The 56,659-nt window shown below is 68.3% G+C and carries 54 protein-coding genes and 1 pseudogene (1 of these 55 cut by a window edge); 13 read left to right on the top strand and 42 right to left on the bottom strand.

The window, feature by feature from the left end; all coding sequences use genetic code 11:
* Positions 1–387: the 3' portion of a hypothetical protein gene (locus ACVOMM_RS03010; RefSeq protein ID WP_053518857.1), read on the top strand. 228 nt of this gene lie to the left of the window's left edge; only the last 387 of its 615 coding nucleotides appear in the window; its start codon lies beyond the left edge, outside the window; the stop codon is at positions 385–387.
* Positions 388–426: 39 nt separating this feature from the next.
* On the opposite strand, the gene ACVOMM_RS03005 is transcribed toward ACVOMM_RS03010, so the two are convergent.
* The 5 genes and pseudogenes from ACVOMM_RS03005 to mgtE form a co-directional block, all read right to left on the bottom strand.
* Entirely contained in the window at positions 427–771 is a 345-nt protein-coding gene (locus ACVOMM_RS03005; protein ID WP_053518860.1) for a hypothetical protein, read from the bottom strand.
* A 32-nt stretch (positions 772–803) separates the two neighbouring features.
* Entirely contained in the window at positions 804–1,571 is a 768-nt protein-coding gene (locus ACVOMM_RS03000) for a LytR/AlgR family response regulator transcription factor (protein WP_065182534.1), read from the bottom strand.
* The gene (locus tag ACVOMM_RS02995) at positions 1,561–2,823 is read right to left on the bottom strand and encodes a sensor histidine kinase (RefSeq protein WP_180875798.1); all 1,263 of its coding nucleotides are present in this window, start codon (positions 2,821–2,823) and stop codon (positions 1,561–1,563) included. The genes ACVOMM_RS03000 and ACVOMM_RS02995 overlap by 11 nt, the downstream gene beginning before the upstream one ends.
* Before the next feature lie 149 nt (positions 2,824–2,972).
* Positions 2,973–3,657 (bottom strand): annotated as a pseudogene (locus ACVOMM_RS02990) (CoA-binding protein); the annotation flags it as partial.
* A gap of 98 nt (positions 3,658–3,755) precedes the next feature.
* Positions 3,756–5,126, bottom strand: a complete 1,371-nt coding sequence (gene mgtE / locus ACVOMM_RS02985; protein WP_128989953.1) for a magnesium transporter — start codon at positions 5,124–5,126, stop codon at positions 3,756–3,758.
* 317 nt (positions 5,127–5,443) lie between these two features.
* Here mgtE and ACVOMM_RS02980 point away from each other — a divergent pair, with 317 nt between their 5' ends.
* Positions 5,444–7,231: a monovalent cation:proton antiporter-2 (CPA2) family protein gene (locus ACVOMM_RS02980; RefSeq protein WP_065181433.1), complete on the top strand. Its 1,788-nt coding sequence runs from the start codon at positions 5,444–5,446 to the stop codon at positions 7,229–7,231.
* An 87-nt stretch (positions 7,232–7,318) separates the two neighbouring features.
* On the opposite strand, the gene ACVOMM_RS02975 is transcribed toward ACVOMM_RS02980, so the two are convergent.
* The 26 genes from ACVOMM_RS02975 to ACVOMM_RS02850 all read right to left on the bottom strand — a co-directional run bounded on the left by ACVOMM_RS02975 (position 7,319) and on the right by ACVOMM_RS02850 (position 31,972).
* Positions 7,319–10,663, bottom strand: coding sequence for an ankyrin repeat domain-containing protein (locus tag ACVOMM_RS02975; RefSeq protein WP_053518102.1), 3,345 nt, complete (start codon positions 10,661–10,663; stop codon positions 7,319–7,321).
* Entirely contained in the window at positions 10,656–10,916 is a 261-nt protein-coding gene (locus tag ACVOMM_RS02970; RefSeq protein ID WP_053518100.1) for a YcgL domain-containing protein, read from the bottom strand. The genes ACVOMM_RS02975 and ACVOMM_RS02970 overlap by 8 nt, the downstream gene beginning before the upstream one ends.
* A 160-nt stretch (positions 10,917–11,076) precedes the next feature.
* Positions 11,077–11,517 carry a hypothetical protein gene (locus ACVOMM_RS02965; RefSeq protein ID WP_053518098.1) on the bottom strand — a complete coding sequence of 147 codons (441 nt, stop codon included), beginning with the start codon at positions 11,515–11,517 and terminating at the stop codon, positions 11,077–11,079.
* A 55-nt stretch (positions 11,518–11,572) separates the two neighbouring features.
* On the bottom strand, positions 11,573–12,811 hold the full coding sequence (locus tag ACVOMM_RS02960) for a beta-ketoacyl-ACP synthase (RefSeq protein ID WP_065174278.1): 1,239 nt from the start codon (positions 12,809–12,811) through the stop codon (positions 11,573–11,575).
* A complete protein-coding gene (locus ACVOMM_RS02955; protein ID WP_053518094.1) occupies positions 12,811–13,542 on the bottom strand; it encodes a 3-ketoacyl-ACP reductase FabG2 in 732 nt (243 codons plus the stop codon). The genes ACVOMM_RS02960 and ACVOMM_RS02955 overlap by 1 nt, the downstream gene beginning before the upstream one ends.
* Positions 13,539–13,994, bottom strand: coding sequence for a hotdog family protein (locus ACVOMM_RS02950; protein ID WP_053518092.1), 456 nt, complete (start codon positions 13,992–13,994; stop codon positions 13,539–13,541). The genes ACVOMM_RS02955 and ACVOMM_RS02950 overlap by 4 nt, the downstream gene beginning before the upstream one ends.
* Positions 13,991–15,175, bottom strand: a complete 1,185-nt coding sequence (locus ACVOMM_RS02945) for a beta-ketoacyl-[acyl-carrier-protein] synthase family protein (protein ID WP_065174276.1) — start codon at positions 15,173–15,175, stop codon at positions 13,991–13,993. The genes ACVOMM_RS02950 and ACVOMM_RS02945 overlap by 4 nt, the downstream gene beginning before the upstream one ends.
* Positions 15,172–15,717 carry a DUF3261 domain-containing protein gene (locus ACVOMM_RS02940; RefSeq protein WP_227255475.1) on the bottom strand — a complete coding sequence of 182 codons (546 nt, stop codon included), beginning with the start codon at positions 15,715–15,717 and terminating at the stop codon, positions 15,172–15,174. Before ACVOMM_RS02940 ends, ACVOMM_RS02945 begins: the two co-directional genes overlap by 4 nt.
* Positions 15,717–16,967 carry an NAD(P)/FAD-dependent oxidoreductase gene (locus ACVOMM_RS02935; protein WP_065181428.1) on the bottom strand — a complete coding sequence of 417 codons (1,251 nt, stop codon included), beginning with the start codon at positions 16,965–16,967 and terminating at the stop codon, positions 15,717–15,719. Before ACVOMM_RS02935 ends, ACVOMM_RS02940 begins: the two co-directional genes overlap by 1 nt.
* A 52-nt stretch (positions 16,968–17,019) precedes the next feature.
* Positions 17,020–19,374, bottom strand: a complete 2,355-nt coding sequence (locus tag ACVOMM_RS02930) for an MMPL family transporter (RefSeq protein ID WP_197600224.1) — start codon at positions 19,372–19,374, stop codon at positions 17,020–17,022.
* The gene (locus ACVOMM_RS02925; RefSeq protein WP_065174273.1) at positions 19,367–19,996 is read right to left on the bottom strand and encodes an outer membrane lipoprotein carrier protein LolA; all 630 of its coding nucleotides are present in this window, start codon (positions 19,994–19,996) and stop codon (positions 19,367–19,369) included. Before ACVOMM_RS02925 ends, ACVOMM_RS02930 begins: the two co-directional genes overlap by 8 nt.
* Positions 19,993–20,409 carry an acyl-CoA thioesterase gene (locus ACVOMM_RS02920; RefSeq protein WP_414488004.1) on the bottom strand — a complete coding sequence of 139 codons (417 nt, stop codon included), beginning with the start codon at positions 20,407–20,409 and terminating at the stop codon, positions 19,993–19,995. Before ACVOMM_RS02920 ends, ACVOMM_RS02925 begins: the two co-directional genes overlap by 4 nt.
* Positions 20,402–21,952, bottom strand: a complete 1,551-nt coding sequence (locus ACVOMM_RS02915; RefSeq protein ID WP_481525866.1) for an HAL/PAL/TAL family ammonia-lyase — start codon at positions 21,950–21,952, stop codon at positions 20,402–20,404. Before ACVOMM_RS02915 ends, ACVOMM_RS02920 begins: the two co-directional genes overlap by 8 nt.
* Positions 21,942–22,883 (bottom strand): LpxL/LpxP family acyltransferase, encoded by a 942-nt coding sequence (locus ACVOMM_RS02910; protein WP_481525865.1) that lies wholly within the window; start codon positions 22,881–22,883, stop codon positions 21,942–21,944. The genes ACVOMM_RS02915 and ACVOMM_RS02910 overlap by 11 nt, the downstream gene beginning before the upstream one ends.
* Before the next feature lies 1 nt (position 22,884).
* On the bottom strand, positions 22,885–23,655 hold the full coding sequence (locus tag ACVOMM_RS02905) for a glycosyltransferase family 2 protein (protein ID WP_053518077.1): 771 nt from the start codon (positions 23,653–23,655) through the stop codon (positions 22,885–22,887).
* The gene (locus tag ACVOMM_RS02900) at positions 23,645–25,330 is read right to left on the bottom strand and encodes an ApeI family dehydratase (RefSeq protein ID WP_481525864.1); all 1,686 of its coding nucleotides are present in this window, start codon (positions 25,328–25,330) and stop codon (positions 23,645–23,647) included. The genes ACVOMM_RS02905 and ACVOMM_RS02900 overlap by 11 nt, the downstream gene beginning before the upstream one ends.
* Entirely contained in the window at positions 25,323–25,874 is a 552-nt protein-coding gene (locus tag ACVOMM_RS02895; protein ID WP_053518075.1) for a COG4648 family protein, read from the bottom strand. The genes ACVOMM_RS02900 and ACVOMM_RS02895 overlap by 8 nt, the downstream gene beginning before the upstream one ends.
* Before the next feature lie 22 nt (positions 25,875–25,896).
* Positions 25,897–26,154, bottom strand: coding sequence for an acyl carrier protein (locus ACVOMM_RS02890; RefSeq protein ID WP_053518073.1), 258 nt, complete (start codon positions 26,152–26,154; stop codon positions 25,897–25,899).
* Positions 26,155–26,171: 17 nt separating this feature from the next.
* Positions 26,172–26,429 carry a phosphopantetheine-binding protein gene (locus tag ACVOMM_RS02885; protein WP_053518072.1) on the bottom strand — a complete coding sequence of 86 codons (258 nt, stop codon included), beginning with the start codon at positions 26,427–26,429 and terminating at the stop codon, positions 26,172–26,174.
* Positions 26,416–27,213: a lysophospholipid acyltransferase family protein gene (locus ACVOMM_RS02880; protein WP_053518128.1), complete on the bottom strand. Its 798-nt coding sequence runs from the start codon at positions 27,211–27,213 to the stop codon at positions 26,416–26,418. Before ACVOMM_RS02880 ends, ACVOMM_RS02885 begins: the two co-directional genes overlap by 14 nt.
* Entirely contained in the window at positions 27,206–27,949 is a 744-nt protein-coding gene (locus ACVOMM_RS02875) for a beta-ketoacyl synthase chain length factor (protein ID WP_053518071.1), read from the bottom strand. The genes ACVOMM_RS02880 and ACVOMM_RS02875 overlap by 8 nt, the downstream gene beginning before the upstream one ends.
* 214 nt (positions 27,950–28,163) lie before the next feature.
* Positions 28,164–29,177, bottom strand: coding sequence for a cytochrome d ubiquinol oxidase subunit II (cydB, locus tag ACVOMM_RS02870; protein ID WP_065174269.1), 1,014 nt, complete (start codon positions 29,175–29,177; stop codon positions 28,164–28,166).
* A gap of 1 nt (position 29,178) precedes the next feature.
* Entirely contained in the window at positions 29,179–30,576 is a 1,398-nt protein-coding gene (locus ACVOMM_RS02865; protein WP_053518068.1) for a cytochrome ubiquinol oxidase subunit I, read from the bottom strand.
* 175 nt (positions 30,577–30,751) lie between these two features.
* Entirely contained in the window at positions 30,752–30,967 is a 216-nt protein-coding gene (locus ACVOMM_RS02860) for a hypothetical protein (protein WP_053519921.1), read from the bottom strand.
* Positions 30,964–31,605 (bottom strand): RNA polymerase sigma factor, encoded by a 642-nt coding sequence (locus ACVOMM_RS02855; RefSeq protein ID WP_053519922.1) that lies wholly within the window; start codon positions 31,603–31,605, stop codon positions 30,964–30,966. Before ACVOMM_RS02855 ends, ACVOMM_RS02860 begins: the two co-directional genes overlap by 4 nt.
* Positions 31,606–31,642: 37 nt before the next feature.
* Positions 31,643–31,972 (bottom strand): hypothetical protein, encoded by a 330-nt coding sequence (locus tag ACVOMM_RS02850; protein ID WP_279942995.1) that lies wholly within the window; start codon positions 31,970–31,972, stop codon positions 31,643–31,645.
* Positions 31,973–32,139: 167 nt separating this feature from the next.
* Here ACVOMM_RS02850 and ACVOMM_RS02845 point away from each other — a divergent pair, with 167 nt between their 5' ends.
* Genes ACVOMM_RS02845 through hemF form a run of 4 tightly spaced genes read left to right on the top strand, consistent with a single transcriptional unit; the run spans position 32,140 to position 36,456 of the window.
* A complete protein-coding gene (locus ACVOMM_RS02845; RefSeq protein ID WP_065181421.1) occupies positions 32,140–34,506 on the top strand; it encodes a S9 family peptidase in 2,367 nt (788 codons plus the stop codon).
* On the top strand, positions 34,503–34,922 hold the full coding sequence (locus ACVOMM_RS02840; RefSeq protein WP_481525863.1) for an NUDIX hydrolase: 420 nt from the start codon (positions 34,503–34,505) through the stop codon (positions 34,920–34,922). Before ACVOMM_RS02845 ends, ACVOMM_RS02840 begins: the two co-directional genes overlap by 4 nt.
* Positions 34,923–34,949: 27 nt before the next feature.
* On the top strand, positions 34,950–35,510 hold the full coding sequence (locus tag ACVOMM_RS02835) for a hypothetical protein (RefSeq protein ID WP_476340062.1): 561 nt from the start codon (positions 34,950–34,952) through the stop codon (positions 35,508–35,510).
* Between the two features lie 49 nt (positions 35,511–35,559).
* The gene (hemF, locus tag ACVOMM_RS02830; protein ID WP_262219038.1) at positions 35,560–36,456 is read left to right on the top strand and encodes an oxygen-dependent coproporphyrinogen oxidase; all 897 of its coding nucleotides are present in this window, start codon (positions 35,560–35,562) and stop codon (positions 36,454–36,456) included.
* Positions 36,457–36,504: 48 nt separating this feature from the next.
* On the opposite strand, the gene ACVOMM_RS02825 is transcribed toward hemF, so the two are convergent.
* Positions 36,505–36,987, bottom strand: coding sequence for a DUF421 domain-containing protein (locus ACVOMM_RS02825; protein WP_481525862.1), 483 nt, complete (start codon positions 36,985–36,987; stop codon positions 36,505–36,507).
* Between the two features lie 326 nt (positions 36,988–37,313).
* Complete coding sequence (gene polA / locus ACVOMM_RS02820) at positions 37,314–40,088, bottom strand: DNA polymerase I (RefSeq protein WP_481525861.1); 2,775 nt, start codon at positions 40,086–40,088, stop codon at positions 37,314–37,316.
* Positions 40,089–40,187: 99 nt separating this feature from the next.
* Here polA and ACVOMM_RS02815 point away from each other — a divergent pair, with 99 nt between their 5' ends.
* Entirely contained in the window at positions 40,188–40,472 is a 285-nt protein-coding gene (locus tag ACVOMM_RS02815; protein WP_053519930.1) for a DUF2782 domain-containing protein, read from the top strand.
* A 121-nt stretch (positions 40,473–40,593) separates the two neighbouring features.
* On the opposite strand, the gene ACVOMM_RS02810 is transcribed toward ACVOMM_RS02815, so the two are convergent.
* The 9 genes from ACVOMM_RS02810 to ACVOMM_RS02770 all read right to left on the bottom strand — a co-directional run bounded on the left by ACVOMM_RS02810 (position 40,594) and on the right by ACVOMM_RS02770 (position 49,370).
* The gene (locus tag ACVOMM_RS02810) at positions 40,594–41,040 is read right to left on the bottom strand and encodes a universal stress protein (RefSeq protein ID WP_049433086.1); all 447 of its coding nucleotides are present in this window, start codon (positions 41,038–41,040) and stop codon (positions 40,594–40,596) included.
* A 162-nt stretch (positions 41,041–41,202) separates the two neighbouring features.
* The gene (locus ACVOMM_RS02805; RefSeq protein WP_049433087.1) at positions 41,203–41,757 is read right to left on the bottom strand and encodes a hypothetical protein; all 555 of its coding nucleotides are present in this window, start codon (positions 41,755–41,757) and stop codon (positions 41,203–41,205) included.
* Between the two features lie 106 nt (positions 41,758–41,863).
* Positions 41,864–44,056 carry a DNA helicase II gene (gene uvrD / locus ACVOMM_RS02800; RefSeq protein ID WP_074900176.1) on the bottom strand — a complete coding sequence of 731 codons (2,193 nt, stop codon included), beginning with the start codon at positions 44,054–44,056 and terminating at the stop codon, positions 41,864–41,866.
* A gap of 9 nt (positions 44,057–44,065) precedes the next feature.
* The gene (locus ACVOMM_RS02795) at positions 44,066–45,487 is read right to left on the bottom strand and encodes an FAD/NAD(P)-binding protein (protein WP_346475353.1); all 1,422 of its coding nucleotides are present in this window, start codon (positions 45,485–45,487) and stop codon (positions 44,066–44,068) included.
* A gap of 69 nt (positions 45,488–45,556) precedes the next feature.
* Complete coding sequence (cls, locus tag ACVOMM_RS02790; protein WP_053519935.1) at positions 45,557–46,975, bottom strand: cardiolipin synthase; 1,419 nt, start codon at positions 46,973–46,975, stop codon at positions 45,557–45,559.
* Positions 46,976–47,093: 118 nt separating this feature from the next.
* The gene (locus ACVOMM_RS02785; protein ID WP_053519934.1) at positions 47,094–47,342 is read right to left on the bottom strand and encodes a hypothetical protein; all 249 of its coding nucleotides are present in this window, start codon (positions 47,340–47,342) and stop codon (positions 47,094–47,096) included.
* Between the two features lie 477 nt (positions 47,343–47,819).
* On the bottom strand, positions 47,820–47,987 hold the full coding sequence (gene rpmG, locus ACVOMM_RS02780; protein WP_169411268.1) for a 50S ribosomal protein L33: 168 nt from the start codon (positions 47,985–47,987) through the stop codon (positions 47,820–47,822).
* Positions 47,988–47,997: 10 nt separating this feature from the next.
* Positions 47,998–48,234: a 50S ribosomal protein L28 gene (rpmB, locus tag ACVOMM_RS02775; protein WP_005411638.1), complete on the bottom strand. Its 237-nt coding sequence runs from the start codon at positions 48,232–48,234 to the stop codon at positions 47,998–48,000.
* A 242-nt stretch (positions 48,235–48,476) separates the two neighbouring features.
* Positions 48,477–49,370: a LysR family transcriptional regulator gene (locus ACVOMM_RS02770; RefSeq protein WP_053517725.1), complete on the bottom strand. Its 894-nt coding sequence runs from the start codon at positions 49,368–49,370 to the stop codon at positions 48,477–48,479.
* A 107-nt stretch (positions 49,371–49,477) separates the two neighbouring features.
* Between ACVOMM_RS02770 and ACVOMM_RS02765 the strand changes: the two genes are divergently transcribed.
* The 6 genes from ACVOMM_RS02765 (at position 49,478) to ACVOMM_RS02740 (ending at position 56,546) form a co-directional block, all read left to right on the top strand.
* On the top strand, positions 49,478–49,867 hold the full coding sequence (locus ACVOMM_RS02765) for a RidA family protein (protein ID WP_053517723.1): 390 nt from the start codon (positions 49,478–49,480) through the stop codon (positions 49,865–49,867).
* Between the two features lie 278 nt (positions 49,868–50,145).
* Positions 50,146–50,481 carry a hypothetical protein gene (locus tag ACVOMM_RS02760; protein WP_053517722.1) on the top strand — a complete coding sequence of 112 codons (336 nt, stop codon included), beginning with the start codon at positions 50,146–50,148 and terminating at the stop codon, positions 50,479–50,481.
* Positions 50,482–50,537: 56 nt separating this feature from the next.
* Positions 50,538–51,791, top strand: coding sequence for a TolC family protein (locus tag ACVOMM_RS02755; RefSeq protein WP_481525860.1), 1,254 nt, complete (start codon positions 50,538–50,540; stop codon positions 51,789–51,791).
* The gene (locus tag ACVOMM_RS02750) at positions 51,788–52,993 is read left to right on the top strand and encodes an efflux RND transporter periplasmic adaptor subunit (RefSeq protein ID WP_111187182.1); all 1,206 of its coding nucleotides are present in this window, start codon (positions 51,788–51,790) and stop codon (positions 52,991–52,993) included. Before ACVOMM_RS02755 ends, ACVOMM_RS02750 begins: the two co-directional genes overlap by 4 nt.
* A gap of 10 nt (positions 52,994–53,003) precedes the next feature.
* Entirely contained in the window at positions 53,004–56,231 is a 3,228-nt protein-coding gene (locus tag ACVOMM_RS02745; RefSeq protein ID WP_481525859.1) for an efflux RND transporter permease subunit, read from the top strand.
* A 60-nt stretch (positions 56,232–56,291) separates the two neighbouring features.
* Positions 56,292–56,546, top strand: a complete 255-nt coding sequence (locus tag ACVOMM_RS02740) for a BPSL0761 family protein (protein WP_128987622.1) — start codon at positions 56,292–56,294, stop codon at positions 56,544–56,546.
* Positions 56,547–56,659 lie beyond the last annotated feature (113 nt).

The following is a 56,659-nucleotide window of genomic DNA, read 5'->3' as shown; positions in this document are numbered from 1 at the left end:
GACGACTTCCATATCACCTTCACCCGCGTGGTGATCGTGTTCGGCTCATGGGTCTCGATCCTGTTCGTGATCTGGTTCATGGCCAACATGTTCGACCAGCAGGCCGGCTTCGAGCGCTGGATGAAAGCCTTCAACAGCCGGGCCCGCATCAGTTCCAAGGCCGACAGCGTCGAGCATGTGGCCGAGGCGCTGGACCTGGCCGAGCACTACCCGGAAGTGCTGGACTACAAGCAGGCGGTCACCGCCAGGCGCGAGCTGCGCCATGAGGACATCCGCATCATGACCGAGATCGGACGGATGAAGCAGCACTCCGAACTGGTCGGGCGGCTGAACCATGTAGGCGAAACCGAACACCATCACGAACTGACGCTGCAGCCTGCCTACTGACCCTTGCGGAAAACGGGGGGGTCCACAATGCCACCGTGATCACTCACGGTGGCATTGTTCTATCGGGTCCTGGCTGACGCATTGGTGGAAGCCCTCGGGCAGGCCTCGCATGGTTTCGGTTTGGCCTACGGCCACCGAAAAACGCCGCAGGGGCGGCGTGGCGCAGGTGGCCTCGGTGCTGCAGGCCGGATCCAGCACGAGATAGTGGCACCTGCCACTGCTGCTGGCGATGCATTGGAACCGCGCCTGACCATCGACGACGGTGCCCTTGCTGTACAGCGTGTCCACGCCGTTGGCGCGCGCGCGGGTAATCGAGGAATTACTGGATTTTTCGCAGCCGGCCAGTGCCAGCAGCACAGCACACACAAGCAGCAGACGGGGCATGGTCATTCCTCGGGGCAGATGCAACGTCGCGGCTACATGCCGCGGAACAGGCTCATGAAGGGCTGGCTGACCACCAGCGTTTCCGGCCGCTGGCGCAGGCGCAGCACACCGCGCCCGGTATCGTCGCGGCTGACCGCAGCGACCGATTTCATGTTGACGATGGTCGAGCGGTGGATCTGGCGGAAGTGCTGCGGATCGAGCACTTCCAGCAGTTCGCGCAGCGGGGTGCGCAGCAGGCTCTCGCCGGCGGCGGTGATCACGGTGGTGTACTTGTTGTCCGCGCGGAAGTAGACCACGTCCTCCAGCATGATCAGCTGGGTCTCGCGGCCATTGCTGGCGGTGATCCACGCCAGCGGCGGGCGGTCATCGTTCTGTCCCGGTCCCAGACGCTGCAGCAGGCGTTCCAGCACCGCATCATCGTGGCGCGTGGAGGGCAACCGTGCCAGGATGCGCTCGCGCGTGGCCAGCAGGCGCTCATCGCTGACCGGCTTGAGCAGGTAGTCCATCGCACCCTGTTCGAAGGCATCGATGGCGTACTGGTCGTAGGCGGTGACGAACACCACCTGCGTGCGCGGGCTGAGCTCGGACAGTGCACGCGCGACCTCGATGCCGGTGATGCCCGGCATGCGGATGTCGAGGAACGCGATGTCCGGCTGCTTCTCGGCCAGCTGCTCCAGTGCACTGGCGCCGTCTTCGCACTCGGCCACCAGCTTCAGCTCCGGCCACAGCCGGCGCAGCTGGTCCACCAGCGACTGCCGCAGCAGTTCCTCGTCCTCGGCAATCAGGGCTTCAAGCGGCATGGCTGCGCTCCTTGTTGGATGGCGGCAATGTCATGGTCGCAGCAACGCCGCTGGGGAAATTGGCGACGATCGCTACGCCGGACTGCTCGCCGCAGGTCAGGCGCAGCCGCTCGCGCAGGTTCTTCAGGCCAATGCCGGTGCCACTGGTGGTGCCTTGGCTGAAGCCGAGCCCATCATCGGCCACGGTCACCGTCACGTGGTCGTCGAAGCCGCGCGCCAGGATCCAGATCGTTCCACCTCCGGGCTTGGGCTCCAGGCCGTGCTTGATCGCGTTCTCGACCAGCGTCTGCAGCGCCATCGCCGGCAGCTTCACCGCATGCAGTTCCGGCGGCACCTGCACCTCCACCGCCAGCCTTGCGCCCATGCGGATCCGCAGGATCTCCAGGTACGCGCGGGTACGCTCCAGCTCCACGCCGAGGGTCGACATCGATTCGTCCACCTGCGGCAACGAACTGCGCAGGTACTGGATCAGGTGTCCCAGCATCTGCTCGGCCCGCGCCGGATCGGTGCGGGTCAGCACTTGGGCATTGGCCAGCGTGTTGTACAGGAAGTGCGGCTCGACCTGCGCGTGCAGCAGGTTCAGGCGCGCCACCGACAGCTCCTTTTCCACCTGGGTCTGCTCCGCGGCGGCCTGCTCGGTGCGGCGCTGGTCGGCCACCCGACGGCTGATCGCACGGGTGACCGCTTCGGCATTCTCGTAGTTGCTGCCTTCGTCCAGCGCCAGCAGATCGGCCCACCAGCCCGCATCGGGCTCGAACAGCAGGGTGACGGTACTGGTGCCCTGCCCGGGCGTGACCGTGGCCAGCACGCCGTTGCGCTTGATCGCCAGCCGCGCGGGCAGGTTCCAGCGCGAGGGCTGGCGGCCGTTCCAGGGGTCGACGCGGCGCACGTAGGCGCGCACCTGCAGGCTGCCGGCCGCGCTTTCCACGTCCTCTACCCGGGGCAGCTCGGCCACGGCCGCCTCGACCACGGCAAAGGCCTGGCCGGCATCCATCGGCAGTTCCACCTGCCGACGCTGGCGCCCGGACAGCGTGCTCGCGTCCAGGCGCCCGGCCACCAGCCAGACCCGGCGCACATGGCTGATCGCACTGCCCAGCGCGGTAATCATCAGGAACATCGCCAGCAGGCCGAAGATCCAGCCCGGGCCATCGTTCATGCCGCTGAAGATGCCGCTCCAGACCATGCCGGCCACGACCAGCGCCGCGGCCCAGGCCAACAGATGACGGAAAATGAGAGTGAGGCTGGCGAACACGGCGGCGCCTTGGTGAAAGGGGTAAGCCGAGCATAGGGCGGCCTGCCGGGCAGACAAGCGGCCTGCGACGAAGTGCGGGAAAGCCGCGATGGAACCCCTCACGGAAACGCCGGGCGTGGCCCGGCGCGACCGGGGGGGGGGGGGGGGGCCCCCCCGCGCCGCCGACATGAATTTGCGCGCATCCTTGATCTGTTCGACGTAGAGCAGGATGGCGCGCGTGCGGTAATCGGTGGCGAAATAGTCCAGCAGATCGCCGAAGTCGACGTCCAGCGTATCGCCCAGCGAGACCACGGCGGAGAATCCCACCGAACGCGCCACGCCCCATTCCACCAGCGCCGCGGCGATCGCCGAGGACTCGGAGATCAACGCAAGATCGCCAGCCTGCGGGAAGTGTGCGGCGATGCTGGCGTTGAGCCGTGCATGCGGCGCGATCACACCCAGGCAATGCGGGCCCAGGATGCGCAGACCGTGCCGGCGGGCCACGGCCTCCACCTGCGCCGACAGTGAACCCGGGCCATCCCCCAGATGCGCGGTGAGGATGATCGCCGCCTGCACACCCCGCTCGGCCGCGGTACGCACCACCTGCGGCACGATGGCGGCCGGCGCGGTGATCACCACGAGATCCGGCACCCAGTCCAGATCCTTCAGCCGCTTCACCGTGCGGATGCCATCGATTTCGGCGTGGCGCGGGTTGATCCACGCCACCTTGCCGGGGAAGCCCGTACCGCGCAGGTTGCGCATCACCGCGCGGCCGGCCGAGCGCTCGCGCGGACTGCCGCCGATCACTGCGACCGACTGCGGGCGGAACACTGACTGCAGGTGGTAGGTACTCATGCGCCTACGGTACACGCACCCGCGCAACAGGCGCATGATCCAGCGCAACAAAGCAGGCGGGGGATGCGGCGCCCCGCCGCATGCGGGGCGACAGGGCCCTACAGCAGCGTGCCGCGCAGGATCATCGCGGCGATGCTGAAATAGATCACCAGCCCGGTCACGTCGACCAGCGTGGCCACGAACGGGGCGGATGCGCTGGCCGGGTCGAATCCCAGCCGCTTGAGCACGAACGGCAGCATCGAACCCGACAATGACCCGAAGGTGACGATGCCCACCAGCGCCGCACCGATCGTGATCGCCAGCAGCACCCAGTGCTCGCCGTAGTCGTGCAGGCCACCCAGCTGCCAGATGACGATGCGGACGATCGCCAGGGCACCGAGAATGGCACCCAGCACCATGCCGGTCGGAATTTCGCGCAGGGCCACCTTCCACCAGTCGCGCAGGCGCAGCTCGCGCAGCGCCAGGCTGCGGATCAGCAGCGAGGTGGCCTGCGAGCCGGAGTTGCCGCCGGAACTCATGATCAACGGGATGAACAACGTCAGCACCACCGCGCGTGCCAGTTCGTCCTCGTAGTGCTGCATGGCGCTGGCCGTCAGCATCTCGCCCAGGAACAGCACGCTCAGCCAGCCGGCGCGCTTGCGCAGCATCTCCAGGAAGCCGATCTGCATGTACGGCTTGTCCAGCGCTTCCATGCCGCCGAACTTGTGCGCGTCTTCGGTGGATTCCTCGATCAGCGCATCAAGCACGTCGTCCACGGTGACGATGCCCAGCATCCGCTGGCTGGCATCGACCACCGGAATGGCCAGCAGGTCGTGGCGACGGATCAGCCGCGCCACCTCTTCTTGGTCCATCAACGCGTCCACGGTTACTGGCGGATTGACCTGGGCCACCTCGAGGATCGACTCCTCGGGCAGGCCGGTGATCAGGCGGCGCATGGTCACCACCTGCTGCAGACGCTGGCTGACCGGGTCCAGGACGTAGATCGCGTACACGGTCTCGCGCGTGCGCTCGACCTGGCGGATGTGCTGCAGCGTCTGCGCCACCGTCCAGCTGGCCGGCACGGCGACGTACTCGGTGGTCATCAGCGCACCGGCCGTGTTCGGCGGGTAGCCGAGCAGCGTCTGGATGGCCTGGCGGGCATCGGCACCCAGCAACGGGATCAGCCGCGCGCGCTCGTCCTCATCCAGTTCGTGAACAATGTCGGTGGCGCGGTCGTCGGCCATCAGCCCGAGCAGCGCAGCGGCCCGCGCCGGTGGCAGCGCGGCCACCAGCTCGCCGCTGCGATGCAGTTCGGGGGCTTCCAGCATCTTCACTGCACGCGGCAGCGGCAGCGCCGCCAGCGTGTCGGCAGCGCGCTGCAGCTCCAGCGTGTTGAGGAACTCCACCGCGTCGGCGGTGTTGTAGTCCGCCAGCGGTGCCGCCAATGCAGCGGCATCGGCCACTGGACGCAGCAATTGCTTCTGGTTCATCGGTTTGCCTTGTGGGATGCGACCTCGCGCAACGCCAACGCAGGCGAACCGTCCCGATGTCAGGCGGTGGCCATCGCTGGCGTCGAACGAAGTCGACTTCTACTGTCGCTGGACATGGGTTGGGAACTCCGGGATGCGTGTGCCGGCGGCAGGCCGCCAGCGGCGGGCAGTCTGGACCTGCCGGCCGCGCAGGTCAACCCGCAGCGGCCATTGCCGCGCGTGCACGATGCGGCGCGCATAATGTCGCAGCGGCGTCCGCCGCCCCTCTCCTCCCCGCACCCACGTACGGCAGGCCTCTGCGATGACCAGGTATTCCCATGCATAGCGGCGGTCTGGAACTGGCCCTGGTCCTGCTGCTGGCGGCCGTCATCGCGGTGCCGGTGTTCAAGCGCTTCGGCTTTGGCGCGGTACTGGGCTACCTGGCCGCGGGGGTGGTGCTGGGGCCGGATGGGCTGGGCTTCGTGCAGGACGCCGACCGCATCCTCGGTGCGGCCGAGATCGGCGTGGTGATGCTGCTGTTCGTGATCGGGCTGGAACTGTCGCCGGCCCGCCTGAAGGTGATGCGGCGCTCGGTGTTCGGCGCCGGTGCCGCGCAGGTGGCGCTGTCCGGCCTGGTACTGGGCGGCCTGCTGCTGCTCGATCACTTCCAGTGGAAGAGCGCGCTGGTGGTGGGCGTGGCGCTGGCTCTGTCGTCCACGGCCGTGGGCCTGCAGCTGCTGTCCGAGCACAAGGCGATCAACAGCGACCACGGCCGGCTCGGCTTTGCCATCCTGCTGTTCCAGGACCTGATCGCGATCCCGCTGTTGGCGGCCATCCCGCTGCTGGGCGGCGTCAAGAACCAGACGCTGCGTTGGGAGGATGCCGCAGTGGCGCTGGGCGCGCTGGCCGTGGTGATCCTGTGCGGGCGGCCGGTCCTGCGCCGGCTGTTCGGTGTCATCGCCCGTACCCGCAGCCCGGAGGTATTCACCGCCACCGCCCTGCTGGTCGTGCTGGGCACGGCGTGGTTCATGCAGGAGGCCGGTCTGAGCCCCAGCCTGGGTGCGTTCCTGGCCGGCGTGCTGCTGTCCGATTCCGAGTTCCGGCACGAGCTGGAAGCGCAGATCGAGCCGTTCAAGGGCCTGCTGCTGGGCCTGTTCTTCATCGCCGTCGGCATGGGCATCGATCTCGACCGCATCGCCGCCGAGCCGTGGCTGATCGCCGCAGGCGTGGCCATCCTGCTGGTGGTCAAGTTCAGTCTGCTGTATGCCATCGGCCGCATCGCCCGGCTGGGTTCGCGGCAATCGCTGCTGCTGGGCAGCGTGCTGTGGCTGGGCGGCGAGTTCGCCTTCGTGGTGTTCAACGAGGCGCAGCGCGCGCATCTGCTGGGCAACGCCAACCACGACCGGCTGGTGGCCATTGTCGGCCTGTCGATGGCGATCACGCCGCTGCTGATGATCGCCCTGATGCGGCTGCTCGGGCAGGAGAAGGTGGCCCCGCGCGCCGCGGCCGACGCCGACAAGGTCGCGCCGGACAACCGGCCGAAAGTCCTGATTGCCGGCATGGGCCGCGTCGGCCAGGTGATCGCGCGCCTGCTGACCGCACAGAAGGTGCCGTTCGTGGCACTGGAAGCGAACCCGGACACGGTGGCCGACCTGCGTCGCTTCGGCAACCAGCTCTACTATGGCGATCCGACGCGCCCGGAGATGCTGCGCGCCGCCGGTGGTGAACATATCGATGTGTTCGTGATCACCGTGGACGACCCGGAGACCAATCTGCGTGCGGTACGGATGGTACGGCGCCTGTATCCGGAGGCGAAGGTACTGGCACGTGCGCGCAACCGCCAGCACGCATGGCGACTGATGGACATGTCGGCCGAGCCGTTCCGCGAAGTGTTCGCTACCAGCCTGGAAATGAGCGGTCGTGTGCTGACCGCGCTGGGGGTGGCACCCGATGTTGCCCAACGCCATGTGCAGCGCTTCCGCGAACACGACGAACAGCTGCTGCGCGACCAGTACCTGGTGTACGACGACGAGGCGGCCGTGATCCAGACCTCGCGCGATGCCCGCAACGACCTGATGCATCTGTTCGAGGCCGACGCGGAAAGCGACGGCGACACGCAGCGCTGACGGCGAAAGGGCTGCCGAGCATCGTCGGCATTCCGCATGATCGGGGTCAGAGCCCTTTCCAACGGAAAGGGTGCTGACCCCCGATTCTCAGCCGTTGTCGCGCAGGAACCGGGCCATCGAGGACACGCCCGGTACGCGCGGCTCGAACTCGCCGGCAACGTCGATGAAGCCACGCATCACGGCGATCTCGCGCGGACTGCGGTTCAGGCTGTCCCGCACGTCTGGGTCGGCGCCGGCACGCAGCAGGCGCTGTACCAGCAGCGGCAGGCCGTGCAGCGCCGCCAGGTGCAGCGGGCCGAAACCACGCGGATCGCGCACGTCCAGGCTGACATCCTCTTCCAGCAGACGCTCCACCGCGGCCATCACCACCTGCTCGTCGCAGGCCGTACCCGGCTCGGCGCGCGCTCCCAGCAGCAGCAGCAGCGGTGTGACCGAACCGGCGGCGGCCTGGTCCGGTTCGGCACCGGCCAGCAGCAGCGTGTCCAGCAACGCCAGCAACCGCGGGCGGTCACGTGCGCTGAAGCCGTACAGGGCCGCGCAGTGCAGCGGGCCCAGTTGCTGCGCGTCTCCGGCGTGTACATCGGCACCTGCGGTCAGCAGGCGCGCGACGATGTCCGGCAGGCCCAGCGCGGAGGCCAGCATCAGCACGGTCACTCCCCCCGGCAGCCGGTGTTCGAGCTTGGCACCGGCATCGAGCAGGGCCGACACGATCTCGACCTGGCGCATGCTGACCGCGGCCGACAACGGCGTTGCGCCGCTGGCCGCTGCGTGCTGCGGATCGGCGCCCCGTGCCAGCAGCAGGTCGGTCACCGCCAGGTGGCCGCCGCCAGCGGCACGCAGCAGCGCCGTGCAGCCCTGCGCATCCACGGCATCAACGGCGAACCCCAGATCGATCAGGCGACGCACCGCATCGACATCGCCGGCCATCGCCGCAGAGGGCAGGTCGGCATCGCGCAGGGTACGGCGTGGCAGTGGCCACACCCGCCAGTCCAGCCAGTCGGCCAGATCACGACGACCACTCGACAGCGCCACACCCAGGGGGGTCTGGCCATCGGCGGCGCGTGCCTCCGGCGAGGCGCCGTGCTGTACCAGCAGCTTCAGCGCACCTTCCCGGGCCAGCGCGGTCGCCAGGTGCAGCGCGGTCATGCCATGGCTGTCGCGCGCCTCACGGTCGACACCAGTCTTGAGCAGGGCCTGCTGCAGGCGCAGCCAGCCCAGGCGCACCGCCAACGACAGCGGCGGATCGCCTGCCGGCGATGCGGCGAACGGATCAGCACCCCGCTCCAGCAGTTCCAGCGCCAGCTGTTCCAGTCCGCGGGCCGCCTGATCGTGCTGCGCGCAGGCGGCCAGGAAACGGGCCAGGCCGCCGCGGCCGGCCGGCGACAGGCCATGCTGCAGCATGACCTGCAGCGCCGGCACCGCATCGACGCCGCGCGACAGCAGCGCGAACATCGGCGTGTCGGCGCAGGCATCTCGCACATAGGGGTCGGCACCATGGGCCAGCAGCCAATCCACGGCACGCGGCTCCAGCGCCAGCTCCGGATCCAGCAGCAGGCTGCCCAGCTCCTGCGGCTGGCACAGCCTGGCCAGGGCGGCCATGCCGTCGGTGTTGCCGAAGCCCAGTGCTTCACGCAGCAGGGTCAGCGGCGGCCGATCAGGCAGCAGGCCACTGGCGCTGGCGGCCTCACCGCGCTCGGCCAGGCCATCGCTGACCGCCGCAGGCAGCGGATAGGACGGATCAAGCAGCGCGACGATGGCCCAGCGACCGGCTTCGGCCGCGTAGTCGACCGCACGCCGACCGACCGGATCGGCCGCATCGGCGGTGATGCCCAGTTCGACCAGGCGCTTGACCAGCAGGGGCGAAACCGTATCGGCCATGGCCGCCAGCTGCACCGCGTTGCGGCCCTCGCCATCGACAGCCACCAGGTCGGGCTTGTGCGGCAGGAGGTGTTCGATGACGGCGGCGCGACCGGCACGCGCGGCCTCCAGCCACGGCGTGCGACCGAGCGCGTCGCGTGCTTCCAGGTTTGCACCGGCAGCGAGCAGCACGCCGATGATTTCAACGTGGCCGGCCAGGGCCGCTTCGTGCAGTGCGCTGCGACGCTGGCGGTCGCGCGCATCCGCGCGCGCCTTGTGCTTGAGCAGCAGCTGCACGCCGGCCGGATCATCGTCTTCGGTGGCGGCTGCGGCGAGCAGGACCGGCGTGCCGTCCGCCGGCTCGGTGCGGGCACCGCGTTCGAGCAGGAAGCGGGCCAGGCGCCAGTTGCCTACCTGGCAGGCCACGGCCAGCGGGGACCAGCCCTCGTGGTTGAGTGCATCCACTTCGGCCGCGGCATCGCGCAGCAGCGCGGCAACGCCGGGGTCGGAGCTTCGAGCCGCGTGGTGCAACGGCGTGTTGCCCTCGCTGTCGGTAGCGCGAGAATCGGCGCCATTGGCCAGCAGGGTCATCACGGCTTCGGGGCGACCATGCCAGCTGTCGCGGGTGGCCGCCAGCAGCGGCGTCATGCCCCGGTGCGGCGCGTTCACATCGACCCCGCGGGCAATCAGTTCACGCAGCAGGCGCAGGTCCGGCAACACCGCCGCCAGCACCGCCAGGCTGCGCTGATCACGCCAGTTCGGGTCCGGCAACGCGTGCGGGTCCGCGCCGGCCTGCAGCAGCTGCAGCGCCCGGTCGATGCGACCGTGGCGCGCCGCTTCATGCAGCGCAGGCGTCAGTTCCTGCGGGGCCATCGCCTCCAGCGGCGTGGTCTCGCTGGCAGCGGGGAACAGCGGCGCGTGTGCCGCACCGGCATCGGCCAGCGGGCCCGGGTTCACGCGCAGCGACACCAGTGGCGCCGGTGCGACCCGCTGCAGCAGCAGATGCAGCAACGGCGACCCCAGCAGCACGGTCAACGTGGCGGGCCAGCGCGCGCTTTCCGGCAGCAGCCCTGGCCATGCCGGCAACACCACCAGTGCGGCCAGCGCGATCACCAGCGCGGCCACGACAAGGCCACGCCAGGCGGTGAGGTCACGGCCGGCCAACGCCTGCCAGTGCTGCGCCAGGCTGCCATCCAGCCGCTCGACATCATTCCACAGCGGCCACGTACGCCAGGTCGCCAGCAAACCGGCACTGACCAGCACGCTCAGCCCGAGCACCGCCGCCAGGCTGCCGCTGTCGCGCAGTGCCGCCAGCGGCCAGGCCAGCAGCAGGGCCAGCAGTACCGGCGCGGCGGTCCACAGCGCCAGCAGGGCCGGCAGGTCCTGCTGCGCGATCAACTTCGGCGGCAGTACCGCACGGCTGCGCCGCCACCACGAAATGCCCAGGGCATACGCCGGCTGCGCCAGCGCAGCAAGCACCGCCCCCGGCAGGCCGCCGACGGCGGCACCCAGCGCCAGCAGGGCACCCAGGACGAAGGCGATCGACAGGGCGCGCGGACGGGAAAGCTCAGTCATTGTGGCGCGGCATCATGCTGGTCACCGACGGCGGCACCTGCAGGTAGAACCCGCGTTCGCTCATTTCGCTGCGCACCTTGGCCGGATCGGCCTGGGCGAGGCGGCGCTGCGGCTCCAGGGCCACGTCCAGGACGAAGGTGAGCGTGCCCAGCGACGCCACCAGCGGCGCAGGCAGCGCGCTGAAGTCATCGCGTCGGGGAACGTAGACGAAGGTGTCCGGCTTGAGTTGGCTTTTATAGACGTAGGCGTGCATGTCCACGGGACGATAACCCGGGAAGAGCCCTGATTGTGTCGGAAAGCCGACACCGGGGAAAGCCGTCGGCCGACGATGCCGGCAGGATCGACGGCGTTTCCCCGGCGGGGTTCAGCAATGTGGCGGCGGCGTTCAGCCTCGGCCGCCGCCACACGGATGCTTACTTGACCTTGGCGTAGGTGCCCTTCAGGGCGACGCCGGCCACGAACGTGCCCGCCCAGCACTCGTAGTTGCTCGCGCTCCTGAACTCGTTCTTCTTGTAGTAGCTGACGATGTCGACCACCGCATTGGCGCCACGCGAGCGGGCGCCGTCCTGCAGTGCGCGCAGCGCCGACAGCGCCACCCAGCGGCAGGCTTCGGCATCGCTCTTGTTGGCGGCGTTGGTCTTCCGGTTGGTGACGTCTTCACCCAGACGCTGCTGCACGCTGACCGGCTGCCCGGCCAGATAGAAGCGCACGCTGCCATCGATGCCGGCATCGCGGGCGGCCTGCGAGCTGACAAGTTCCTGCAGGGACTGCTCGACTCGGGTGTCACGGGCGGAAGCCGTGGCAGTCACAGCCAGCAGAAGGGTGGCACTGGCGATCATCAGGGTGCGGCGCATCGAAACATCTCCTTGTCCGGGGTGCGTTGGGGGTGGTGCGGATGGGGTGCGGGGGTCATTCGCTCCAGCGGCGGAATACCAGCGAGGTATTGATGCCGCCGAAGGCGAAGTTGTTGCTCATCACGTACTCGGCCTGCAGATCGCGGCCGTGCCCGGTGATGAAGTCCAGCTGGCCGCAGCGCGGATCGACCTCGGCCAGGTTGAGGGTCGGCGCGAACCAGCCGGCACGCATCATCTCGATGCTCAGCCAGGCTTCGAACGCTCCGCACGCGCCGAGCATGTGCCCGACGTAGCTCTTCAGCGAGCTGATCGGTACGCGGCTGCCGAACACCTGCGCGGTGGCCTGTGTCTCGGCGATGTCGCCGTGATCGGTGGCGGTGCCGTGGGCGTTGACGTAGTCGATCCGCGCCGCGTCGAGCCCGGCGTCCTCCAGGGCCAGGCGCATGGCCTGGGCCATGGTGTCGGCGCTGGGCTGGGTGACGTGCTGGCCGTCGCTGTTGGTTCCGTAGCCGACCACCTCGGCAAGGATGGACGCACCGCGTGCGAGGGCGTGCTCCATGTCCTCCAGGATCAGCGTGCAGGCGCCCTCGCCCAGTACCAGGCCGTCGCGGCCTGCATCGAAGGGCCGCGGCGTCGACTGCGGCGCATCGTTGCGCACGCTGGTGGCGAACAGGGTGTCGAACACCGCTGCAGCGGTGGCGTCGAGCTGCTCGGCACCGCCGGCCACCATCACCGTCTGCTTGCCGCTGCGGATGGCTTCATACGCCGCTCCGACGCCCTGGCTGCCTGACGTGCAGGCGCTGGAGGTGGTGTAGACACGCCCGGACAGGCCGAAGAACACGCCGATGTTGACCGGCGCGGTATGGCTCATCATTTTCAGGTACGTGGTGGCACTGATGCCATCGGTGGTGAACTCGTTGAGCATGCGGCCGAACTCGCCGGTCGCTTCGTGGCTGCCGGAGGACGAACCGTAGGCCACGCCGGTGCGGCCGCTGCGCAGCACCGGATGCTCATGCAGGCCGGCCTCGCGCAGGGCCATCTCGGTGGCGCGCACCGACATGATCGCGACCTTGCCCATCGAGCGGGTGGTCTTGCGGTTGTAGTTCGGCGGCAGCGTGAAGTCCTGCGCGGGCGCGGCCAGCTTGGTGTTCAGGCCCGCGTAGACGTCCCATTCCGGCATGGTGCGCACTGCGTTGCGGCAGCTGCGCAGGTGCGCGTGGATGGTGGGCCAGTCGTGGCCAAGCGGACTGATGGCAGCGGCACCGGTCACCACCACGCGACGATCAGCGGCCATCAGAGCATGCCCCCGTTGACCGAGATCACCTGCCGGGTGATGTAGCCGGCCGGCTCGGACAGCAGGAACGCGACCGTTGCGGCCACCTCATCGGGATGCCCGACGCGGCCGGCCGGAATCAGCTTCAGGGCGTGTTCGACCACTTCATCGTTGAGCATTTCGGTCTCGATCAGGCCCGGGGCCACGCAGTTGACGGTGATCTGCCGGCTCGCCAGCTCCAGCGCCAGCGCCTTGGTGGCACCGATGATGCCGGCCTTGGCCGCGCTGTAGTTGACCTGGCCGCGGTTGCCGGCCAGCCCGGACACCGACGACAGGGTGACGATGCGACCGGGCCGGCGCCGCCGCACCATCGGCATGATGAGCGGATGCAGCACGTTGTAGAAGCCGTCCAGGTTGGTGTGGATGACCTGGTCCCAGTCTTCGGACGACAACGCAGGAAATGCGCCGTCGCGGGCGATGCCGGCATTGCACACCACGCCGTAGTACGCGCCATGCGCCTCGACATCGGCCTCCAATGCGCCGCGTGCTGCATCCCGGTCGGCCACATCGAACGCCAGCACGCGGGCCTGCCGGCCCAGTGCCTGGATTTCGTCCACCACTGCCTGCGCCTCGTCCACGCGGCTGCGGCAGTGCACGGCTACATCGAACCCATCGCGCGCGACGCGCAGCGCGATGGCCCGGCCGATGCCCCGGCTGGCGCCGGTGACCAGCACGCTCCGATTCCCTGTCATGCCTGTCCACTCTCCAGATAGGCCATCGCGTCGGCAGGTTCGTACACCGACACGTTGGCGGTCGCCCATTCTTCGTCGCCTGCCAGGATCCGGCAGGCGAACATCCCCAGTCCATTGTCGCCCAACAGCTCGCAGCGCGCCTGTACGCGAAGGCGGCTGCCCACCGGAAAACCGCTGCGCTGGCTGCCATAACGGCGACTACCCAGCAGGAATCCGAGCTGCGGCCGGTTGCCGGCAGCGCGTGCACGGCAGCCGGCCCAGGCCGCGATGGCCTGCGCCATGTATTCGATGCCGATCCAGGCCGGCACCTGCCCATCCTCGACGAACAGCCCGCTCGCCGGCACGACCAGCTCGGCCTCGATGCCGTCCTCGTCCCAGTGCATGATGCGCTCCAGCAGGCACATGTCCTGCCGGTGGGGCACCACGTCTTCAATGGCATACACCGTATTCATCCGCACTCCAGTGCCAGCACGGCGTTGCTGCCGCCGAAGGCGAACGAGTTGCTCAGCACGCGCCGGGGCGGCTGCGCCAGGAAGGTGGCCGGCGCCACCAGCGGCAGCGGCGGCAGAGCCGGATCAGCGATGCCATCCCACCAGTGCGGTGGCAACTGCTGCCGGCAGTTCTCGGCAAGCACGATCCAGCACAGCGCCGCCTCGATCGCCCCCGACGCACCCAGGGTGTGGCCGGTGAGTGGCTTGGTGGAACTACAGGGAACGTCATTGCCCAGTACCTGCGCCACCGCCAGGCTTTCCATCGCATCGTTGTGGCCGGTGGCAGTGCCGTGCAGGTTCACGTAGTCGACATCGGCGGGCGACCAGCCGGCACGATGCAGCGCCTGCTGCAGGGCGTCGATGGCGCCAAGGGCCTGCGGATCCGGCGCCGACATGTGATGTGCATCGGCGGACTCGCCCCATCCGGCCAGGCATACCGGGCCAGGTTCGCGGGTCAGCAGGAACAGCGCAGCGCCCTCGCCGATGTTGATGCCGGCACGATGCTGCGAGAAGGGATTGCAGCGCACTGCCGAGACCGATTCGAGCGCATTGAAGCCTGCCACGGTGAAGCGGCACAGCGAGTCGGCCCCCCCGGCGATGACCGCATCGACGGTGCCGGCACGCAGCATCCGCGCGGCCGACATCAGCGCCTTGGCACTGGACGAACAGGCCGTGGACAGGGTCCACGCCGGGCCCTGCGCGCCGCTGCGCTGACGCACGAACTGCGCGGTGGTGCCCATTTCCTGCTGTGCGTAATCGAAACCTTCAGGCCAGCAGCCCTGCTCCGCATGGGTCCGCAGTGCCTGCTCCGATTCGCCGATGCCGGAGGTGCTGGTGCCCAGCACCACGGCCACCCGATCGGCGCCATGGCGTGCAATGGCCGCGCTCACCGCAGGCGCGATCTGCGCCAGTGCGACCTCCAGCAATGCATTGTTGCGCCCGCGCAGGGACACCGGCAGGTCTTCCAGCGTCGGCAGTGGCGTGCGCACTTCACCCAGCGCCAGGGTACGCCCCGGCAGCAGGCGGTCGTTGTCGCTCAGGCCGCCCGGAGCATCGGCGAACATCGCCGATGCCACGGCGCCGCGGCCTTCGCCCAGCGCGCAGACCAGGCCGAGGTCGTTCAGGTAGATCGGTGTATTCATCGCGCCTGCCCGGCCATGTCGATCGATTCGATGCGCAGGGCGTAACCCTCGGCACGGTTCTCCAGCTGGACGCTGCCATCGTCCAGGCGCCGCAGCTGCAGCCAGACCGTACCGCTGCGGGACAGGCTACGCTGGCGGCCGTCATCGCTGACCTCCCAGCCCGCCGGCAATGCCGCAGCGATCGCCGCGGTCGGCCACAACGCAAACTGCAGGTCATCCAGTACGCGTTCGGCACGCACCTGCGGCGGCAGCCACGGCGCACGCTGCTGGGTCAGTTGCCGGCCATCCCACTGCAGGCGCACGCCGGTCTGGCCCATGGCCTGCACCGCCAGCCGCACCTGCTGTGCGTCGGCTTCGAGCAGCGCATCGAGATCGCGCTCATGGCTGCCGAACCGGAAATGCAGCTGCTGCTGCAGTGCCAGCGGCGCTGGCAGGCTGGCCGGCGACAGCCGCAGCGGTGGCAGCTGCACCTGCGGGCGTGGCATGCGCCCGGCACAGGCGACCAGCAGCAGGCACAGCAGCACTGCAGCGGAAAGGGCCATCAGGCGCCGCACAGTTCCTCCAGCACGCGCATGCGACGGCCGCTGGGGTCGGCCACGTAGGGGTTGTTGGTGTCCCAGGCGTATCCGGCCAGGATGGAACTGATCATGTCGCGCACGTCCGGCTGCGGGTCGGGGTGGTAGATGATCTTCTGGAAGCCGCCCTGGTACCAGCTTTCGACGAAACGACGGAAGGTTTTCACGCCGGCACGCAGCGGAACGGAGAACTCGGCCTCCCAGTCCACAGCCTGCCCGGCATAACGGCGCGCCAGGCACTCACTGGCCAGCTGCGCCGATTTGAAGGCAATGGTCACGCCCGAGGAGAACACCGGGTCGAGGAACTCGCCAGCGTTGCCAAGCAGCGCATAGCCCGGGCCCCACAGCGAACGGACATTGGCCGAATAGCCCGTGATGCGGCGTACCGGCAGCACCGCCCATTCGGCATTGGCCAGCAGGCGGGTCAGGTTCGGATCCTCGCCGACGATGGCCTGCAGCTTCTGCAGGTCGTCGCCTTCGTAGCGATCAAAGAACGAGGGCTCGGCCACCACGCCCAGCGAGCAGCAGCCGTTGGAGAACGGGATCGTCCAGTACCAGACGTCGATGTGCTCGGGGTGGGTCGTGATGAGGATCTTGTTGCGGTCGAAGTCCGCTTCGGCCGGAATGTTGTCACGCACGTGGCAGAAGATCGCGCCACGCACCGGGAAGTTGGAGGGTGACTCCAGATCCAGCAGGCGCGGCAGCAACCGCGCGAAGCCGGAGGCGTCGAGGATGAAATCGGCCTCGATGCGGTACTCACTGCCATCGGGACGGCGCACGTTGACGGCAGGCTGCTCGCCCGGCTCGACCGACAGCACCTCGTCGCCGAAACGCAGCGTGGTACCCATCCGCTCGGCGCCCCGCGCCAGCACGTTGTCGAAGTCGGCGCGCTGCACCTGGTAGGTGGTGCCCCAGCCGGGCGAGAACTTCTTCCTGAAGTCGAATGCGGTACGCGCCTGGCCATGCACGAAGGCCGCGCCATTCTTGTGCTGGAAGCCGGCTTCGACCACATCCTGCAACAGGCCTGCCGCTTCGATGTACTCCATGCTCTGCGGCAGCAGGCTTTCACCGATCGAGAAACGCGGGAACTGCTGGCGTTCGATCATCAACACCTGGCGACCCTGCCGGCGCAGCATCGCAGCAGCAACGGAACCGGCCGGTCCGGCGCCGATGATCAGGATTTCGGTGCGTTCCACAGCATCCACAGCAGTACTCATCGGGGCGTCCTTGTTGCTCGATAGAGGGAGAGAAGAAGAGCCGAAGGCGGACTCAGGCCGCCGGCAGATCATGCGGCGGCGGCCGGAACAGCGGCGAGATCAGCCAGACCAGCCCGATACCGAACAGCAGGGTCAGGCCGAACGCGCGCAGCGCCGGAGTCTGCGACAGGCCCAGCAGGCCGAACGACAGCCAGGTACTGGCCGCACCCACGCACACCGCCAGCCATGCACTGGCGTCGCCACGATGCTCGATCAGGAAGATGCCATAGTCGATGCCCATGCCCAGCAGCAGCATCAGCGCCAGCACGTTGAACAGCTGCAGCGGCTGGCCGAACAGGCCCAGCAGGCCCAGGGTCAGCGCACCGGCGATCAGGGTCGGGGCGAACACGCGCCAGGCCTGGCGGCGATAGCGCAGCCACAGCGCGCCGAACACCAATGCGATGCCGACCAGCAGCAGCCCGCCCATCAGCTTGCGGTAGTGGCCCAGCAGCGTGGAGAAATCGGAGGTTCGGTCTACCCAGCGCACGCCGGGCAGGCCTTCGGCGGCACGTTCCAGCGTGGCCAGAGCATCGGCACGCGACAGGTCATCGACCATCACCACGCTGATCATCTGCCCACCGACCTTACCCACCCACAGGTGGCGGAACGGCTGCGAGGCTGGCGAGGCCAGGAAGGCGTCGGCGGTGAGCGGCGCTGCGGCAAACTGCGGTCGCTGCAGCGGCTCGCCCACGGCTTCGGACACAGCCGACAGCACGCCGGGCTCCACCTTCGCGGTCAGCGCAGCATCGGCCTGCTGCCGGGCCGGTGATGGCAGCCAGTCACTGATCGCGCGGTAGCCACCAATGCGCTTGTCATCGGCCAGTACACGCAAGCGTTCGGTCAACGCCTCTTCGCGCTGCAACAGCTGGGCGGCATCGCTGCCCTGCACCAGGTAGAACTGTGCCGGGCTGGGCATGCCCAGCAGCTGGCTCAGGCGGATCTGCTGGGCCATCAGCGCCGGTGGAGACGACTGCAGGCTGCGCAGGTCGTCGTTGCTCTGCAGGCGCGCGATGCCCACCGCGGACAGCGCCAGCGCGGCCACCACGAAGATCGCCACCGGGCGCCGGCCGTGCAGGCGCGGGAAACGTTCCAGCGTATTGCCCAGCCAGTGCGAGAAGCGGGTCTGGCGGATCTCGCCACCGTCGAGCCACGGGAACCAGAAGATCACCGTGAGGAACGCTGCTGCCAGGCCCACCACCGAGAACAGCGCCATCTGGCGAAGGCCCGGGAACGGGGCCAGGCCCAACGCGAGGTAGGCCAGCGCACTGGTCAACAGCGCCAGCCACAGGCCGGGCAGCAGATGCCGCAGCAGCTTCCAGCGACGGTCGGCCGGTTCGGCCTGGCGCGACGCAAACCAGTGGATGCCGTAGTCCTCCGCTACACCCACCAGCGATGCACCGAACACCAGGGTCAGCACGTGCACTTTGCCGAACACCAGCACGGTCACCGCCAGCGCCACGCCGCAACCGATCAGCAGCGACGCGGCCACCAGCAGGATCGGCCGCAGCGAGCGGAACGCCAGCCACACCAGCAGCAGTACCGCGGCCAGTGAGCCCCAACCGATGGTGTTGATCTCGCGGTTGGCCTGCACCGCAGCGGCTTCGGCGTGCAGCGGCACGCCGGCATGCAGGATTTCCAGCTCGGGCGCTGCGGCCCTGGCCGCCTTCCCGGCCCGCTCCAGCAGGCCATCAAGATGGCGCTCGCCATCAAGCTGGAACGCCGAACCCGGCGTATCGAACTGCAGCGCCGCCCAATGCTTGCCCTCGGCTTCAAGCAGGCCATCATCACCCAGCCGCAAGCCCGAACCCTGCGCCTGCTGCTGCCACCACTGCGGCCACAATGACAGCGGATCCTGCCGCCATTCGGTGAGCCGCGGAGCACCCATCGGCCCGTACAGCGCGGCGAGTGCCTGTTCGGCCAGCGCACCGGTTTCCGTGCTCTGCAGCTGGTCACGCTGGGCCGGGGTCAGCAGGCGGTCGCGATACGGCGCGTAGAACGCACGCGCCTCGTCGAACCAGCCTTCAATGGACCCACTGGGCACCAGCAAAGCGCTCTCGGCATCTCCAGCCATGGCCGCAGCGAACGCGGCCTGCGCCCGCTTGGCGGCGGCGCCGTCCTGGCTGCCGAGCAGCACCACCACCTGCCGCGAACTGCCATCGGCGATGCGCCGGGTGACATCGCTCAACAGGCGGTCATGCGCATCCTGCGGCAACAGCGCGAGGATGTCGGTATCGATCCGCGGTTCCTGGCTCCACAGGCGCCACTGCTGCACGCCCAGTACCAGCAGCAACACCAGCCAGGCGATGCCCAGCCAATGCCACCAACGCCGCAACCGGTCCGGTGCGTTCAACGCCACGGCGTCACTCAAAGCGGCGCGCCTCGTCGGGGTTCAGCGTGGCGGGGGCTTCACTCAACGCGCTGAACTGGATCTGCGTGCGGTCCTTGTTCGCCTCGACGATCTCGACCTGGCGCACATAGCGGTCACCCTGCAGCGTCAGCGACTCGAAGGCCTTGGCCAGCATCGCCGACTTCGGTGTCAAACGCAGGCGCCAGCCCTGCCCTTCACGGCTGGCCGCCACGTTGAACTGGCCGGAGAGTGCCTGCACGTCGCCACTCATCAGCGCGAACATGATCGCATTCACCGAGCGCATCGCCGGCTGCTGCCGTGCATCGAGTTCAACGCGGGTGCTGCCATCGCGCTGGCGGCTGAGGATGCGGTCGGCGGTGACCACCACCTCGGAGGGGAACGGCGTGAGCGTGGTCCAGATCACGCCGTGCTGGCGCGCGACCACGAACCGGCCGTGCGAGCGCAGCGGATTCCTGAAGCCACTGACCTGCTTTTCCTGGCTGAACTGGCCACGCAGCACCTCCGGACGCGCCACCGCCTGGGTGATCGCGTCGACGGCAGGATCGGCCGCCTGTACACGCGGTGCGGCCACCAGCAGCAGCGCGCACAGCAGCACGCCTGGAAGACGGGCGAGCATGTTCATGGCGCGGGCACTCCCAGACGTTCCCACAGTACCGGCGGGCATTGGTACAGCATCTCCTTGCTGGCGGCATCCACCGCGACCTGGATGGTCATGGCCCGGGTGGCCACCTGGCCGCTTTCCGCATCCAGGATCTCGTAGTCGATCTTCAGCCGGTTCTCCCATTCGACAATGCGCGCACGCACCAGCAGCCGCTGGTTGAACAGCAGCGGCCGCACGTATTTCACGCGCGCATCGACCACCGGCCACAGGTAGCCCGATGCGAGCATCTGCGGGTAGTCGTAGTCGTGGCGCTGCAGCAGCGCACACCGGGCAATCTCCAGATACTTGAAGTAGTTGCCATGCCAGACCACGTTCATCGGATCGCAGTCGTGGAAGGCGGGGCGCAGCTCGATTTCACAGACCAGGTCATTCACCGGAATACAGTTCCCAACGTTGCGCGCGGATCTCCACCAGCAGTTCCCGCAGTTCGCGATCCAGCGCGCGGTCTTCCTCGACCAGCGCGATGCGCTGCCCCAGGTCCACATACATGTCGGCCAGACTGCCATGCAGCTGCGCGTTCAGGCCAACCCGCTCGCGCAGTGCCAGGCCCTGGCGGGCGGCGTTCCCCTTGGCCGCCACCACCTGTTCAGTCAGTTCGATCACACGCAGGCAGTCGCGCGCGGCGATGGTGCCCATGCTGACCTTGTCCTGGTTGTGGCATTCGGTCGAGCGCGAGAACACACTGGCCGGAAGGGTCTGCTTCAACGCTTCGGCGGTCCACGCCGAGACGCTGATCTGCAGTGCCTTCAGCCCGTGGTTGATTGCTGCCCGCGGGCCGGTAGCCGCCGACAGATTGGCGGGCAGGCCGTGGTTGTATCGCGCATCCACCACCAGCGCCAGCTGCCGGTCGAGCAGGTCGGCAAGGTTGGCCACGGTGTTCTTCAGCGTGTCCATTGCCAGTGCGATATGGCCGCCGTAGAAGTGGCCGCCGTGCAGGATGCGCTCGCCGTCGGCATCGATCAGCGGGTTGTCGTTGGCGCTGTTCAGCTCGGTTTCGATCAGCTGCCGCAGGAAGGGCAGGCTGTCTTCCAGCACGCCGATCACGTGCGGGGCGCACCGCAGCGAGTAACGATCCTGCAGGCGCTGTTCGTTGCGCGGCGGCCGTTCGCTGTGCAGGTCGCGGCGCAGCCGTGCGGCGATGCGGGCCTGGCCCGGATGCGGCTTGGCCGCGAACAGGGTCTCGTCGAAATGGTGCGCGTTGCCGTCGCTGGCCAGCACGTTGAATGCGGTCAGGCGGGTGGCCAGGCGCGCCAGGTAGTCGGCACGCTGCCAGGCCAGGCAGGCCAGGCCGGTCATCACCGCAGTGCCGTTCATGATCGCAAGGCCTTCCTTCGGCCGCAGCTTCAGCGGGACCATGCCGATGCTCGCCAGTACTCCGGCAGCCGGTTGCACGCGGCCATCGTGCAGGACCTCGCGCTCGCCGCACAGCACCGCCGCCACGTATGACAGCGGCGTCAGGTCACCGCTGGCGCCGACCGATCCCTCCGCCGGGATCATCGGCAGCACGTCATGCCGCAACAGTGTGGCCAGGCCTTCCAGCAGGGCTACGCTGACACCGGACATGCCACGCACCAGCGACGCCAGACGGGCAGCCAGCACTGCGCGGGTCTCGGCCGGGTCCAGGTAACGGCCCAGTCCGCAGCCATGGTAGGTGTACAGGTGGTGCGGCAACTCGGCCACCAGCGCCGGCGGGATGTTCACCGTGCACGAATCGCCGTAGCCGGTCGTCACGCCGTAGATCACCCCGTCCTCGCGCAGCAGGCGGTCGAGAAAATCGGCACCGCGCTGGATATGGGCACGGAAGGCCGGGGCCTCGCTCAGTGCGGCCTCGCACTGGCGATGGGCCAGCGCCACCACGTCTTCGATGGTCAACGGTGCGTCGCCAAAGCGGCACAGGGGTACGGCGTCAGTCGTCATGCGGAGCCTGATCCCAGAAGGGGAAGAAATTGAACCAGTCCAGCGGGGACTGGATGACCTGCAGTTCGAGCCACTGCGCGAAACGCTGCGCCTGCCCTGCCAGTGCCGCGTCCCGCGAGCCACGCGGCAGCACGATGCGATCGGCGAACTGCTCGAAGGCGACCCGGTACCCCTGGCCTTCATGCAGGCAGGCCATGGTGTACACCGGGCAGCCCAGTGCCGCCGCCAGCACGTAGGCACCGATGGGGAACGGGGCACGGTGGCCGAGAAAATCCGCGGTGACGCTGCGTCCACCCTGCACTGGCGTGCGGTCGCCGACGATGGCCACGAAGCCACCGGCAGCCACGCGCTCGGACAGCATCATCGCCGTGGCCGGCCCCATCGCGGTGACCTGCACCAGTTCCACCGTTGCCAGCGGGTCCAACCGCTGCAGCAGGCGATTGAAGCGCTGCGCGTGCGCGGTGTGCACCAGCACGGTGATGCGGAACCCCGGCACCTGTTCGGCCAGCACCTGGCACAACTCCAGGCAGCCGATGTGGGCGGTCAGGATCAGTCCGCCTTCGCGGCGTGCGATCCTGTCCAGCACCAGATCGCGCCGCAGCTGGATGCGCTCGGGCGGATAGCGTCCGCCCAGGCCGAGGATCTTGTCCAGCAGGGTGTCGGCGAACGCGCAGAAATGGCGCAGGCTGTCGCGCCGCGTCGGCTCGCGGCCCAGCGCGCCACTGTGTGCCTGCAAGCGCTGTAGATACTGCAGTGATGCCTGCCGGGCCACGCGGTTGCCCAGCCAGTGGCAGAGCACCACCGGCCACACGCACAGGCGGAACGGCCAGCGCCCGAACCACCGATGCACCCAGCACAGGAACAACACGCCGGCCACCGATGTGGATTCACCGATGTCGGCCCAGTGCGGCGCACCTTGGGGGGCGGCCATCTCAGCCCTGCCCCTGCAGGCGGCGCCAGAGCAGGCGCGGTGCGCGCCGGAGCATGCCGAAGAACAGGCGCGCATGCATGCGGCTGATGCGTACGTTGTCGCGCCACACATCGAAATGCGAGACACCGTCTGCCGGATAGGTCACCCGCGTCGCCAGATGTTCCACCGGCACCTGCCGCCAGTACAGCCGCACCATCACTTCGGTATCGAAATCCATGCGCCGGCCGATGGTCTCTTCGCCCATCAGGCGCAGCACCGGAGGCAGTGGATAGACACGGAAACCGCACATGGTGTCGCGCAGATGCAGCGACAGCGTGTTGATCCAGACCCAGACATGCGTTGCGTAGCGACCGTACAGGCGGGCCTTGGGCACACTGGCATCGTAGGCGGGAATGCCGCAGATCACCGCGTCCTGCCGCGCACGCGCGGCCGCGATGAAGCGCGGCAGGTCGCCGGTGTCATGCTGGCCGTCGGCATCGATCTGCAGCACGTGGCTGCAGCCCCGCCTTGCGGCCTCGGCGAAGCCCGCCAGCATCGCCCCACCCTTGCCCTGGTTGACCGGCAGACGCAGCAGATCGACCCCTTCACGCTGTGCCAGCGCCTGCAGCACCGAAGCACATGATGCATGCGAGCCATCGTCCACAAGCAGGCAGGGCAGGCCAGCGCGCTGCACGCCATCGACCACCGCGGCGACAGCATGTTCGTGGTCGTAGACGGGAATCACCACCAGTGGCGCGAACGCGGCACCGGCATCGGCCGGATCACTGCGCATCGGCGAAGACCATCCTGCCACTGGCGTGTACGCCATGCACGGAGGCATAGCGGAAGACCAGCACGTTACGTGCGGTATCCCAGTCCAGATGCAGCGTCAGCTCGTCGCCCGGACGCGCCACATGCTGGAACTTCACCGCATCCATGCGCACGAACCCCTCCGGCATCGCAAAGGCCTGCCGGGCAAAGCGCACCGCCCAGTCCACCTGGGCCACGCCGGGCAGGATCGCGGCCTGCGGGAAATGTCCCTGGAACGGGCGCAGCGCCGGGTCCAGTGTCATGCGCAGGGTAGCGCTGGCCGCCTCGCGCCGATCCCATACCGGCACCGGCATCGACGGCTGGAACAGGGCCACCAGCGCGGCCTGGGTCACCTTGCCCTGCGCATTCACCGGCAGCGTGGGTACCAGCCGCCAGCGGCGCGGACGGGTCACGGCGTCATGGCTCTGTGCCAGGCGCGCGGCCAGCCGCTGGCCCAGCGCGCGGCGCGCGGCATCATCGGCATCAAGCAGTGCCGCATCGGCCGGCACCACCACGGCCGCCAGCTGCTCGCGCTGGCCGGGCAGCACCAGCACGCGCACGTCATCGACGTCCGCGTCGTCGCGCAACGCACGTTCCAGCGCATCGAGCGAAACGCGGCGCTCTTCGATCTTGACGATGCGGTCGGCGCGGCCGAGCAGGCGGAAGCACCCCTCGGCCAGCGCTTCCACCCGATCCTGCGTGCACCACCAGTCGCGGCTCTGCAGATGGGGTGAAGCCACCGCCAGGCAGCCTCCCTCGATTCTCCACTGCACCCCCGGAAGCGGCTGCCAGGGCGGAAGATCGGTATCCCAGCGACGCCAGGCGATGCCGCCGGTCTCGCTGCTGCCGTAGACCTCGGTCGGTGCGACTGCCATCCATTGCCGCACCTGCCGCGCTGCCTCTTCCGGCAGCGGGCCGCCAGAGGAGAACACAGCGCGCAGGTGGCCCTGCAGGCTGGCCCAATCCAGCTGCGCAGGCAGGCGCTTGAGGTGCGCCGGGGTCGCCACCAGCACCGTCTGCGTGCCCGCCAGCGCAGCGACCAGATCCTCATGGAAGAACCGCCGCGGATGGATCAGGCGACCGGCGGCCAGCGGCCACAGCACGCGGAACAGCAGGCCGTAGATGTGCTGGTGCGACACCGTGCCATGCACCTGCGCGCCTTCCAGCTGTGCGCCGAACGCGGCCTGCAACGCATCGACCTCGCGCGCCAGCTGGTCCAGGCGCTTGTCGATCGCAGTGGGTTCGCCGGTGCTGCCCGACGTGAACACGCACAGCTCGCAGGCATGCTCGTCCAACGCATCCAGCTCGACCTGCGCACCGGCGGCCGCCATCATCAGTGGCCGGTAATCACGGGAAACGTCACCGGCAAAACCGCTCACCTGCGGCTGCAGGGCCTGCAGCGTGGCGGGCAGGTTGTCGGCGGCCAGGAACACCCGCTTGCCGGCGTGCCAGGCACCGAACAGCGCCTCGGCGAACGACACGGCATCATCGAAGTACAGCGCCCAGTCACGGCCGTCAGTGGCGGCAAACGCCGTACGCCAGGCCACTACGCGCTGGCGGAATTGCTGATGGTCGATCACTTCGCCATCGCGGATGCCGACAGCGCGCTGCGGCCGCGCATCCCGCAGCAGCCGGTCCAGGGCAATCCACTCAGCCATGGGCGTGCGCCGCCTTCACCCGTCGCCGCACCAGCCATTCGCCTGCGAACAATACGCCCATCATCACGTACGCCAACAATCCGTTGTAGAGCATCCAGACCCGATCCGATGCGTACAGCGCGGTGAGCAGGGCCAGACTGCCGTTGAGAACGAAGAAGCCGCACCACACCTGGGTGACGCGGCGGGTATAGGCCACCGCGAACGGTGGCAGGTCCGGCTCCTGCAGCCGCGCCAGGCGCTCCACCAGCGGCGGCCCGAACCGCAGGCTGATGGCGAACACGCACAGCATCACCACGTTCACCAGCGCCGGGTACAGCTTCAGCGGCAGCGCCTGGTTGAGCACGGTGGCCAGCACCGCCAGCAGTCCGGTACCGGCTGCAGCAGCCCACCACAGCGGCTGGCGCGTGCTCAGGGCACGCAGCAATGCCAGGGTGAACAGCAGCAGTGCCAGCCAGCGCGGCTCGAAGCGGCCCATCGCCAGGTAGACGAGCAGCGGGTAGGCCAGCGAAATCGCCGCCACCACGACCGTACGCGCGCGTGCCAAGGCGGAGCCGCCCGCGCTGCGGTCAGGCTGCTGCCTGGTCCGGCAGCAGCCGGTGCACGACATCCACGATGTCCTGCACGGTGCGCACGGCCTTGAACGCTTCCGGCTGCAGGTTGCGGCCGAGCAGCGGCTTGAGCTGCACGATCAGGTCGACCGCATCGATGCTGTCGATGTCCAGGTCGTCATAGAGACGTGCCTCGGGGGTGATCCGGGCCGGTTCGATCTCGAAGCTGTCGGTCAGGATGTTGACGATGCGTTCGAACAGTTCATTCTTGGTCATGGCAGCTCCTGGCGCCGTTACGACTGGCGGGCGGCGACGAACTCGCCGAGCGCGCGCACGCTGGAGAAATGGCGCCGGGTCTCTTCCGAGTCGGACGACAGGCTCACACCGTACTTCTTCTGCAGCGCCAGGCCCAGTTCCAGAGCGTCGATCGAATCCAGGCCCAGGCCCTCGACGAACAGCGGCGCGGTCGGATCGATGTCCTCCGGCGTGATGTCCTCCAGTGAAAGCGAGGAAATGATCAATTCCTTGATCTCGTGCTCAAGTGCTTGCACGGGTCGAATCTCCAGACAGGTCGAAATAACGAGAAAGGTGCTCGGTGACGCGGCGTGCTGCCAAGGCATCCCCCCTTGGCGCGTCGTCTTCGGCCAGGAATGGCGCGATCGGGATATCTTCGCCGATCTGCAGCCGAACGTGAAAGCGACGTGATGGCACACGATACCATTTCTGCCCTTTGCTCAGGGTTGGCGGGGTACAGGTGATCCGCACCGGCGTGATGTCCAGCCGGCCGCGGACGGCGATATTGGCGGCCCCACGCTGAAGCCTCGGCGACTGGCCGGGCACGCTGCGGGTCCCTTCCGGGAAGATGACCAGGCTGCCGCCGGCCCGTACCGCGGCCACGCAGTCATCGACCAGGCCGGCCCCGTCGTCATTGGAAATGTAGCCGGCGGCCCGGACCGGGCCCCGCATGAACGGGTTGCGGGCCACCGCCCGTTTGACCACGCAGTCGGCATTGGGCAGCAGCGAGACCAGGCAGACCACGTCGATCAGGGTGGGGTGGTTGGCCAGGACCAGCAGGCCGTCGCGCTGCAGGCGCTCGCGCCCTTCGATCTCATAGGTCATCACCCCGAGCCCGCGCATCAGCCGCAGGTGGCTGGCGAACGCCACCTGCACCACGCGGCGGGCGCGACGGCGGCGGGCCACCGGATCACGCATCAGCAGCAGGACCGGCATCACCACGGCGCCCAGCAGCAGTCCGCCGATGCCGAACGCAGCAAAACTCAGGCCGGTGCCCACCACCCGCCAGGCAAGATCGAGGCGGCGCAGCGCCTCAGCCACGGCGGCTCCAGCGCCAGCGCTGGCCATTGGCAACGTGTTCCAGCGCCGGCGCGCCCGCGAGCAGGAAGCGGTGCAGGTCCAACGCGTGCGGCAACAGGCCGGGCGCGGCGGTAACCGGGGCCGGCGCGCCATCCCACTGCAGCGACAGCGTCGGCAGCGCCTGTGTCGGCGCCACCACACGCCAGCACCAAGCGAAGAACGGGTCGGGTTCGTCGGCGAACGTCGCGTAAACTTCGGGCAACGGCGACTCGTAGACCACCACCCGCACTTCGCGGGCGCCATCGGCCAGCAGACCGGCGGCCTCCAGGCAGGCGGCCTCCACCGTCGCCTGGCCGGCAGCCAGCGCCAGATAGTTGCCGCGATGGCCACGAGCGATCGAGTACAGCGCAGCGATCGCGTTATGGACCGACAGGCCGAATCCGGTGGGCGACAGGGGCTGCTCGTTCACCAGCGCCCCGAGCAGGTCCATCGAGCGCGCCACATCACCATGGCGGCTGGCAAACACCAGCGGTACCTGGCTGTCGGCCCCTTGGCCATCCTCGCACCAGCAGGCCGTCTGGATCGCCATCCGCCCCAGCCGCTCGATGCGGCGACGCTGCATCGCGGGCACCTCGGACAGCGCCGGCGTGCCCTCGCCCTGTGGCAGGAAGGGCGCGTCAGCCCAGCTCAGCCACTGGCTGCGCTCGCTCAGGCCAGGTGCCCAGGCAGCCCAGTCGACGATGGAGAATTCGATCATCTAGCGATGGTGCTTCATCAGGAGAACGATGGCACGAGCCATTATGGCGACGCGCGGCGGCCCCCCGTCCCTGCAGCCGTGCGTGCGTCCAGGACGTCGCCGGCTGCCCCCCTGGCGGCCGGAAAGGAGCGCACGCTAGCACGTCCTGCGCAGGGTGTGCAGGTTTCACATTGCACAACACGGGGCCGGCACCTGTGGCCCCGCACGCCATTGCTCAGTGGTAACCGGCTCCGGCCTGCACTTTGCCGCGGAATACCCGGTACGACCACGCCGTATAGCCGAGGATGACCGGCAGCAGAATGACCAGCCCGACCAGGGTGAAGCCGAGCGAGGACGCCGGTGCGGCTGCCTGCCACAACGTCATCGAGGGCGGCAGCAGGTACGGCCACATGCCCAGCACCAGGCCCAGGAAGCCGAGAATGAACAGCGCCAGGCTGAGCAGGAACGGCGGCAGGTCGCGGCGTGGATGCGTGGCGCTGCGCCACAACGCAGCGGCCACCGCCAGGGTCAGCAACGGCACCGGTGACAGCCACCAGAAGTTGCCGTCACTGAACCAGCGCGCCATCAACCGCGAGTCCAGGAACGGCAGCCAGCTGCTGACCAGGCCCATCGCTGCGATCACCGCCACCACCAGCGGCCGTGTCAGCTGCCGCGCCAGCGCCTGCACGCGCCCTTCCGTCTTCAGGATCAGCCAGGTGCTGCCCAGCAATGCGTAACCGGCGACCAGCGCCGCGCCGGTGAGCATCGCAAACGGGCTGAACCAGGCAAACGCACCGCCGTGGTACACCCCGTCCACCAGGGGCAGCCCCTGCACCAGCGCGCCCAGGATCACGCCCTGGGCGAACGTGGCCAGCAGCGAGCCGAGCGCGAACGCCACGCTCCACAGCCTCCGCGAGCGATGCGCCTTGAAGCGGAATTCGAAGGCCACGCCTCGGAACACCAGTGCCACCACCAGCAGCAGCACCGGCAGATACAGCGCCGACAACAGCACTGCATAGGCCTTGGGGAACGCCGCCAGCAGGCCGGCGCCGCCCAGCACCAGCCACGTCTCGTTGCCGTCCCAGATGGGCGCAGCCGTGTTCATCATCAGGTCGAGCTGCTCCTCGTCCTCGGCGAACGGCGCAAGGATGCCGATGCCCAGCACGAACCCGTCCAGCACCACGTACATCAGTACGCCGAAGCCGATCACCGCGAACCACGCCACCGGCAGCCAGGTCACCAGGTCCATGTCAGCGCTCCTCCAGCGGTTCGTCGGCGGCGGACAGCGGCCGTGCCGGGGTGTGGCTGCCGTGGTCCAGCGAGGGCCCCTGGTCGTGGGGCTGCGGTCCATGGCGCAGGATCTTCACCAGGTACCAGATGCCCCAGCCGAAGACGAAGGCGTAGCCGACGACGTAGACCCCCAGCGACAGCGCGGTCATCCATGCGCTCTGCGGGCCGACCGCATCGGCAGTACGCAGCACGCCGTAGACCACCCACGGCTGCCGCCCCATCTCGGTGACGAACCAGCCGGAGAGCAGCGCGATGAAGCCGCTCGGCAACATCCAGTTCCAGCCGCGCAGCAGCCACGGCGAATCCAGCAGCTTCCTCCGCCACAGCTGGAACGCCGACACCCATGCCAGCAGCAGCATCAGCGTGCCCAGTCCAACCATGATGCGGAAGGCGAAGAACACCGGCGTCACCGGTGGCCGTTCACTGGCCGGTACCGAAGTCAGCGGATCGAAGGTGCCGTCCAGCGAATGGGTCAGGATCACGCTGCCCAGCTTCGGAATGGCGACTTCGAAGTCGTTGCGCTCTTCCTTTTCGTTGGGCAGCGCGAATACCACCAGCGGCACGCCCTCGCCTTCGCCGGATTCATGCCAGTGCGCTTCCACCGCCGCGATCTTCATCGGCTGGTGCTTGAGGGTGTTCAGGCCATGCATGTCGCCGACGAAGATCTGCACCGGCACGGTCAGCGCCGCAAACGCCACGGCCGCGATCAGCATGCGCCGGCCCGCCTCCACGTGCGTTCCCCTGCGCAGGTACCACGCACCCACGCCGCCGATCACGAAGCAGGTGGTGATGAACGAGCCCAGCGCCATGTGCGCCAGCCGGTACGGGAACGACGGGTTGAACACCACCTGCCACCAGTCCACCGGATGCACGATGCCATTGACCATCTCGTAGCCGGCCGGAGTGTGCAGCCAGCTGTTGGACGACAGGATCCAGAACGTGGAGAACAGCGTGCCCAGCGCCACCATGCAGGTGGACAGGAAATGCAGGCGCGGCGAAACCCGGCCCCAGCCGAACATCATCACGCCCAGGAAGCTGGCTTCCAGGAAGAACGCGGTCAGCACCTCGTAGGTCAGCAGCGGGCCGATGACGGTACCGGCCACCTCGCTCAGGCGCGGCCAGTGGGTGCCGAACTGGAAGGCCATGACGATGCCGCTGACCACGCCCATGCCGAACGATACGGCGAAGATCTTCTGCCAGAAGAAGTACAGCTCCCGCCAGACCGGGAGACGGGTACGCAGCCAGCGCCATTCGACGAAGGCCAGCCAGCTGGCCGTGCCAATGGTGAAGGCCGGGAACAGCACATGGAAACTGATGACGAATCCGAACTGGATCCGGGACAACAACAACGCGTCCAAGGGACGCCTCCTGCCTGCGACCGGTGGGATACCGGACCACTTTAGGAATATTTCGTTACGCCGGGATGCGACCGGGTGACGCGCTGCTTCACTCTGTCGCAGGGGAAGCCGCCGGGCATGGCCGCGCCCCATGACCTGCCGGCGCCGATCCGCCGGGCATGGCCCGGCGAGAGCCTCAAGGCCAGAAGTACCAGGCACCGGCCGCCAGCAGCGCGCCCACCAGCAGCACCTGCACCACCACATAGCCCACGCCACTGTCGCGCGACTCACTGGCAATACGCGTCTGCAACGCCTCGCTCACGTCCGGGGTCTGTTCCTGCCGTGCCTGTTCACGCAACGCCTGCGCCAGCGCGCGCTCGTCGGCATCGCGGGGATCGGTCGGTGGGTTCACAGCAGTTCTCCGGCGGTGGCATGCCGCGTCAGTTCCTGCTTCAGGAGCAGACGCGCGCGGTGCAGGTGGCTCTTGATGGTACCGCGCGCAAGACCGGTCACCTGCTCGATCTCTGCCAGGTCGAAATCCTCCAGGTAGTGCAGGCCGACGATCAGGCGCTGCGGCGGGCTCAACCGCTCCAGCGCCGCACCCAGCTGGCGGCCGGCCTGCAGCGCTTGGCTGAGTTCGGCCGGGCCCGGTCCCTCGTCACCGATGCCCAGATCCTCCGGTACCTCCACCGCCACCATCCACTGCGCTTCCAGGCGCCGGCGACGCAGGTGCTGCAATGCGGTGGTGTAGGCCACCCGTGAGATCCAGGTCCGCAGCGAGGATTCGAAGCGGAACCGGTGCAGTTGCCGGAACACCGCCAGGAAGGTCTCCTGCAGCAGGTCAGCGACCTGATCGCGGTCACCCACCATGCGACCGATCACATGCGCGCACGTGCGCTGATGGGCCTGCACCAGCTGCGCGAACGCCGGTTGCGAGCCATCGATGATGGCCCGCACCAGCGCCGCATCATCTTCGATGACCGCGGCCGCCGCGGCGTCCTGCCGGCGGCGGCCGCGCAGGGCGGACAGGGCTTCGCCCAGCAGGCTCATGCGCACCGCTCCCCCGGGGCGTGTGGCATGCCGGCGCTCAGCTCTTGCGCACGGCGGGGCGGGTGAAGTGCCAGGCCAGCAGCTGGCCCAGGCCGGCACTGCCCACCAGGGCGGCGGCGGCGCCAAAGGTGAGGTCGCGGGCGCCCAGGACTTCCAGCAGGCCCATGGCCAGGGCCAGGCACACCAGGCTGATGCCCCAGCGCAGCGCGCCCTGGCGGCGGCGCTCTTCCTCCAGCACGGCCAGGGCGCGGATCACCTCCTCGGGCACGTGCGGTGCGACCAGCTTGCTGCGCGCGCGCGCATCGGCGATGGCGTGGATGGCGTAGGCGATGCAGATGAAGAGGGTGATCGGGATGAGTTCCTGCATGGTCGTGCTCCTGTGCGGTGAATGATGCGGGTTCAGGAGAATGGATGCGCGATGGCGGGCACCGGTTGCACCGCTTTGCCGATCCCGCCGCCATGACCTGTGGCCCCCTCCTGCGGCGCGAACGGCTGCTACCCTTGCCCGGTTTCCTTTTCTGGTGCCGTCCGCCCATGTCCCGAGTGCTGCCCCTGTCCCTCCTGCTGTCGGCCGTGCTGGCCGCACCGGCCGCCCATGCCGCGCCGACGCCGATCACCATCGAACAGGCCATGGCGGATCCGGACTGGATCGGTCCGCCGGTCGAGAAGGCCTGGTGGTCTTGGAACAGCCAGCAGGTCGAGTACCAGCTCAAGCGCAACGGCAGCCCGGTGCGCGACACCTTCCGCCAGCCCGTGGCCGGTGGTGTTGCGGCCCAGGTGGCTGACGACCAGCGCGGCACCCTGGACGTGGCCGATCCGGTCTACGACCGCACCCGCACCCGCAGCGCCTTCGTCCGCAACGGCGACGTGTTCGTGCGCGACCTGCGCAGCGGCGCGCTCACCCAGCTCACGCGCAGCAACGAGCGCGCCAGCGGGGTGAACTTCGCTGCCGACAACGGCGTGATCTGGCGGGTGGGCCAGAACTGGTTCCACTGGACCGCTGCCGGCGGCGTGCAGCAGGTTGCCAGCCTGAAGGCCGACAAGGACCCCAACAGCGCGCCCAAGGACGACCTGCTGCGCGACCAGCAGCTGCGTACCCTGGAAACCCTGCGTCGCGACCGCGAGCAGCGCGAGGCATTGAAGGACCAGGACCAGCGCTGGCGCCAGGCCGACCCGACCCGCGCGCCGGGCCCGGTATACCTGGGCGCCGACGTGGAGATCGCCGACAGCGTGCTGTCGCCGGACCTGGGCCACCTGATCGTGGTGACCACGCCGAAGGACTTCGACGAGGGCCGCACCAGCAAGATGCCGCTGTACGTGACCGAATCCGGTTACGAGGAAACCGAGGACACCCGCACCCGCGTCGGTCGCAATGGCAACGAGCCGCACACCCTGTGGTACGTGGACGTGCGCAGCGGCAAGGCGCAGAAGCTGTCGCTGTCCGGCCTGCCGGGCATCGCCACCGACCCGCTGGCCGACCTGCGCCGCAAGGCCGGCAAGGAGGCGCTGAAGGGCGAACGCAGCGTGCAGGTGATGAGCGACTTCATGGGCGGCGGCATGCGCTGGAGCGCCGATGGCCAGCAGGCGGCGGTGATGCTGCGCGCCAACGACAACAAGGACCGCTGGATCGTCAGCATCGGCAGCGACGGCCGCGTGCAGAACCGCCACCGGCTGACCGACAACGCGTGGATCAACTGGGGCTTCAACGATTTCGGCTGGATGGCCGATGGCCGCACGCTGTGGCTGCTGTCCGAGGAATCGGGCTTCTCGCACCTGTACACCCAGGCCGGCACTGCCCGGCCGCAGGCGCTGACCAGCGGCAAGTGGGAGACCTCCGCGCCCGTGCTGTCGGCCGACGGCAAGGGCTTCTACTTCCTGTGCAACCAGCAGGCCCCGCACGATTACGAAGTCTGCGCGGTCGACACCGGCAGCCGTCAGGTCCGCGAGCTGACCAGCCTCAACGGCGTGGAAGACTTCTCGCTGTCGCCGGATGGCCAGCAGCTGCTGGTGCGCTACTCCGGTGCCTACCTGCCACCGCAGCTGGCGGTGCTGCCCAGCGCGGGCGGCCAGGCCCGCGTGCTGACCGATACCCGCAGCGCCGACTTCAAGGCGCGCCAGTGGATCCAGCCGAAGCTGGTGGCGGTACCGTCCAGGCATGGCGCCGGCGTGGTCTGGGCCAAGTACTACGAACCCGAGCACAAGGAACCGGGCAGGAAGTACCCGATCGTGATGTTCGTGCACGGTGCCGGCTACCTGCAGAACGTGCACCAGCGCTACCCGGCCTACTTCCGCGAGCAGATGTTCCACAACCTGCTGGTGCAGAAGGGCTACATCGTGCTGGACATGGACTACCGCGGCAGCGAGGGCTACGGCCGCGACTGGCGCACGGCCGTCTACCGCAACATGGGCCACCCGGAACTGGAAGACTACAAGGACGGCCTGGACTGGCTGGTGGACACCCAGCAGGGCGACCGTGACCACGCCGGCATCTACGGTGGCTCCTACGGCGGCTTCATGACCTTCATGGCGCTGTTCCGCGCACCGGGCACCTTCAAGGCCGGTGCCGCGCTGCGCCCGGTGGTGGACTGGCACAACTACAACCACGCCTATACCAGCAACATCCTCAACACGCCGGACATCGATCCAGAGGCGTACCGGGTGTCCTCGCCGATCGAGTACGCGCAGAACCTGCAGGACAACCTGCTGATCGCGCACGGCATGATGGATGACAACGTGTTCTTCCAGGACTCGGTGAACCTGACCCAGCGCCTGATCGAGCTGCACAAGGACAACTGGTCGATCGCCCCGTACCCGCTGGAGCGCCACGGCTACGTCCGCGCCGACTCCTGGCTGGACCAGTACAAGCGCATCCTCAAGCTGTTCGAGCAGAACCTGAAGTGAGCAGTGCCGCGGCCACGATCCACATCGTGGCTGCGGTCATCGTCGACGACCACGGCCGGGCGCTGGTGGTACGCAAGCACGGCGCCGACCGCTTCATCCAGCCCGGAGGCAAGCCCGAACCGGGCGAAACGCCACTGCAGACGCTGGCCCGCGAACTGGACGAGGAGCTGGGTGTGCGCCTGCTCGCCGACCCTGCCGTGGCGCTGGGCCATTTCCAGGACTGGGCGGTGAACGAGCCTGGTCATCGCGTACAGGCCGAGGCCTGGTGGGTGCAGGTACAGGGCACGCCGCAGGCACGCGCGGAAATCGCCGAGCTGGCGTGGGTGCCGCTGCGCCCGCCCCATGGCCTGCTCTTGGCACCCTTGAGCGAACACCATATCCTGCCGGCCGTTGCCACCCGGGTGGCGACCCGCTGAAGACGCCACTGCAGCCAAGGACATCGGATGTCGCTTCAACCGCCCCGGCACCGCCCTGCCACGCCGCTCAACCCGGAGGATTTCGTGCGGCCGCTCGGCCTGGCGTCGCTGCTGATCTGCGCAGCGTTCGTGGTGGCCATGGCGATTCAGGCGCTGGTGGTCTGGCAGCTGTCCGGCGGCCCGTTCTGGCGGTGGATGCTGCTGTCGGCCACTGAACAGCAGTTCCCGCCAGGCGTGCTGTGGATCCTGCGCAAACCGGTGGACGCTACCCTGTGGCTGATGCTGTCAGCGATCCCCGCCGTGCTTTCCAGCTGGGGATTCGCCCGGCGACGTCGCTGGGGCCTGTGGAGCTACGTGGCATTGCTGTGGCTCTCGGCCCTGGCAAACTTCGCCGTCGCCGGGTGGCTGGACAGCGTCGTCGCCGACGTCATCGGGCGTATCGTCGATCCAGGCACACTGCGCGAAGCGCGAACCCAGCACATCCTCATGTCGCTGACCTTGTTCGGCGGCGCCTTCGCCCTGCTCGTCGCGCAGGGCTGGCTGGCCTGGCGCCTGCTGCGGCCGGATATCCGCTCCTGCTTCCACTGACCTGCCCTCACCCGCGGCGTGCGGCAGGCCCTGCGGTAAAGTACGCGTCATGAACGAATTCGAGCGCGTGCGCGCCTACCTGACCGACCTGCAGGACCGCATCTGTGCGGCGATCGAAGCGGCCGACGGCCAGGCCCGCTTCCAGGAAGACCTGTGGCAGCGCGCTGAAGGCGGGGGTGGCCGTACCCGCGTGCTGCGCGACGGCGCGGTGTTCGAACAGGCCGGAATCGGCTTCTCGGATGTCTCCGGCAGCCGCTTGCCGCCGTCGGCCTCGGCCAACCGCCCGGAGCTGGCCGGCGCCTCCTGGCGCGCCACCGGCGTATCGCTGGTGTTCCACCCCCTCAACCCCTATGTGCCCACCACCCATGCCAACGTGCGCTTCTTCCAGGCGCAGCGCGACGGCGAAGTGGTGGCCAGCTGGTTCGGGGGTGGTTTCGATCTGACCCCCTTCTATCCCTTCGACGAGGACGTGCGCCATTGGCACCAGGTCGCCCACGACCTGTGCGCGCCGTTTGGTGAAGAGCGCTACAGCGCGCACAAGCGCTGGTGCGACGAGTACTTCTTCCTGCGCCACCGCAACGAAACGCGCGGCATCGGCGGCCTGTTCTTCGACGATCTGCACGGCGATTTCGAACGTGACTTCGACTACCTGCGGGCGGTCGGTGACGGCTTCCTCGACGCCTATCTGCCGATCGTGCAGCAGCGCAAGAGCATCGCCCATGGCGAGCGCGAGCGCGAATTCCAGCTGTACCGGCGGGGCCGCTATGTGGAATTCAACCTGGTCTACGACCGCGGCACGCTGTTCGGCCTGCAGAGCGGCGGCCGCAGCGAAAGCATCCTGATGAGCCTGCCGCCGCGGGTGCGCTGGGAATACGGCTTCACCCCCGAGGCGGGCAGTCCGGAAGCCCGGCTGGCCGACTACCTGGTCCCGCGCGACTGGCTCTAAGGCATCTCGCGGGGCGGCGTGGCCGTCCCCGCACGCATGCCGCCGGCCCTACGCGTCCGTGTGCCGGGCGATGATCGTGATGTGGCCGGTGGTTTCCAGCAGCGCCACCTGCACATCATCGATGCGCAGGCAGCCCTGCTGGCGCATGGCGGCATCGAAGTCGGCCCGGCTGATCAGTTCGCGGCGCAGAACATCCCGCAACAGGGTGCCGTCACGGGCGATCACCACCGGGTCCCCCTCGATCAGGCGCTCCAGGCGGCGGTTGCGGGTGGTCACCCAGCCCACGCCGTAGTTGAGCAGGATCAGGGTCGCGGCGAGCAGCAGGCCACCGCCCAGGGACGTGTCCTGGCCCAGCAGCGCGTTCTGCACCGCGTTGCCCAGCAGCACGATCAGCAGCACGTCGAACGGGGTGATCTGCCCCAGCGCGCGCTTGCCGCTGAGGCGCACCAGGCCCAGCACGACGGTGTAGACCACCACCGCGCGCAGGATGAACTCCCACCACGGCATCGCCAGTGCGAACAGATCGTGCATTGCGGGCTCCCCTGCTGGGCGGTGGCCCAGCCTAGCAGCCGGCAGCCTGCCGGCGGCGCAAATAAAAAGCCCCGCTGACCAGGGGGAGGTCAACGGGGCCGGGGAACGGGCACTTGGGGAGGAGTCCCCGTTCCGAGATCTGCTCCAGGGGATGGGAGAGATCCACAACAGGCATTGCGCCTGTCGAGAGCTATAGAACCACTCCGAACACTAACGGTTCGTGAAGGGAGCCAATTTAATGAACCGCAATGGGGCGAGTATTCATGGCCGAGTCAGAAACTGTGGCCAGATGAACAAATTCACGTCGTTTCAGGACCGAAAGCGACTCAGTGCGCCTCGTCCCAGTTCTTGCCTACGCCGGTGTCGACCACCAGAGGGACACGCAACTGTGCCGATTGCGACATACGCTGCACCACATTTTCCCGCAGCTCCTCGACAAACGCAGTCTCGGTTTCGAACACCAGTTCATCGTGCACCTGCAGGATCATCCGCGCCGGCGCCCCGCTGTCGCGCAGCCAGCGGTCAACATCCACCATCGCGCGCTTGATGATGTCGGCAGCGGTGCCCTGCATCGGCGCGTTGATCGCGGCGCGTTCAGCACCGGCACGCAGGCCCTGGTTGCGTGCATGGATATCGTTCAGATACAGGCGGCGGCCGAACAGCGTCTCCACATAGCCCTGGTCACGGGCCTGCTGGCGCATCCGCTCCATGAAGTCACGCACGCCCGGGTAACGGCTGAAGTACAACGCCACATAATCCTGCGCCTGGCCCCGGTCGATGCCGAGGTTGCGGGCCAGGCCGAAGGCACTCATGCCGTACATCAGGCCGAAATTGATCGCCTTGGCCGCGCGGCGCTCGTTCGGCGTCACCTCGTCCAGGGTGCGGCCGAACACTTCTGCGGCGGTGGCGCGGTGCACGTCGGCGCCCTGCTCGAAGGCGCGCACCAGGCCCGGGTCTTCGGACAGGTGGGCCATGATCCGCAGTTCGATCTGCGAATAGTCGGCTGCCAGCAGCTGGCAGCCTTCCGGTGCGACGAAGGCGCGGCGGATGCGGCGGCCATCTTCGGTGCGGATCGGGATGTTCTGCAGGTTCGGGTCCGAGGAGGACAGGCGGCCGGTGGCAGCGCCGGACTGGTGGTAGCTGGTGTGCACCCTGCCGGTATCCGGGTTGACCATCTCCGGCAGCTTGTCGGTGTAGGTGCTGCGCAGCTTGGCCAGGCCACGGTAATCGAGGATCACCCGCGGCAGCTCATGCTGGTCGGCGATCGCCTCCAGCGCCTCTTCATTGGTGCTGGGCTGGCCCTTCGGGGTCTTCACCACCGCCGGCAGCTTCAGCTCGTCGAACAGCACGGCCTGCAGCTGCTTCGGCGAATCCAGGTTGAAACTGCGCCCGGCCAGCTCGGTGGCCTTCTGCTGCGCGGCCAGCATGCGCGAAGACAGGTCCTGGCTCTGCCGGCGCAGCTCGTCGGCATCGATGCGCACACCGTTGGCCTCGATGCTGGCCAGTACCGGCACCAGGGGCATCTCGATGTCGCGGTACACGCTGTCCAGGGCCGGTTCGGCCAGCAGCTGCGGTTGCAGCGCGCGGTGCAGGCGCAGGGTGATGTCGGCGTCCTCGGCCGCATAGCGGCTGGCCTCGTCGATGCCCACCTGCGAGAACGGAATCTGCTTGGCGCCCTTGCCGGCCACGTCCTCGAACTTGATGGTGGTGTAGCCCAGGTAACGCAGGGCCAGCGAATCCATGTCGTGGCGGGTGGCGGTGGAATTGAGCACGAAGCTCTCAAGCATGGTGTCGTCGTGGTAACCCTGCACCTCGACACCGTGGCGCCGCAGCACATGCAGGTCGTACTTGCCGTGCTGGCCCAGCTTCTTCCTTGCCGGGTCCTGCAGTACCGGGCGCAACGCGTCCAGCACCTGCTGCAGCGGCAGCTGCGCCGGTGCGCCGGGGTAGTCATGGCCCACCGGGATGTAGGCCGCCCTGCCCGGCTCGACCGCCAGGCTGACACCGACCAGGCGCGCGCGCATGGCATCCAGCGCGTCGGTCTCGGTATCGAAGCTGATCAGGTCGGCCTGCTGCAGCCGCTCCACCCAGGCCTGCAGCTGTTCACTGCCAAGCACGGTCTCGTATTCACCTGGCGCGGCCAGTGCCGGATCCAGCGTGCCCTCGGCCGGTGCCTCCGCACTGCCACGGGCGAAGCCGGCCGCCGTGCCACGCAGGCTCGGTGCCGCCTCGCTGGCCACGGCCGGTGCCGGCAGCGGCGCCCCCAGTTCCTTCAGGGCCTGGGTGAAACCGTAGCGCGCGTACAGCTCGGTCAGCGCCGGCACGTCCTGTTCGCGCAGCGCCAGCGTGGTCGGGGTGGCCTCCAGCGCGACGTCGGTGCGGATCGTCACCAGCTCGCGGTTCAGCGGCAGGCGCTCCAGCGCCGCACGCAGGTTTTCGCCGATCTTGCCCTTCATGGCCGGCGCGGCCGCCATCACGCCCTCCAGGTGCTGGTACTCCGCCAGCCACTTGGCGGCGGTCTTCGGCCCGCACTTCTCCACGCCCGGCACGTTGTCGACGCTGTCGCCCATCAGCGCCAGCAGGTCGACGATCTGGTCGGCGCGCACACCGAACTTCTCCATCACCGCCGCGTCCGAATCCATGCGGCTGCCGGTCATGGTGTTGACCAGTTCGATGCCCGGCCGCACCAGCTGGGCGAAGTCCTTGTCGCCGGTGGAAATCGTCACCTTCAGGTCCTGCGCCTGGCCCTGCAGGGCCAGCGTGCCGATCACATCGTCGGCTTCCACGCCCGGAACGCGCAGGATGCTGATGCCCAGCGCTTCGACGATGCGGCACATCGGCTCGACCTGGCTGCGCAGCTCGTCGGGCATCGGGGGACGGTTGGCCTTGTACTGGTCGTACAGGTCATCACGGAAGGTCTTGCCGGGCGCATCGACGACGAACGCGACGTAGGCCGGCCGCTCCTTCAGCGTCGAGCGCAGCATGTTGACCACGCCGAACAGCGCGCCGGTGGGCTCGCCCTGTGCATTGGACAGGGGCGGCAGCGCGTGGAACGCGCGGTACAGGTAACTGGACCCGTCGATCAGGACTAATCTGCTCATGCAGCGATTCTACGCGCCTGTCCCTGCACAGCGGCGACACGGCGCATGCCCGACGATGGGGCATAATCGAATCTCTTTCCAGGCAAAGGACCACCGCCCATGAAGACTCTGATGCTGGCCTCCCTGCTCCTGCTTGCCGGCTGCGCCAGCATGGGTGGCGCCGGGGCGCCCCCGGTCGACGTCAAGGGCGCCGAGGTCTCCAGCCGCACCATGAGCAACGGCGACACCATCGAGGAGTACCGCGTGGCCGGGCAGCTGCGCATGGTCAAGGTGACGCCGTCGCGGGGTGCCCCGTTCTACATGTACGACAAGAACGGCGATGGCCGCATGGACACCGACAAGGACGGCGTCTCGCCGGTGTACTGGAAGCTCTACAGCTGGTGATGTGACAGGGGTCGGATCCCTTTCCGCAGGATCCGACCCCAGCGAGCCCGGCTGCATAAAAGATGACGCCGGCGCGCATCCTGCGGCCGGCGTCGGTGTCCCCTCCCCGGGAACACGTGCCTCAGCGGATGACCAGCACCGGAAGCGTGCTGCGTGCCAGCACCTCGGCGGTCTGGCTGCCCAGCAGTACGCGGGTCACGCCACGACGGCCATGCGAGGTCATCACGATCAGGTCGCTGTTGCGCTCGGCAGCGGTCTCGATGATGCCGTCGGCCGCGTAGCGGTCCAGCACATGCACCGGGTTGGCCTGGATGCCCTGCTCAGCGGCTTTGGCCAGCGCAGGCTGCAGTACCTTCTGCGCGCCTTCCTCGCGATCGGCCTTGTACTCGGGGCTGTTCATGTAGCCCACGCTCCAGCCCATGGCGTCGTACATGCCGACAGCCCACGGCTCGGAAACGGTGACGATGTCGACCTCTGCATTGAGGTCCTTCGCCAGCTCCAGGCCCTTGGCCAGGCCCTTGTCGGCCAGCTCGGACCCGTCGGTGGCGATCAGGATGCGCGTGTACATGGTGGGGCTCCGTGGCAATCCGCCGGATGGGAACGCCACCATTGCACACCCGATGTGCACGTGGCGCTTTGAGCAGGATCAATCCGGCGCCTGTAGAGCCGAGCCCATGCTCGGCTCCGGATGGATGAGCCGAGCGTGGGCTCGGCTCTACAGGTGGCCCTCTCAGGCGATCTGCACCACGCGTGCGTTCTGGCACAGCGGGTAGCTGGCCACGAACCCGGCAATCGCATCACGCATCGCCTCGAACGACTGGCCGTACATGTACAGCGCGGTCTCGGTCGGGCCCTGCCACCAGCTGCAGATCTCACCCAGGCCATCGATGCGTTCGGACAGCTGTTCGAACACATGGTTGGAATCGCATTGTTCGTAGACCTCGTCCGGCAGGTTCTGGCCATCCAGATAGATGCCCAGGCCTTCGGTGACGCCGAAACCGCGGTCGCCGTCCCCGGCGCCCTGCACCTTCGATCCCTTCGGCGCGCCCAGCTGCTCCAGCAGATCGATCAACTTCGGCACACCTGCCGCGTCATGAAGCGCCACCTCGATGTCGCCGTACTCGACCTCGCCGTCATCGGAGAGGGCGGTCCCGCCGCCGGTGATTTCGCCCACTTCGGCGGCCTGCAGCAGCGCGTCGAGCGGATCCTCGAACAGCTCGTGGCGATGCTCAGGCTGCAGCCTGGCGTTCAAGGTCACGGTGACATGCAGCGTGGGCTCGGTCATGGGGGCATTCCTGGAAGAGATGCCGCCCATTGTAGAGCCGAGCCCATGCTCGGCCGGGTGTTCCCGTGATGGGGTGGGGGGGCCCCCCCCCCCCCCTCGACGGGAATCAGATCACCGTCAGGTTGGCGTAGGCCATCACCAGCCACTTGCTGCCGGCGTCGGCGAACTCGACCTGCACGCGGGCGTGGGCGCCGTTGCCTTCGTAATCGGTCACCATGCCTTCGCCGAACTTGGGATGGCTGACCAGCGCGCCGAGCTTGATCGGCGGCAGCTCGATGGCGGCATGCCCCATCACCCGGCTGCTGCCCAGCGACGCGGGACGCGAGACCTGCACCTTCGGCCGCACTTCATGCAGCAGCCCGCGTGGAATCTCACGCAGGAATCGCGAAGGCAGGCTGTAGTTGTCCTGGCCATGGATGCGGCGTGATTCGGCGTAGCACAGCACCAGCTTCTGCCGCGCCCGGGTGATGCCCACATACGCCAGGCGCCGCTCTTCCTCCAGCCGGCCGCTTTCTTCCAGCGAACGCGCGCTCGGGAACAGGCCATCCTCCATGCCGGCCAGGAACACCAGGGGGAATTCCAGGCCCTTCGCCGAGTGCAGGGTCATCAGCTGCACGCCGTCCTCGCCGGCCTGCGCCTGGCCCTCGCCGGCCTCCAGCGCAGCGTAGGCCAGGAACGCCACCAGCTCGTCCATGTCCTCGCCCACTTCCTCGATGTCATCGGCCCGCCGCACGAAGCGCGAGGCGACCGAGACCAGTTCGTCGAGGTTGTCGGTGCGCGATTCGGAGTCGAGCGAATTGCGGCTTTCCTTGCTCCAGTGCTCACGCAGCTGCGAGCGCGAGAGCACGTGATCCACGCGCTCGGCCAGGGTCATGTCCCGGGTCTGCGCCTGCAGTTCGTTGACCAGCACCAGGAAGCCCGCCAGTGCGTTGCGCGCACGCGCGGCCAGCGCATTGCCCTGGGTGACCAGCATGGTGGCTTCCCACAGCGAAATGCCCTGCGCTCGTGCTTCGCGCCGCACTTCGTCGAGAGTGCGTTCACCGATGCCGCGGGTCGGCGTGTTCACCGCGCGCTCGAAGGCGGCATCGTCGTTGCGGTTGGAGAGCAGGCGCAGGTAGGCCAGCGCGTCCTTGATCTCGGCGCGTTCGAAGAAGCGCATGCCGCCGTACACGCGGTACGGCACCTGCTCGCTCAGCAGGGCTTCTTCCAGCGCACGCGACTGCGCATTGCTGCGGTAGAGCACGGCCACTTCGGTGTAGCTGCCACCATCGCGCACCCACTGGCGGGCACGTTCGACGATGTAGCGGGCCTCGTCCATCTCGTTGTACGCCGCGTACAGGTCGATCGGCTCGCCGTCACCGCTGTCGGTCCACAGCTGCTTGCCGATGCGATCGGGGTTGTGCGCGATCACCGCGTTGGCAGCACCGAGGATGTTGGCCGTGGAGCGGTAGTTCTGTTCCAGGCGGATGGTCTGCGCGCCCGGGAAATCACGCAGGAAGCCCTGCACGTTCTCCACCTTGGCACCGCGCCAGCCGTAGATGGCCTGGTCGTCGTCGCCGACCACGAACACATGGCCGGACTCCCCCGCCAGCACGCGCACGAAGGCGTACTGGATGGCATTGGTGTCCTGGAACTCGTCCACCAGGATCTCGCGGAAGCGGGCGCGGTAGTGCGCCAGCAGGCCGGGATTGTCACGCAGCAGCTCATGCGCGCGCAGCAGCAGTTCGGCGAAGTCGACCAGGCCGGCACGGTCGCAGCGCGCCTGGTACTCGATGTAGGCCTGGCGCATGGTTTCCAGCCACGCATCGTGCGGCTCGGGCTGGATGTGCTGCGGGCGGCGGCCTTCATCCTTCTGTTCGTTGATCCACCACGCGATCTGCTTGGGCGGATGCTTGCTGTCGTCGATCTCCAGTGCCTGCACCACGCGCTTGACCAGCCGCAGCTGGTCGTCCGAATCCATCACCTGGAAACCTTCGGGCAGCTTCGCGTCCTGCCAGTGCAGGCGCAGCAGGCGGTTGGCCAGGCCGTGGAAGGTACCGATCCACATGCCACGGCTGCCATGCGGCAGCTGTGCGTCGATGCGGTGGCGCATCTCGCCGGCGGCCTTGTTGGTGAAGGTCACCGCGAAGATGCCATGGGTCGGCACGCCTTCGACTTCATGCAGCCAGGCGATGCGGTGGGTAAGTACGCGGGTCTTGCCGGAACCGGCACCGGCCAGCACCAGGTGGTGGCCGGGGGGAGCGGAGACGGCTTCGCGCTGGGCCGGGTTCAGGCCATCAAGCAGGTGGGAGACATCCATGCCCCCATTTTACGGCATCGCCGTCGCGGCTCCTGCGACCACCTGGGTGGCCAGTGCCTGCGCCTGCTGGCGCAGTTCAGGCACCGCCAGGCTTTCCCACAGGCTGCCGATGCGCAGGCTGCCAAGTACGCCCAGCCGCGCCTGCGGCTGGCCGCCGGCGCTGCGCACGCGGTCGCCGGGCACCGTGCTGTCCAGGCCCAGCCCATGCGGCCCGGGACGGGCCAGGCCATCGGCCTGAAGCTGCTGCAGCAACGGATTGCGCAACGCGGTGGCGCGGGTCTCCACACCGGTGGCGTTGATCACACCACCGATCGTCCACTGCTGCGGGTGTCCGGCCGCATCGTGGCCCGACAGCTGCAGCGCATCGCCCTCACGCCAGACCCGATCCAGGCGTGCGCGATGCACGCGCAGCTGACCGCTGGCCTGCAATGCGCGCAACTGTGCATCGACCTCTTCGGCGATGCGATGGCGATGTACATCCCAGTAGCGCACCACATGGCGCAGGAACCGCCGCTGGTCGGCCTCGTCGAGGCTGCACCACAGCGCCTGTCCATGCGGACGGAGGCGGTCCATCACGCCCTGCCAGGGCAGGCCATCCGCCTCGGCCCGGCGCACCTGCCGGCGCAGCGTGCGCAGGCGCTGGCGCAGCGTCATCGGCAGCAGGGGGGCGGGGTCGAAATCCGGCAGGCCCGCGTGCGCATGCGGCAGCGGCAGCAGGCCGTGACGGGAAATCACATGCAGCGGGCCGGTGTGACCGGCCGCGACCAGCGCCAGCACCGTATCAGCCATGCTCAGACCGGAACCGACGATGGCCAGCGCGTGCGCGCCTGCCAACGCGCGCACGCCGTCGTAGTCCCAGGCTTCGACCACGGTGTCGGCAGGCAGTCCATCGGCACCGGCCACCGGCAGCGGACGCATGCTGTTGCCGGTGGCGAGCACCCCCTGCGCGGCGTGCCATGTGTGGCCATCGCCCAGCTGCAGGCGGTAACCGGAGTCATCCGGAGCGAGGCCCCGCACCGGCTGCGCGATCACCTGCAGCTGCGCCGGGCTGGCCGCAACCGCCTCCTGCAGACGCTGCTGCAGGTACGCGGCGAAATGATGGCGGCCGACATAACGCTCGCCCAGCACCTCGCGCGTCTCGCCCGGGTAGGCGTTGACGGCCATCAGGTAATCGAGGAAGTCAGCCGGCTGCTCGGCGAACGCACTCATTTTCGCCGCCGGCACATTCAGCAGGTGCTCCGGCCACGGCGTGGCATAGGCGATGCCCTGGGCCAGCTGCGAGGCGGGTTCGAAGATGGCCAGCGCCAGTGGCGACCGGGCCTGGCGCAGCACCTGGATCGCCACCAGCACCCCGGCCGCACCACCACCGATGATCGCCAGGTCCAGTTCGCCATTACACGGTGAATCAGTCATGTGCCGATTGTAGGCCATCGGCCATGACGGGCCGGAGTGCCGCCGCGTGCGCAATGATCGAGACCGCTCGAGCTCCGGCGCACCGGTTCACATCAACGCGTCGGCCAGGCGTGCGATGCCTTCGCGGCTGCGGCGCCAGGCAGGACGCTTGCGCCACTGCTGCAGATCGAGCTGGCGCGACTGGCGCAGGTAATCGTCTTCAATGGCACACAGCTGCGTCACCAGCACGCGGTCGTAGCAGACCAGGCCGATCTCGGCATTCAGCGCGAACGAGCGGATATCCATGTTGATCGAGCCGAGCACCGCGATGTCTTCATCCACGCTCATGTGCTTGGCGTGCAGGAACTGCGGCTCGTACAGGGCAATGCGCACGCCACAGCGCAGCAGCTCGTCGTAGTAGGCCTCCTGCGCCCAGGCGGTCAGCCGCTGGTTGTTGCTGGCCGACAGGATCAGCTGCACCTGCACCCCGGACAGCGCGGCGATGCGCAGCGCGCTCAGGGTCGCTTCGTCCGGCACGAAGTACGGGGTGACCATCACCAGCCGCCGGCGGGCCAGATGGATCAGTGCGGCGACGGCATCACGCGCGTTGCTGTACGGATAGGCCGGCCCGCTGGGCAGCAGCTGGGTGGCAACATCGTCGCTGCACTCGGGTACGTCGGCAATGACGTCCAGGCGCTGGCCGGTCTCGATGTACCAGTCGCTGGCGAACACGGCTTCCAGGTGTGCCACCGCCGGGCCGCGCACACGCGCCACCAGCTCGCGGTTGGGATGGCCTGGCACGAACTCCGGCCGTGCCAGGTTCTGCGAACCGATGTAGCCCACTTCGTTGTCGATCACCGCAATCTTGCGATGGTTGCGCAGGTCCATGCGGCCGCTGCGGCGCCAGCGCAGCCCGCCGGGCAGCATCGCCCGCACTTCGATATCGCGCGCCTGCAGGCGCTTGCGGTAGGCGCGCAGGCCACGCTTGGCGCCCACCGCGTCCAGCAGCACCCTGCACTGCACGCCGCGGGCGGCGGCACGCTGCAGCGCCTCGACGATGGCCTCGCCCACCGAATCGTCGAACATCAGGTAGTACAGCAGGTGCACGCGGTCTTCGGCCTGGTCGATGTCGGCGATGAGCGTGTGCAGCGATTCGTCGTAATCGGTGAGCAGATCGACGGCGTTGCCGTGTACCGGCATGAAATCGCCCTGTCGCTGCACCAGCGGCACGATTTCCGCGCTGGCCGTATCCGGTTCCGGCTTCCAGCGCAGGCGGCGCTGCAGCGCCTGCTCTTCGCGGATGACCTGCGAGGCCTCGGCCTGGCGGCGGATGCGCTCGCGCGACAGCCACGGGTGGCCGAACAGCAGATACAGCGGCAGGCCCAGCAGCGGCACGAAACCGACCAGCAGCAGCCAGCTGCGGGCCGCGCCCGGCGTGGTGCGGGTCGGAATCCAGCACAGCGCGACCAGCCGGATCAGCCAGTCGATCAGCAGCAGATACGATCCCAGCAACCACTCAACCAGCATCGCGTCGTCCGTCGGCAGGTGATGGGCCATTCTGCCCAGCAGGGTGTGTAGAGTCGAGCTTGCTCGACTGCCTCAGCGCAGCCGGGCACGGGCTCGGCTCTACAAGGGAGGGCGGGCTTCAATGCCGCACCGGCACCTCGCTCAGCTGGCGAACCGATTCGGCGTGGCGGCGGCCGTTGAGCGCCATGCAGGCAATGGCCTGCGCCGCCCGCTCCAGCTGTGCATCCGGCAGCGGCGAGGAGGTACCCTTGCTCAGCGCCAGATGGTGGTCGCACAGCAGCAGCGCCATGCCTTCGATGCCTTCCAGCATGCGCTGCAGGCGCAGCCAGCCCAGTTCCAGGTCCTGCCGGTGTGATGGGGTGTTCATGCAGCCTCCTTCAACGGATCTGGCCACCGGTGAAGGTGGCGGACGATGCGTGGTTGCAATACCGGGGAACAAGCAACGGGAACAAACCGGCGGGCACACGGCCCCCACGCACCGCCCGCCAGAAGGCAGAGCGGGTCGCCAGCCGCTGCAAAAGCAGGGGCAGCGGCTGGCGAATTTACCGTTACTCGATTCCTCGGGATTGCAAGCCCGACCGCTGCAGATGCAGCGGCTTGCCATCATGGACACAGCGAAGCCAGTGATTCCAATTGATTTGGATCGCGCGAACTGCCGGAACCGGTAGGAAGAATCACTTATCGCATTCGGCCCATGATTCCGCGCACTGCGCCATAGGCGACAGCCTGCGCAGGGAGTACGGCCGTGCCGGCCAAGGGCCGACACCCACCAGACCAGACGACAGGCAAGAAAAAACCCGCCACAAGGGCGGGTTTCTTCGCGGGGACCAGCAATCCGTGCGGATTACTTGATCTTGCCTTCCTTGTACAGGACGTGCTTGCGCACGACCGGATCGTACTTCAGGAATTCCATCTTCCCCGGGGTGTTCTTCTTGTTCTTGTCCGTGGTGTAGAAGTGGCCGGTACCGGCCGAGGAAATCATACGGACCTTATCGCGCTTGCCTGCCATGATGCTTTACTCCTCAGACCTTTTCGCCGCGCGCACGCAGCTCAGCCAGAACGGAATCGATGCCGTTCTTGTCGATGGTGCGCAGTGCATGCGCGGAAACACGAAGCTTGACCCAGCGGTTCTCGCTGGCCACCCAGAAACGGCGCTCGTGCAGATTCGGCAGGAAACGACGACGGGTCTTGTTGTTGGCGTGCGAGACGTTGTTACCCGTCTGCACTCGCTTGCCGGAAACCTGGCATACGCGGGACATTGCGCACCTCGATAGTAGTTGTTGTCAGCCCGTAGCCCGGGAGACGGCGGCCTCGGTGGTTGCCCACCACACGTCAAGAGAATCAAAGGGTTACGCTGGCGTTGGGCGGCCGGGGACGTGCTCCCGGGGGCGCCGCCCGGCACGAAACCGGACACAGCGAGCCGCGCATTATGCATGCAATCAAGGCCTTGCGCAAGTTACCCACAGGAGCGGCCGGGCGTGGGCTCGGCCCTGCGGGTCCATCACCCCAGCGCTTCCACCACCCAGTCGATGAATACCCGCAGGCGCTGGCTCATGTGCCGGTTCGGCGCAAACATGATGTGCATCGGCATCGACGGCAGCTGCCAGGCCTGCAGCAGCGGCAGCAGTTCACCGCGTGCCACGTGCGGCTCGGCCATGTAGCTGGGCAGGGCGACCACGCCCAGCCCGGCCAGGCCGGCGGCGAGATAGGCATTGCCGTCATCGAAGCCGACCGTATGGCGGCCCTGCACCTGGACGGTCTCATCGCCGCGCCGCGCGGCGAAGACCCGCGCCCGCCCGCTGCGTGGGCTGAGCAGCCCAACCATGTGGTGCTGCGGTCCCTCCAGCGCGCGCGGATGCTCCGGCAGACCAAAGCGCTGCACGTAGTCCGGGCTGGCGTGGAAGCCGATCGGCAGCTCGCCCAGCGGCCGTGCCACCAGGGCCGGGTCGGCCGGGGTGCCGCCACGGATCACGCAGTCGACGTTGTCGGCGATGACGTCGACCTCGCGGTCGCTGACGCCGATGTCCAGCTGGATCTCGGGGTAGCGCGCCTGGAAGTCCGGCAGTGCCGGCACCAGCCGCAGCCGCGCATAGGGCCCGGGCACGTCGATGCGCAGGCGGCCGCGCGGCTGCACGGCGGCATCGCCCAGGCCACCCTCGACCTCTTCCAGCTCGGCCAGCAGGCGGGCAATGCGGGGGTAGTAGGCCGCACCATCGGCGGTGACGCTGACCCGCCGCGTGGTGCGGTTGAGCAGGCGCAGACGCAGGTGCGCTTCTAGCTGCTGCACCAGTTGGGTCACCGTGGTGCGACTGATCTGCAGGGTCGTCGCGGCACGGGTGAAGCTGCCGGTCTCCACCACACGGGCAAAGGCGCGCATGGCCTCGAAGCGGTCCATCGGCGATCCGATTGTTTGGGATATGCGATCAATCTAGTCCGATCGTCGCCGTATATCCAGACAACAATCGCGAGCAGGATGGCGGTTCTTCCCATCAGGCCCTTCCCATGTCACACCGCGATGTCGTTTTCCCCGTTGGCCGCCAGGCCCTGTATGACCGCAACCGCTACTCTCCGGCGATCCGGTCCAATGGCTTCCTGTTCGTCTCCGGGCAGGTCGGCAGCCGCGAGGATGGCTCGCCCGAACCGGACTTCGAGGCGCAGGTCCGTCGCGCCTTCGACAATCTCAATGCCGTGCTGGCCGCCGCAGGCTGCACGTTCGATGACGTGATCGACGTGACCGTGTTCCTGGTCGATCCGGAGAAGAACTTCGAGAAGGCCTGGGCGATCGTGCCCGAGTACTGGGGCGAGGCGCCGCACCCCACCCTGACCGGTATCGGCGTGACCTGGCTGTACGGCTTCCAGTTCGAGATCAAGGTGATCGCGAAACTGCCGTGACCCGGGTAGTGCCGGCCGCTGGCCGGCAATGCGATGGGATCAGAGCCCTTTCCAGAGAAAAGGGATCTGACCCCAGCGGCGAAAAGCGTGTCGACCAAGGTCGACACCTACCAGAGCACATGTGCGCGACGCACCCGAACGGCGGGTTGGGTCAGAGCCCTTTCCGGAGGAAAGGGATCCGACCCCGCGCCCGCCCAGCTGAACGGGAGATTCCGACGAATTCCCGAAGTGGCCATTGATATTGTATCCGGCGAAAACCGCTTGCTAGCCTCCCCTCCATGCGCCGGATCGCCCGCCACCTACGCTCGTACCTGCTGATGCTGCTGATGGCGGCATTCGTGGTCGTGCCGGTGGCCGACGCGCTGGCGTGCGCGGTGGAACCGCATGCCAGCGTGGCACATGTGGAGTCGGCGGCCGATGACACCGCAGGCGACAGTGACAGCAAGCACACCGGTGCCTGCACGCATAACCACTGCCACCATTCCACCTCCAGCCTGCCGGCGAACACCTTCGCCGCCTTCGATGCGCCGCTGCCGGCGCGCTGGATGACGGCCGGCGATGCGACGGCCTACGCCGTCGCCCAGGATGAACTGACGCGTCCCCCCCGGGCGTGAGCTGAGCGCGTCCCGCTGCTGCGGGCTCCCGTTTCACTCACAACCGGAATCCCCCTATGTCGATCCTGACACCACGGTCGCCGCGTGCGGCCGGGCTGGTCGTCGCCGTGTTGCTGGGCCTGGCCCCGGCGGCATCGGTGATGGCGCAAGCTGCTCCTTCCTACGACACCCTGCTTGAACGACTGGACCAGCTGCCCGGCGCCCGTGTGGGCTCGGCGCTGGCCGAGGCTGCCGACGCCCGCGCCGACCAGGCCCGTGCGCTGCCCAATCCTTCCCTTTCCTGGTCGGCCGAGAACGCGTGGGGCACCGGCTCCTACGGCGGCATGGGCAAGGCCGACAGTGTGCTCAGCCTGTCCCAGCCGCTGGAGGTCTGGGGCCAGCGCGGCGCGCGCGTACGTGCCGCCCGTGCCGAGGCCCAGGCCGCCAATCTGCGTGGCGCGCAAAGCCGCAGTGATGTTGCCGGCCAGCTGGCCGCGGCCTACGCACAGGCAGAGAGCGCATTGCGCCGCTACACCCTGGCCGAAGAGGCGCTGGCCCTGACCCGCGACGATGCCAAGGCCGTCAATGCCATGGTCAGGCAAGGGCGTGAACCGCAACTGCGTGCGGTGCAGGCGCAGAGCGAGGTGGCCAATGCCAGCGCCGCGCTGGACGAGGCGCAGGCCTTCCGCGACGCCGCGCTGGCGCGCCTGGCCGGCGCCGCGCTGCTGGATTCGCCGGTGCAGTCGATCGACAGCAGCCTGCTCGACCGCGCACCTCCGCTGCCACGCGGCGCCACCGATGCCGCACTCGCGGTGCGTATCGCCGAAGCCGAAGCCGATGCGGCCGGCCGGCTGGTGGACGTCGAGCGCAAGCGGGCGCTGCCCGACCTGAGCCTGACCGCCGGACAGACCCGCTTCCGCGAAGGCGGCGAACGCGCTTACACGCTCGGCGTCAGCGTGACCGTGCCGTTGTTCGACCGCAACCGGGGCGGCATCCGTGCCGCCAGTGCCGACCAGCGCGCGGCCGAAGCCCGCCTGGACCAGCAACGCCGCGACAGCGAGGCCGGACGGCTGTCGGCCATTGCCGGGCTGAAGGCTGCCAGCAGCCGCACCCGCGCCGCCGATGAAAGCGTGGTGGCGGCCGAGGAAGCCTATCGGCTGGCCCGCGTCGGCTTCGATGCCGGACGCATCTCGCAGCTGGAACTGCGCAGCACGCGCAGCGCGCTCATTGCCGCCCGCGGCACCGCGGTGGATGCACGCCTGTCGCGCGTCGCCGCGGAAATCGATCTTGCCCGCCTCGAGGGGCGCGCACCCTTTATGGAGGCCCCATGACACTGTCCCGTTCCTTTCCCCTGCTTGGCGGCGTCGTGCTGGCCGTTCTCCTCGCCGGCTGCGCCGGCAACGCACAGACACCGGAAACAGCCGATGCCACTGCAGCCAAAGCCGGCAGCGATGACGGCCACGGCCACGCAGCCGACAGCCCGGACGCCAAGGCCGAGGCTACCAAGGCACCGGCCGACGCCGACGAAGGCGTGGTGCAGCTGACGCCGGAACAGATCAAGGCGTCCGGTATCGAAGTGGTGGCCGTCGGACGCGGTGGTGGCGGCTCCACCCGCCTGTCGGGCCGTGTCGAACCATCGGTGGGCGCACGTGCCTCGGTGGCGTCCACCGTGAGCGGTCGCGTCGAACGCGTGCTGGTGGCACCAGGCACAGCGGTGAAGCAGAACCAGGCCCTGGCGATCGTGGTCAGCGGCGAAGCCGCCGTGTTCCGCGCCAACGCTCTGGCCGCATCGGCCGAAGCCGAGGCGGCACGCCTGGCCTACGGCCGCGACAAGGCGCTGGTCGAACAGGGCGTGGTCGCCCGCCAGGAGCTGGAAGCATCGCGCGCCCGTTCGCTGGCCGCACAGGCGCAGGCGACTGCCGCACAGGCGCAGGCCGCGGCCAACGGTGCGCCCGATGCCAGTGGCCGCGTGCGCATCACCAGCCCGGTGACCGGCATCGTCGGCAACGTCCAGGTCACTCCAGGCGGCGTGGTCGCCGCAGGCAGCGCGGTGGCCGATGTCGCCGATCCGGCGATGAACGAACTGGTGTTCACCGCACCGCCTGCGCTGGCCGCGCAGGTCACCCCGGGCATGACGCTGGACGTCACGGTGCCGGGCGGCAGCTTCACCGCCACGGTCACCGGCTCTGCGGCCGACGTGCGCCAGCAGGGCGGCGTGGCGGTCATCCGCGCGACGCCGGTGGAGGCGGCTTTGCCGCCGGCCGGTTCGCCGGTGTCGGCCAGGGTGGTCACCGAAGGCCGGGACGGTGCACTGAGCGTGCCAGCCGATGCCGTGCAGAACGTCGACGGCAGCAGCGCCGTGTTCGTCGCCGTGGAAGGCGGTTTCAAGGCACAGCCGGTGCTGGCCGGCCGTCGTGCCGGTGATCGCATCGAGATCCTCGGTGGACTGAGCGGCAACGAGCGCATCGTCGGCACCAATGCCTTCCTGCTCAAGGCCGAACTGGCCAAGGGCGAAGCCGAGCACGGCCACTGAGGAGGCGACCATGTTCAAGCTCATCATTGAATCAGCGGTGCGCTTCCGCTGGCTGGTGGTGTTCCTGGCGGCGCTGATCGCGGCCTGGGGCCTGTTCCAGCTGGGCAAGCTGCCGATCGACGCCGTGCCGGACATCACCAACCGCCAGGTGCAGATCAACACGGTGGCACCTGCGCTGACACCGGAACAGATCGAGCGGCAGGTGACCTACCCGCTGGAAACCGCGCTGGCCGGCATTCCCGGCCTGACCACCACCCGTTCGCTGTCGCGCAACGGCTTCTCCCAGGTCACCGCGATCTTCACCGACGCGACCGACATCTACTTCGCCCGCCAGCAGGTGGCCGAGCGCATGCGTGAAGCGGCGGAAGATCTGCCCGATGGCGCGTCGCCGCTGCTGTCGCCGGTCACCACCGGCCTGGGCGAGGTGCTGATGTGGACGGTGGACTTCACCCCGTTCGATCCCACCCGGCTGGCCAGACCGGGGGATGCGGGCTGGCAGGCCGGCGAGGTCTACCGGACGCCGGAGGGCAGCCTGCTGCGCACGCCGGAAGAACGCGCCACCTACCTGCGTACGGTGCAGGACTGGATCATCGCGCCGCAGATGCGCTCCAGCCCGGGATTGGCTGGCGTCGATACGGTCGGCGGGTACGTGAAGGAGTACGGCGTGCACCCGGACACTGCCAGGCTGGCTGCGCATGGCCTGGGCCTGGCCGACCTGGTCACGGCACTGCAGCGCGCCAACGTGCAGGCGGGTGCCGGTTTCGTGCAGCGTGCCGGCGAAGGCCTGGTGGTACGTGCGGACGGCCTGGCACTGACCACTGATGATCTGGCGCAGGCCCCCGTTGCGACCCGCAATGGCGTGGTGGTGCGCGTGGCCGACGTGGCCGATGTCGATCTCAGCCGTGCACCGCGCCTGGGCGCGGCCAGCCGCAATGGTCACGAGGCCGTGCTCGGTACCGCCCTGATGATCGCCGGTGGCAACAGCCGCACCGTCGCGCAGGCGGCAGCGGCGCGCCTGGAGCAGGTCAACCGGTCGTTGCCGGCCGACATCGTGGCCGTGCCGGTGCTGGACCGCAGCGTGCTGGTGAACTCCACCATCAGAACCGTGGCAAAGAACCTCACCGAAGGTGCGCTGCTGGTGGTGGTGGTGCTGTTCCTGCTGCTGGGCAACCTGCGCGCGGCAACCATCACCGCGCTGGTGATTCCGCTGTCGTTCCTGTTCGCCGTGATCGGCATGAACCGCTTCGGCATCAGCGGCAATCTGATGAGCCTGGGTGCGCTGGATTTCGGCATCCTGGTGGACGGTGCAGTGATCGTGATCGAGTCGACGCTGCTGATGCTGGGCCAGCGCCGCGCCGAACTGGGCCGTGCGCTGACCGCGATGGAACGTCTGCGCGTGGCGGCGGAGTCGGCGCGGAAGATGGCGCGTCCAGCGGCGTTCGGCCAGTTGATCATCCTGCTGGTGTTTGCGCCGATCCTGACCCTGGAAGGCGTGGAAGGAAAAACGTTTCATCCGATGGCCGCCACGTTCATGCTGGCTCTGGTGGGTGCCTTCCTGTTCTCCTTCACCTTCGTGCCGGCCATGGCTGCGCTACTGGTGCGCGAGCCGAAGCTGAAGGAAAGCGGGGCGCACGCCGATGACGGCGAACACGAAACACGCCTGATCCGCGTGCTGCGCGCACGCATCGAACCGGTGATCCGCAAGGCGGTGGACCACCCGCGCTCGGTGCTGGCCGGCGCGGTGATGATGGTGGTGGTGGGCATCGGTTCGTTCTCGCTGCTGGGCCGCGAATTCATGCCGACGCTGGATGAGGGCAATGTGGCGATGCAGGCGCTGCGCGTACCGTCGACCTCGCTGGAGCAGTCGCTGGCGATGCAGCTGGCGCTGGAAAAGGCGATTGCCGGGCAACCGGAAGTGGAAACCGTGTTTTCGCGCACCGGTACCGCTGAAGCCGCGATCGACCCGATGCCGACCAACATCTCCGACAGCGTGATCGTGCTGAAGCCGCGCAAGGAGTGGCCCGATCCGACGCTGGACAAGGAGGCGCTGGTGGCGCGCTTCGAGGCGCTGGCCGGGCAGCAGCTGGGCAACAGCTTCGAGTTCAGCCAGCCGATCGAGCTGCGCTTCAACGAGCTGATCTCCGGCGTGCGCACCGACCTGGCGGTGATGATCTTCGGCGATGACTTCAGCCAGCTGCAGAAGGTGGCCGACCAGGTCGCGTTGAAGCTGCGTGCGGTGGACGGTGCGGCTGACGTGCGGGTGGAGCAGATTTCCGGCCTGCCGACCCTGAACGTGAAGATCGACCCTGTCGCCGCCGCGCAGTACGGGCTGACCGCTGCGGACGTAAGCGATGCACTGGCCACCGGCATCGGTGGCACGGCGGCCGGCAAGATCTTCGAGGGCGACCGACGCTTCGACGTGGTTGTGCGGCTGGACGATGCCGCGCGCAACGATCCGGACCAGCTGTCATCGCTGCCGATTGCCACACCGGCCGGACTGGTCATTCCGCTGTCCTCGGTGGCCCGCATCACGGTCAGCGAGGGACCGAACCAGATCAGCCGCAACAATGGCAGCCGCCGGGTGGTGGTGCAGGCCAATGTGCGCGGCCGCGACCTGGGCGGCTTCGTCGGCGAAGCGCAGGCAGCGGTGGCCGACGTGGCGCTGCCGCCGGGCGCCTATCTCACCTGGGGTGGCCAGTTTGAGAACCTGCAGCGCGCGGAAAAGCGCCTGGCAACGGTGGTACCGGTCGTGTTCCTGCTGATCGGCAGCCTGCTGTTCATGGCCCTGCGCAGTGGCAAGGAAGCCGTGCTGGTGTTCAGCTGCGTGCCGCTGGCGCTGGTCGGCGGCATTCTCGCCCTGCTGCTGCGTGGCATGCCCTTCTCGGTATCGGCGGCGGTCGGCTTCATCGCCGTGTCCGGCGTGGCCACGCTGAACGGCCTGGTGTTGATGCAGGCCATCCGCGAGCGGCTCGATGCCGGTGACCTGCCCCTGCAGGCGGCAATCAACGGTGCCGCCAGCCGGATCCGCGCGGTGCTGACCACGGCACTGGTGGCGATTGTCGGCTTCATCCCGATGGCGATCGCCAGTGGCTCCGGTGCGGAGGTGCAGAAACCGCTGGCGACGGTGGTGATCGGTGGCCTGATCACGGCGACCGCGCTGACCCTGCTGGTGCTGCCGACCTTCGCTGCGCGCGTGGCCAGGCCTCGGCCGGCCAACGTGGCCGGCACGTCGCACTGAGGCCCTTCTGGCCCGGCAGGGATGTACCTGCCGGGTCGATCACCTGCAAGGAGACGTTGCATGACCACACCGCAGGACCGCACCCGCCACCTGGTCCAGGCCGGCGCCTTCCTGATCGAACTGGCCGACAACGCCGGGCTGCCGATGGATATCCGGGCCGAAGCGCATCGCCTGCTGCGTCACTACCCTACGGTCAGCGAGATCCGGATGATGGCGCAGCTGGAGAACAATACGGCGATCTTCAAGGTGCCGTTGATCGCCGACGCCTTCGAGCGCGAATGGGTGGATCGCTACACGCGCGGTGCGCATCGATGAAGACGCGGCGGGGGGCGGCGGGGGGGGGGGGCCGCCCCCCCCCCCCCGGAAAAACAAACCCCGAAAAGACCCCGAAGCGGCCGCGCGATAATATCGGGCGGGGCTGGTGAAGT

The sequence above is a fragment of the Stenotrophomonas sp. STEN009 genome (assembly GCF_056760395.1).
This window is presented reverse-complemented; position numbering and strand designations above follow the sequence as displayed.

Coding starts and splice junctions, on each gene's coding strand:
- rpmB (WP_005411638.1), bottom strand. CDS start 48,234: ATGTCCCGCGTATGCCAGGTTTCCGGCAAGCGAGTGCAGACGGGTAAC.
- ACVOMM_RS02940 (WP_227255475.1), bottom strand. CDS start 15,717: ATGGCCCTTTCCGCTGCAGTGCTGCTGTGCCTGCTGCTGGTCGCCTGT.
- ACVOMM_RS02890 (WP_053518073.1), bottom strand. CDS start 26,154: ATGACCAAGAATGAACTGTTCGAACGCATCGTCAACATCCTGACCGAC.
- ACVOMM_RS02965 (WP_053518098.1), bottom strand. CDS start 11,517: ATGCGCCGCACCCTGATGATCGCCAGTGCCACCCTTCTGCTGGCTGTG.
- cls (WP_053519935.1), bottom strand. CDS start 46,975: ATGCTGGTTGAGTGGTTGCTGGGATCGTATCTGCTGCTGATCGACTGG.
- ACVOMM_RS02745 (WP_481525859.1), top strand. CDS start 53,004: ATGTTCAAGCTCATCATTGAATCAGCGGTGCGCTTCCGCTGGCTGGTG.
- ACVOMM_RS02980 (WP_065181433.1), top strand. CDS start 5,444: ATGCATAGCGGCGGTCTGGAACTGGCCCTGGTCCTGCTGCTGGCGGCC.
- ACVOMM_RS02905 (WP_053518077.1), bottom strand. CDS start 23,655: ATGCGCAGTGATCCGGCCGATGCCGGTGCCGCGTTCGCGCCACTGGTG.
- ACVOMM_RS02915 (WP_481525866.1), bottom strand. CDS start 21,952: ATGACGACTGACGCCGTACCCCTGTGCCGCTTTGGCGACGCACCGTTG.
- cydB (WP_065174269.1), bottom strand. CDS start 29,177: ATGGACCTGGTGACCTGGCTGCCGGTGGCGTGGTTCGCGGTGATCGGC.
- ACVOMM_RS03005 (WP_053518860.1), bottom strand. CDS start 771: ATGCCCCGTCTGCTGCTTGTGTGTGCTGTGCTGCTGGCACTGGCCGGC.
- ACVOMM_RS02765 (WP_053517723.1), top strand. CDS start 49,478: ATGTCACACCGCGATGTCGTTTTCCCCGTTGGCCGCCAGGCCCTGTAT.
- ACVOMM_RS02945 (WP_065174276.1), bottom strand. CDS start 15,175: ATGAATACACCGATCTACCTGAACGACCTCGGCCTGGTCTGCGCGCTG.
- mgtE (WP_128989953.1), bottom strand. CDS start 5,126: ATGAACCAGAAGCAATTGCTGCGTCCAGTGGCCGATGCCGCTGCATTG.
- ACVOMM_RS03000 (WP_065182534.1), bottom strand. CDS start 1,571: ATGCCGCTTGAAGCCCTGATTGCCGAGGACGAGGAACTGCTGCGGCAG.
- ACVOMM_RS02815 (WP_053519930.1), top strand. CDS start 40,188: ATGAAGACTCTGATGCTGGCCTCCCTGCTCCTGCTTGCCGGCTGCGCC.
- ACVOMM_RS02750 (WP_111187182.1), top strand. CDS start 51,788: ATGACACTGTCCCGTTCCTTTCCCCTGCTTGGCGGCGTCGTGCTGGCC.
- hemF (WP_262219038.1), top strand. CDS start 35,560: ATGAACGAATTCGAGCGCGTGCGCGCCTACCTGACCGACCTGCAGGAC.
- ACVOMM_RS02875 (WP_053518071.1), bottom strand. CDS start 27,949: ATGATCGAATTCTCCATCGTCGACTGGGCTGCCTGGGCACCTGGCCTG.
- ACVOMM_RS02950 (WP_053518092.1), bottom strand. CDS start 13,994: ATGAATACGGTGTATGCCATTGAAGACGTGGTGCCCCACCGGCAGGAC.
- ACVOMM_RS02845 (WP_065181421.1), top strand. CDS start 32,140: ATGTCCCGAGTGCTGCCCCTGTCCCTCCTGCTGTCGGCCGTGCTGGCC.
- ACVOMM_RS02795 (WP_346475353.1), bottom strand. CDS start 45,487: ATGGCCTACAATCGGCACATGACTGATTCACCGTGTAATGGCGAACTG.
- ACVOMM_RS02855 (WP_053519922.1), bottom strand. CDS start 31,605: ATGAGCCTGCTGGGCGAAGCCCTGTCCGCCCTGCGCGGCCGCCGCCGG.
- ACVOMM_RS02935 (WP_065181428.1), bottom strand. CDS start 16,967: ATGAGTACTGCTGTGGATGCTGTGGAACGCACCGAAATCCTGATCATC.
- polA (WP_481525861.1), bottom strand. CDS start 40,088: ATGAGCAGATTAGTCCTGATCGACGGGTCCAGTTACCTGTACCGCGCG.
- ACVOMM_RS02785 (WP_053519934.1), bottom strand. CDS start 47,342: ATGAACACCCCATCACACCGGCAGGACCTGGAACTGGGCTGGCTGCGC.
- ACVOMM_RS02835 (WP_476340062.1), top strand. CDS start 34,950: ATGTCGCTTCAACCGCCCCGGCACCGCCCTGCCACGCCGCTCAACCCG.
- ACVOMM_RS02900 (WP_481525864.1), bottom strand. CDS start 25,330: ATGGCTGAGTGGATTGCCCTGGACCGGCTGCTGCGGGATGCGCGGCCG.
- ACVOMM_RS02960 (WP_065174278.1), bottom strand. CDS start 12,811: ATGGCCGCTGATCGTCGCGTGGTGGTGACCGGTGCCGCTGCCATCAGT.
- ACVOMM_RS02740 (WP_128987622.1), top strand. CDS start 56,292: ATGACCACACCGCAGGACCGCACCCGCCACCTGGTCCAGGCCGGCGCC.
- ACVOMM_RS02955 (WP_053518094.1), bottom strand. CDS start 13,542: ATGACAGGGAATCGGAGCGTGCTGGTCACCGGCGCCAGCCGGGGCATC.
- ACVOMM_RS02760 (WP_053517722.1), top strand. CDS start 50,146: ATGCGCCGGATCGCCCGCCACCTACGCTCGTACCTGCTGATGCTGCTG.
- ACVOMM_RS02910 (WP_481525865.1), bottom strand. CDS start 22,883: ATGGCCGCCCCCCAAGGTGCGCCGCACTGGGCCGACATCGGTGAATCC.
- ACVOMM_RS02755 (WP_481525860.1), top strand. CDS start 50,538: ATGTCGATCCTGACACCACGGTCGCCGCGTGCGGCCGGGCTGGTCGTC.
- ACVOMM_RS02770 (WP_053517725.1), bottom strand. CDS start 49,370: ATGGACCGCTTCGAGGCCATGCGCGCCTTTGCCCGTGTGGTGGAGACC.
- ACVOMM_RS02970 (WP_053518100.1), bottom strand. CDS start 10,916: ATGCACGCCTACGTCTATAAAAGCCAACTCAAGCCGGACACCTTCGTC.
- ACVOMM_RS02805 (WP_049433087.1), bottom strand. CDS start 41,757: ATGACCGAGCCCACGCTGCATGTCACCGTGACCTTGAACGCCAGGCTG.
- ACVOMM_RS02850 (WP_279942995.1), bottom strand. CDS start 31,972: ATGCAGGAACTCATCCCGATCACCCTCTTCATCTGCATCGCCTACGCC.
- ACVOMM_RS02925 (WP_065174273.1), bottom strand. CDS start 19,996: ATGAACATGCTCGCCCGTCTTCCAGGCGTGCTGCTGTGCGCGCTGCTG.
- ACVOMM_RS02825 (WP_481525862.1), bottom strand. CDS start 36,987: ATGCACGATCTGTTCGCACTGGCGATGCCGTGGTGGGAGTTCATCCTG.
- ACVOMM_RS02975 (WP_053518102.1), bottom strand. CDS start 10,663: ATGACTGAGCTTTCCCGTCCGCGCGCCCTGTCGATCGCCTTCGTCCTG.
- uvrD (WP_074900176.1), bottom strand. CDS start 44,056: ATGGATGTCTCCCACCTGCTTGATGGCCTGAACCCGGCCCAGCGCGAA.
- ACVOMM_RS02810 (WP_049433086.1), bottom strand. CDS start 41,040: ATGTACACGCGCATCCTGATCGCCACCGACGGGTCCGAGCTGGCCGAC.